Source organism: Aeribacillus sp. FSL K6-2848, assembly GCF_038004325.1.
Taxonomy (GTDB): domain Bacteria; phylum Bacillota; class Bacilli; order Bacillales; family Aeribacillaceae; genus Aeribacillus; species Aeribacillus composti.
Map to the genome: position 1 here is coordinate 2,326,270 of NZ_JBBOQQ010000001.1, position 57,671 is coordinate 2,383,940.

Here is a 57,671-nt window from a genome sequence, read left to right on the forward strand (position 1 = left end):
CATTTCGTTTAAAATGGTTAATTGGTTATTTTCATTTTAACGAAGGAGTCAAATTTTATCAATCCTTTGATTTGCGTGGGCTCAATTGAATTTTAAAAGAGTCGTCGATCCCCTAGGATTTTTGCACGATTGGAGGTCGACGACAAAATTTCATTATTTTTATAAAGAAGAATGTCAATGATTCCAGTATTCTTACTGATCAAAGGCTTGTTTTTAGGACTTTTTATTCGGACAGAAATCGAGAAGAGTTGTAAAGAATTAAAGATCCTGAATTAGAAAATAGATAAGTGGATTATTTGACACTACATCATTTGCGGTAAAGCCATTGTTGCATTCCTCCTTATGTTTGGTCCATTGTAAATTCTACAAAGGAAGGGGAAGCAATGTGGCTCTTTTCTATTTCCCTTTTGACACAATCATATGGACTAATTGGTGACGCAATTTTCTAGTCTGCAACGGTCCAGTTACACACGATTTGCTGTTTCAGATAAATGAAAATTTGCAGCATGTGCTATCAGAAAAAGTGGAATGTTAAAAATTATTGGATTTAAAAAAATGACAACGGTTAGTCGTCCCCGTTGTCATTCTAAATGTTAATTGATTAAAGACTAGTTACGCAGCTGAGAAACAATATTCTCATTTGATAGTTCTTTCGCTAATATGCTGGAAATAACATACTTTACAAACAATTTATTTAGCAAAATGAATAAACTTAATAGTATTAATAAACCAACGGTAATTATCATTAATATTTCATTATTTAGCGCCTTAGAAAGAAGAATAGCAAATAAAATAACCGTTCCATAAGAGAAAATATAAATTTTTTTGTTTCCTGATTCGATTGTTTTATAAAACTGGGATGTGATTTCTTTGCTAGACATTCCGTCAGTAGCGTTGCATAAAAAAATTTAATGTTTGTCAAGCTCAATAAAAATTCCAGTTATTTCATGTAACTGAATATTCAGACATACAATCTTTCTAAGCAAGCTTAAAAGGACAATGACGTCTTAATCGGCAGTCCATTTCCACAATTTGGTAATATATTACAGAAACATTGGATCATAAACTAAATCGTCTAGGTGTTCCACCTCCCCTTCTTCAAATTGGTACACGATGGTTTCAAAATCTTTTTCCCAATCGTATTTTTTCCGACCGTTGGACGTTCGAATTGGCTTTTTAAAAAGGGAGCGAACAAAACAGTCAAAACCTTTAAAAAGCAGATTCTGTAAAGTTCGCTTGATCTCTAATAAAGGACCATCGTGATTCACTTTTAATTGGAGCATGGCCTGTAAGCAATAGGTGATTAGGGCGATCCAAATTTGATTGTAAACGGCATTTTGACTTTTTCCATAAAATCTTTTTATCTTAAGGTGCTGTTTCATCCATTTAAAGAAGGTCTCTATCTTCCAGCGATATCGGTATAAATCTGCAATCTCTTCCGCAGAAAGATCAAAGCAATTGGTTATGATGATCACGGGATTCCCTTCGCTGTCGACCGTTTCGATCAATCGGAGAGGATGAGTCATTTTGGTATGATTACGGTCATTTCCTAAAATGACAATCTGATCCCTATAAATCAAACGTTCTGGATTGGGAATCCGTTCCGATAAAACTTCAATCTCTGCGTTCTTTTTAAGCCGGGTAATGAATCGCACCCCTTCTCGGCATAAGCGGTCGAACTGTTTGTAATCGACATACCCTCGATCAAACAAGTAAATCGCATTTGGATCGATTTCAATGAGTTCGTCCATCTGTGTGCGATCGGCATGTTTCGCGGGTAAGATAATCCCTTGATCCGGAACAGTGATATCCTTCGTTACAACAACCTTTAAATGGAGTCGAACACCAGCCTTTGTCTTACGAAAAGTTGCCCATGGATATTGGCTCAAACTCATGCTCATCGTGGTAGAATCAATGACCAGAAGACGACCAATGTTTCGGATGATCGGGGCATTTTTCATTTGCCCTTGGATCTTTAAGACCAGATATTTAAATACTTTTTCAAACAGTTGAGGGGATAATTGGCCTAATTTGCGAGAAAGTTGCGAAGTACTAATTGCATCAAATTCCAGATATGTCTGCAACTCTTCCTTGTCTTTCAAATGTTTGGCCAATTTTGTTAAGCTTTCCAATTCATTTATCTGAGCGATGATACAAAGTTGTAAAAACTTATACGCTGTTAATTTTTTAATGTATTTGTCAACGTCAATCACATTAATTAGTTTTGAAAAAGTTATTGGATCGATCTCTTTAAATAGTTCATTTATTGTGGATTCTGTGGTATTCTTATCCATAATGGTTTCTCCTTATTCTTAGGATTTGGATAGGACTGCCAATCCTAATTATAAGGAGTTTTTTTATATCCAAAAAGATGAAATTTAACATAAAATTGGGCTTGACAAATTAAAATTAACTTAATGCAATGCTACTGACATTCCGTTTAAATAGAGAGACAGTAAATCACGATTTATTAACTTGATGAGAGAATTTAAGCTGTTTTTATATACAATAACAATTACAATAAGTAAGCTTAGCTGGAAAAACAAAAGCAAATGAAAAGAGACTTTCGAATTTTGTACTAAGTTCTCCAATCCTTCAGATTGATAATATACATAAACTTCATCTTCATTAAACATTTCATGAAAGGATTTGACAAAATCATATATATATTCTGTTTTTTCTAAGTTCACAATAAGTGATTTAACACCTGAATAGTTACTGCTATTAATTGTTGCCAACATTTTATTATATAAAGGTTGAGCGAGATAACATTGATCCTTTAGAAAATATGTGCCTGATCCTTCATAATAATAGTTTGTAGTTTTAACGGGCTTGTGATTCATATCAGAAATAATTAATTTTTGATTTTTAAAATGTTCTGGCAGCACTAAAGCATTGTCATCAACTTGTTCGTCAAAACTAATAGCTTCTCTAGTAGTTTCATTAAGAGGCAAGCAATCTAAAAACTCTACCTCCTCTTTTTCCGACGAATAAATAAGAGGAATTTCATAATCATAGGTAAGATTTTTAACATGAGGCAAATTTAAAATTAAGTTAGTATCGTACTCAAATTCTCCTGTTTCTGTATATCCATTGATCAGTACCATTGATAATTTATCATTATTTAATATATTATTATGGATGTTCTCAGCAGAAATAAATACTGTAAAGATCGAAAATATAATTGATATTAGGTCAATAAAGTAGACACAAAAATTTATAGATTTTTTTTCGCAGCTACCGCGCTATCGCTTGGTGGCCTTTTAAAAGTAATTACGACGTTGTCCTAATTATTTTTAAAAGGTAAATTTTCGTGTCTAACTATTCTATTAATATGTTCATTAAGCTCCCTTTTTATAGTACATACGTTCGTATTCAGATGGCGAAAAATACTCTGTTGCGGAGTGAATACGTTTATTATTGTAAAATATTTCTATATACTCAAATATGCTCTTTTTTGCTTCCTCCCTTGTTTTATAACGAGTCTGATAGATTAGTTCTTTTTTTATAACCCCATGAAATGATTCAATACAAGCGTTGTCATAACAATTTCCTTTGCGGCTCATGCTACATTTCATTCCGTATTCCATTAGCTTAGCTTGATAGTCATTTGAAGCATATTGACTCCCTCGATCAGAATGATGGAGGATAGAACCCTGTGGTTGTTGACGCTGATAGGCTTGCTTTAAAGCACTTAACACTAGCTCCTTTTTCATGGAACAGTCTATATGCCAGCCGACTATTTTCCTTGAATACAAATCCATCATACTAGCTAGATAAAGCCAACCTTCATCCGTTGGAATGTATGTGATATCAGCTACCCATACTTCATTTGGTTTCGTAACAGTAAAATGTTGGTTTAAGACATTTTCGTGGACCGGATGGTTATGTTTTGAGTTAGTGGTAGCCTTATGCTTTTTCACGGTACGAGACTTCATTCCCTCTTTGTTCATTATGCGGGAAACCGTCTTCTGTGAAACCTTAATGCCTTCATGATTAAGCTTTTTGGCAACCTTTGGACTCCCATACAGTTGGCGAGATTCGATATACACACGACGCACTTCCTGCGTCAATTCTTCTCGACGCTCTTGTCTAGCACTTTTGGGACGATCACGCCATTTATAATAACCGCTTCGAGAAACTTTCAATACTTCGCACATCTTCTCCAATCGGTAATCGAAGCGATGCTCATGGATAAATGAATATTTTACCGATGGTCTTTCGCGAAGAAGTGCATCGCCTTTTTTAAGATGGAGTTTTCCTCCTCCAGATCCCGAATACGTTTCTTCAGTTCACGAACTTCGTGGTCTTCGGATCGAAACGTTTGGGTTTCTGTTATTTCAGGTTCTTGCTTATATTTTTTCATCCAGCCGTGAAGAGTATTTTCGTTAATTTTGAGCTCACGAGCCACTTGTGCAACGGATTTCGCTTCCTCCAAAATATAACGAACAGTTTGACGCTTAAAGTCTTCCTCGTACCGCCTTTGTTTTTTTGTCATGTAGACACCTCATTTTTCAGTCTATTATTACTATAATAATCTGTGTCTACTTTTTAGTCTAACATCAAATCAATATTAGTAATAAAAAGTTTAGTATCGCAAGCTTTCTTAAACTTTTTAAATATTTTTGCTTTATATAATAAAAAACCGAATCATGTTTTAACATAGTTCTTTCAATCCTTTATTTAATTGAATAAAATCAAATGATTTGTCTGAATTTTCCACAACAAATTTTGAATGGGTTACTACTATAATGACCCTATCTTTTTTTATACTAGATAAAATATCCATTATGATTTTAATGTTCTCTTCATCTAAATTATTCGTTGGCTCATCCAATAAAATAAGCGGATATTCAAATACCAATACTTTTAAAAAAGCTGCTCGTTGTCTTTCACCACCAGAGAGATTATTTACTGGAATATCTAACTTGTTTTCCATTTGTATTTGCCTGCTGTATTTATTTAGTTTTTCGTTATCTAAAGGCTGGCTGTTTATAAGTGAGATAATTTGAAGGTTTTCTCTAATTGTTAAAGTCTCTATTAAATTTAAATCTTGGAAGAAATACGCTATTTTTTTCCGCAAGTCATCAACTAATTCAACATCCTCAAAATTAATTTGTTTATGGAATAAATTAATGGTTCCTGAGTGAGGTTTTTGTATTAAAGATCACTAGCATTGCAGTAATTAAATCTGATGATTCAAAATGCTAAGAATGTTCAATTTTTTATTGATTTCGAAACAAAAAAATCCTTTACAATGGAAGTACAGGTGGTTCCTGCCCAAATCCAATCGTAAAGGATAACCATTATGGACAAGAATACACTAATTTCATCATTTGGTAAATGGGTTTCACCCATAAATATTCAAAAACTTAGCGAACAAGTCAAAGAATTGAAACAGGACTATTACACAAAAAAGCTGACAACAGAAGCCTATATTAAACTTTTATTGGTAGCCCAGCTGCTCGAATTTAAGAGCTTAGAGGAAATGAGTGATGCACTTGTAGACGAAGATCTTCAAAAAGCACTCGGATTTGAATCGATAAGTGCCTCTCAGCTATCCCGAAAAAACAATCAGATCCACCCACTAATTCTTGCAAATTTGTTCTTGGATCTTGTTTGGAAAATTCAACGGTACCATTATAAAAACGGAAAGAATATGCCACTGAAAATCATTGATTCAAGTACACTCCCGTTGAATTTGACCCATTATAAATGGGCAAAATTCCGGAAAACAAAAGCTGGTGTAAAGCTACACTTACGGCTCGTTTTCATGGATAAAGACACCGTCTATCCTGAAAAAGCAGTGATTACGACAGCAAAAGAACATGACCGAAATCAACTCGAAGTCCTAGTGGATGATCAAGAAGCCATGTATGTGTTTGACCGCGGTTATGTGGACTATGAACGTTTTGATCGGATGACAGATGATGGCTATTTCTTCGTTTCAAGACTGAAGAAAAACGCAGTCATTCGTGAAGTCTATACATTTTCACTTCCTGATGATTGTCACGTTCTATCCGATAAAATGGTCTACATTGGTACCACACAAAATCGTACTGAAAATGTCTTTCGTCTACTAGAAGTTATGGACACAAAAGGGAACTTACTTCGTTTCATCACCAACCGATTTGATTTAAAACCAGAAGAGATAAGTGATATTTACCGATCTCGCTGGGCTATTGAACTCTTTTTCAAATGGCTCAAGCAACACGTAGAAATTAAGCACTTTTATGGAATGAGTGAAACAGCTATTCAAAATCAAATTTTCTTAGCCCTGATCACGTATTGCTTACATGTTCTCATTCAATTGGAGATGAAAAGTAAGAAATCCCTACTTCGAATTACTCGTTGGTTAAAGAGAGCTCTGTGGAAACCAGCTTATGTTTGGTTGCGAAAATTTGATGGGCGAGCCAGTCCATAATCTCCCTTTTGTCGTTGTCGCTCTGGTTTAACTGTATATATTTACCAAATGGACAGTGCCACCTTTCTTTAGGTTTTGTCTTTTTGGCACAAATTCACAAAAATTAATTAACAGAAAATTCTGACTATATTTATGCAATGCTAATGATTAAAGATAAAATATTGATAAAAGTGGTTTTCCCACACCCGCTTTTTCCATAAATAGCATATAAACCAGGTTCATTTATCTCTAGAGAGAGATTTCTCAAGATTATTTTTTCGCCGTATTGAAAGTTAATGTTTTTAACACTAACATGAATATCCTCATAGTTGTCAACGGAATTTTTGTGCAAATTCATCACCCTCTAATATATTAAGGATATTATTCAAATACACACTTAGCTCAAAAACATAGTTACCTCCTGGTTCACAATATCCTAAATAACATTCATACTGCTCTACCTTTTTTCTAATTAATTCCTTATCTATATCAAGGTTATGCTTTTGAACTAGACTAGTATAAATATTTAATATAATATAGAAGTCTTTACTTTCATTATTTAAAACTTCAGGATATAATTTTTTCATTTCTTCGATATCTTTGGGAGTAGGGTCAATGATATCGTACTTTAGTACCTTTGTAAGTAAGTCATCTGACTCTTCGTAAGCGTAAAATAGTCCACACCTACCTTTAGATGTGGACTATTGTTATGATTTATTTAGCTTTATTAGGAACACGACATTCTTCTGGAATTGTTGTGGACCAAGGAAGGAGTTGATCTAATTTTTCTTTGTCAGTCAGATTAATATTTGGAAGCTGTTCAAATAAATATTTAAGATAATTGAATGGGTTTAATCCGTTTTCCTTCGCAGTCTCCACAATGCTATAAATGATTGCGCTGGATTTAGCTCCCTTTATGGTATTGCTAAACAGCCAGTTTTTCCTCCCGATTACAAACGGTTTAATGGATCGTTCTGCGCGGTTGTTATCAATCTCTAAACGACCATCCTCTAAAAAAGCTACTAAACGGTCCCATTGATTACGACAATATTTAATGGCTTGCCCAAGTGCACTTTTTGGCAACACTCTTGGGGATTGTTCATGAAGCCATGCCAAAAAAGCCTCCAATACCGGTTGGCTGCGTTCTAAACGTTTCTTATAACGTTCTTCAGGACTAACATCCTTTAAATCCCGTTCTATCGAGAAAAGTTGGTTACAGAATGCAAGACCTTCTTTGGCTTTTACGTGAGTAGTTTTAGCCGATTCAGGAAGAGCCTGCAAAGCTTCTGTGAATTTACGTCTGGCATGAGCCCAACAACCGACCAGACTGACATCAGGGATTCCGTTATAACCGGCATACCCGTCCACATGTAAATATCCACGGAAACCTTCCAAAAATCGTAAAGGATGCTTGGATGCACGGGTTCGCTGGTAGTCATACAAAACAATTGGAGGCCCCATTCGTCCTGTCCGATAAAGCCACATAAATGATTTGGAAGTCGCTCGTCGGTCAGGTTCTGAAAGAACCTGTAAGGTGGTCTCATCCGCATGGAGGATATCCTGATTCAATAGATGGTTACGCATTTGGTCGTAAACAGGACTCAACCAGGTGTCGGCTCCATACAAAATCCAATTGGATAAAGTTTGCCTGGAAATGAATATGCCAAATCGCTCCAGATGTTTTTCCTGGCGATACAAAGGCATACTTTCAACGTATTTCTGCGTCATCGTATAAGCCATTGACGATGGAGATGCCAGACTTCCCGGAAAAACAGGAGCCGGCATTTTCGCCGTGACAATAGGCGTTTCTATTTCATGGCGTTCACAATGACGACAACTATAAACATATTGGACATGCTTTTTCACTTTTACTTGTGCTGGAATAACTTCTATTTCTCTGCGTACTTGCGTACTCATTTCGTGTAGAGGTCCAGCGCAACACGAACAAACCTGTTCCTCAGCTGGCAAACGGTATTCCACCGTTTCAGTAGGCAGGTTTTCTAGTTTTTCATCTCGACGATTTCGCTTCTTCTTGCGTGTATATGTAATGGTTTCAATCGTCGGTTCTTCATCATCAGGATTTGCGGTAGCTTCAGCTTCATTGAAAAGGGACAGTTGGTCTGAATTGGTCTTCTCACTGGAAGAACCAAAACGACGTTGTTGACTTAACCGAAATTGCTCCTCATACCATTTTAGCTTCGCTTCCAAAGCTTCCTTTTCTATTTCAAGCTTTTCGTTACGCGCTTTATAGTATTCAATTGTTTCTTGAGTTTTCATGTCCATGTTTTTCATAGTTCCAGTATACGCAAAAGAATCCGGCTTGACCAGTCGGATTCTCAAGTTTTTTAATTTCATAGAATCGTGCGTGCTTTCACTGTGGGATGGGCTTGTTTTTGTTCGATGGATAAGCCATCTAATAACCAGCGTAGCTGACGAGGACTGATATCCATCGGCACTCCTTCTTGTTCAGATGGCCAGTTGAAAGTTCCTCTTTCTAATCTTCTATAATGGAGCCAAAACCCATTATTATCCCACTGTAGAATTTTAAGTTTATCCCTTTTCCGATTACAGAAAACAAATAAACAAGGGGAAAATGGATCCAAATCGAAGCATTCTTTGACGATGACTGCGAGACCATCAATCGATTTCCGGAGATCGGTGCTTCCACGTGCAAGGTACACTCGTTCAAAATTTGCGTTAGATATCATCGATTTTGAATCACACGCACTACATCGGAAAGTAGATTCAAATCGGTGCCTGGACGTACTTCGATGGACAGTGCACCGTAATGAATAAGGACAGATTCCTGACCCGTATGATGGGAGGAGATTTCTTGGACATCCACCGTCAACCATTTTGATTGATGCTCGTTCGTAGAAATTTCTTCCTCTCGAAACTTTCGAATCCAGTAGTACATCTGATGTATATTTACATCATTGATGCGAGACCACTCAGAAGCACTCAATCCACTTGTTTTCCAAGCATCATACCTGGATTTCCATTCTATTCTTTTGTCAGCATCATTCATAGCATAACCTCCAGCATTTTTTCTATGGAGATTATCTCATGTAACATTCACAACTAGAAGGTGCTGAGTATTTGACGCTTACGACTCTTCTATAGCAACAGCTTCAGAAGTAGCCATCTCACCAGTTGCCTTATAACAGTAATACATTTCATTAAATAATTTTATGTCTCGGCAGTTTGTATTTTCAGCAGCTTCTTGATTACGAGAGGATTTTCCAATCACTTCTTCTGCATAGTTTAAATAATATGAATATTGGTAATAACTTTGATCTCTATTGTTTTTCAATTCCTGACTAAAAATATCTATGCGATGGCTTAGTACATTTAAATATTTATCGACATCAGAAATTTCTTTACTAGCAAATACATTCGACATTAAATATAGATTTCTTATACTCTCCAATGAATAAAAGTACGTATGAAAAGGTCTTGTTTCTGATAATATATTAGTCATAAACTTTTTGTTCTCAAAGTGTTGCTCTAGTTCTTTTGCGATCATTAAATGAACCCAATAAGTAATTTCATCTCTGAATAATATTGTTATTTGGTTTTCTTTCTTTTCATATATGTCTTTTAAATGGTCCAAATTTACTTCAAGATCATATAGATTGCTTAAAATAATAGAGGCATGAAGAAGAATTGGTTTATTATAGTCTAAGTCTAAAAGGTCTTGTTCAGTAAAACTTGAAATGTTATTTTCAATTTTATCTTTCATATCTGCAACCGTGTTATTTATCTTATAATCCAATATTAGAAAATAATAATACTCCACTTGATCATCCTTGCCTGGATTCTCCAGCTTCATAAATACTTTTTTTATTTTTTCTAACCCCTCTGAATCACCAATATATTCCATCATATTATAAACCTGAATCCGTGACAAAACATCTTTACAATGGTCGCAAACCGTTGATACGATAAGGGAAAACGACGTTGACGATTCTTCATCAAGTAGGTGATGTGATGAAAGATTTCCCGATTCGGTTTGTATTGACAGATGAAGCGATTACCCCAAGTGCTGGGCTTGCTCTCGTTGGCTACTTACTCCATCGAACGAAACTGGATAAACGGGTAAACGCACTTCGGCTTCCAACGGTTCGTCGAGAAGTGCACATTTCCCATAGCGATGTCATTCGCTCGATGATTGGCTTGCTTGCCACAGGAAAAACGGATTTCGATCATATCGAAGCGTATCGTCAGGACGATATCTTTTCGGCATCGATGGGGATTCAGCACGTGCCTTCCTCTCCAACCTTGCGACAACGACTCGATCAGCTCGCTTGTCTTCCGATGACCGAAACGATTCTTTGGGAGGAGTCCATACGTCTGTTGATTCAACGACATGCCACTTTGTCCCCTTGTTGGACCAAAGGAAAGACGACATGGCTTCCCCTTGATATAGATGGTTCCCCATTTGACAACTCCGATACGAAAAAAGAAGGAGTCAGTCGAACGTATAAAGGATTTGACGGTTTTACACCGTTGTTTGCGTATGCAGGGAAGGAAGGGTATCTCGTTCATGCCGAGTTGCGTCCAGGGAAACAACATGTGCAAGACAACATGCCCTCGTTTTTAGTCACCGCTATCCGTCGAGCTCGTCAACTGACTTCATCTCGTCTGCTTGTTCGCATGGATGCAGGAAACGATGCAGAAGCGAATGTGCACGTATGCCTAAAGGAAGACGTGGACTTTGTCATCAAGCGAAACTTACGCCGAGAATCGACAGCGCTTTGGTTCCAGATCGCTTCGCAAAAGGGCAAACGTGTCGATGATGGACAAAGCGAAGGAGTACAAACCTATGAGCTATGCCTTCCACAGAAGGCAGCGATCGATGGAAACACGTATACGTACGTTCAAGTCACCCAAGTGACGGAACGGACGATGGAACGCAATGGACAGCTGATGCTCGTTCCTGATTATGAAGTGGAAAGCTATTGGGTGCGGCTCAAAGGATACGAGCATGTTCGAATGAGCGATGTGCTCGCGTTGTATCATGACCATGCGACATGCGAACAGTTTCATAGCGAACTGAAGAGCGACTTAGATTTAGAGCGGCTTCCATCTGGGAAGATGAAAACGAATGCGCTCGTGTTGGTCATGGGAGCCTTCGTTTACAATCTTCTTCGTCTGATTGGACAAGATCTATTAAGCGATCCGAGACATCCGTTGCACCACAAAGTGAAACGCCGCCGCATCAAGACGATTATTCAGACGGTGATCACGATGGCAGGGCGACTCGTCCGTCGATCACGACAGATCTGGATGAAACTGACGCGAAGGAGTGGCTATAGCGAGCCCCTACTGAACGTCTATCAGAAATGGAGAGAGGCAAGATAACGAACGAATGTTCGGGAACTGATGTCCAACGTCACTCCCTGTGCTTTTTTGTCTATTTTTTTGGTTCGTATACCTAAAAAAGAGATTTGTTCCATTTTCGGAAATAGAGATGACATAGGTCATAAGCATAAAAAGGGTTTTATGGATTATCAATCCATCAAAATTACAACAAAATCAAAGTCGATTTCAATTCATCACGGATTCAGGATGTTTCTCAAATTTCCATTTATTATCAATACCAAAAATAGATGGAGTGTGATAAGAATGAAAATTTAACAAATCCAAATAGTCTATACTATAAAGTGGACAAAGTTGTAATGATGCGAGGCGAAGAAATATATGTTTATGATCAAAACGGCAACAAATATATAGACTGTACGAGGCAATTCACTGATCGACACCCTCGCGCCGAATCATCCCCAGAGTTTTTATTCAAGTTCTCCTCCAAAAATTTTCTAAACAGGAATATTCCCTCTATAAATATTGATTTATCAACGGTTTGACCCGTTTTAGTTGTGTCAAAAAATATTTTTCGACACGATCACTAACATAATTTTATAAATATGCGATTCTCTTACAGTTAATGGGTACGCTCCGCGGTCACTACTGGTTAAATATGGATGTAGCGATAGGTCTGTATACGATATACGATGCACTGTGGATCTCTGCATCGCTTATGATGACGTACCCTCCCATGTCTCTTGGCATCTAGGTGCCCACATTTCTTCGTTAGGTCTAGTCATAAGGCAGAGGCTGGCTAAGCTCCTCAGGGAACTCAAGGTCGAATGGAATAGATTCTGTTGGCTTCTCCGTGTCATCCTGTTGTCTAGTCCGTGTAAAGTATATGGGTGTCAGGCAGCCTTTTCGAGCTTGGGAATGTCCTGTATCATTCGCTTTGCGTCAAATGCCACATGCTTTGTACTGATTGCGTGCAGTACCTTCAGTAATTTTCAGCATAACACCATGATGGATTGCTTCTTACACAATGGATTGTTTGGTCTGTTCTTGTAATACTCGTGCAACAGTCGAAACTCTTCATTGTGACGGATCATGGGCAAAATAACCCGGAAGAGGAGGGTGCGTAATCGCCTTCTTCCTCGTTTGGATATCCGTTTTTGGCCTTTATGCTGGTCGGAGGAGTTTTCCCGTAAGGTCAGTCCCGCTAGTTTTACTAGTTGGCGTGGATCCTGATAGTGAAAAAAGCTGCCGAGTTCCGACAGTAATTCGACAATGGTGGCATCACCCAGGCCTGGAACAGTTTTCAGCCATTGATACTCGACAGATTCCCGGACAAGTTCAGAAAGCTGCCGAGTGAGTTGACTCCAATATTCTTCGAGCTGGCGGTATCGGCGGACAAGTGTGGCTACTTCTATACGGGCCATCTGCGCCCCTCTGTGACGCCAATCGAGGTGCCTGCGAGTTCAATTAGCCTAGCTGCCTTTGGCCTTTGTGGAGCTTTGAACCCTTCACTTTTCCGGTAAAGCTCCAATACCTCATCGGGCTCTTTCCCTGCGAGACCACTTGGAAAAGGGGTATGTTCCAAAGCAGTGAGTGCCATTTTGCCGAATGACGGAAATACCTGCCCAAACTCCGGGAAATATCGGTCCGTCCAATGTATCAGCTGGTTGCTTACGGAACCTAATTCCTCAACCAGCTTAGACCTCAGGCTAGTTCCGACACGCAGATCGACCTCCATCCCTTTAAGGATGCGTGGATAACTGAACCTCCCATCCTTCACAAGGCGTGCGATCACCAAGGCATCTTTGGCATCATGCTTGGTTGGCAAGTTGTCATCCAACTCTTTGGATCGCTTGACATGCATCGGATTCGTCATGACAAGAGAGATCTCCCTTTCGTCCAGGAAATAGGCCAGATTGAGCCAATAATGTCCGGTTGTCTCAATTCCGTTGATGACTTCTGTTTTGCCGAATTCTTTCATAGCTGACAGGATGCGCTGGCAAACCCTTCAAACCCTTGGTTAGATTGTGCAATCGGGAAAGCCTTTTGCAGGATTCGACCGCGATCATCGACAAAGAAGACGTAATGTTTGCGTTTTGCGATATCCATGCCGACTACCAGCGTTTTTTCGGTGACTTGATTAATTTTGTGATTTTGAGTACAATTCATGGGAGTCCTCCTTGATTCTAAATTAGGGGGGCATTTTCGAGAATTGACACCCCGCATCAAACCAAGAGGGCTCTTTTTATGCAAGTCCCCGAAAAAGCTTCTAACAGGAACGCTCCTCATTAAATGCTTTACAATTGTTTTTCGTGTTAAATTCGTACGATTTGCAATTCGGTAATTAAATCTGGTAAAGTGTGATGAACAGTTAAATAGTCTTCGACGCATTCGCTCACCGTTTGTGCATTAACACCTTTCACTCTGTCCCTTGACACTTGTCCTTTTCGGCTTAAAATTCGAATTTTATCAATGCGCGGCATTTTTTGATATTATTTTTTATATTACAGAGAGACTTTTATAGGGTTTTCTACCTCTGGTATTAATAACTGATTACAGAAAAACATTATTTCAGAACCCATATATTTATTTGCTAACGAATAGTTTAGAGAAAAGTTTTTTTGACGTAAACCTTTATACATTTCTTTTATTTGAGGGGTATTATCATATGTTAAAAGCCAGTATTGTGTAATTTTCGTTCTAATTAATTTTGCCAAAAATTCATGATCTTCATGGCTATAATGATTTTCATACAAGTCTCTACCCTTATGATAATAAGGCGGGTCCAAATAAACTAAAGTTTTTTGAGGTAATCCTGGTAATACATCAGTTATTAATTCTGACGCATCTAAATTCAATAAAAGTATTCGATTTTTATATCTGGCGATTTTCTCTATCCTAGAGATTAAATTTTTTTTATTAAATCTTGCATCGATTTTATATTTGCCATTCTGATTTAATCCTCCTATTACTCCTCCACTCAAAATTCCAGATCTATTTGTCCTATTTAAAAAAAATGTTGAAAAACCTAATTCTAAAAGAGAGCAGTTCATAGCATTTTTTTGAACATTTTTTTGTTTCTTCCACTGTTCAACTGTTACTGGGGTATCGCATATCAATTTACAAAGTTCATCCGTTTTATTTAAAACTGAATACCAAAAAGCAAATATAGATTTATTTATATCATTAATCACCACCTTAGTTACATAACCATCTATAAGTAGTGAAAGAGCTATACCGGCTCCCCCAGCGAAAGGTTCTACATATGTCCCATCTAGAAGTTCATTTTCTTTTAAAATTAATTTCACATAGTTTGAAAGTTTTCTTTTTCCCCCTGGATAACGTAAAGGAGAATATCGCCCCATAATTATCACCGCTTACTTTTTATTTATTAGTCTAATTCCATAGCGATTCAACAAAATTTTGTATAGTATCCCATATTAATTTCAAGTCTTTTGATGAAGGTACCATTACCTCATTATGTACATAAGAATGTAATGTATTTATTGAGAAAAAGTGATTTGGATTAGAAACAGCAGTACGAACAGGTTTAAGTTGATTTTTATCTAATTTATTATTTTGTTCCAAATGTTGAGTAACTTTTTTAACTTTATTCCCCAAAGAATCGTTAGGAAAAATTTCAATTCTATTTTTTTTCATATAATGCTCTACACTTAACTCTATAAAAACCCTTAATAATACTGCTACAGCATTAGGAAAATCATCAACATTAATTTCTTTAAGTTCTCTATAAATATAATTTATTCTAATGTTTTCAATATGAATGATAAAATTGCTAGGAATAAGCTTTTTTCTCGTTATTGAAAGATGTTTACTTTTCTTTGCAGATGAGACCGTTTCTTCAATTTCTTCAATAACTACTTTACTTTCATTATATTTTTCATATACCTTCATTTTTTGCTCTTCATTTTGGTTCTTACTATCTTTATTTGGAACAGATACTATTCTATCTTCGGAGAGTTCTTTTTGGTTATTATTAATCTCGTGTTCCGTATTATTTTCATCATTAATTATCTGAATACTTTCGCTAATATCGTTATTTACAAGACTCAATAACTCTACATAATTCTCACGTGATTTCGATTTATCTGGGAGACAGGAAACATCAAGTCCTTTTATATACCTGATTCTATCATCTTTATAATAAATATCAGTAACTTTAATTGTTTCCGATAAAATATCTTCGAATATTTTTTTAATCCCCTTTCCAACTTCTTCTTTAGGCAAATTGGTGTATAGTACTTTGTTTTCAAGTACTAAACCAAGCGCTTCTCTTACATCTGGATCTCCTATTAAACGATGTATATTGGTTATTTTTACTTTTTTTAATTTTTCTTTGTGTACTAAATTTGCTTTCTTAATAAATTCTAAAATTTGATCTTCAGGAGATTTTAGACCTAAGTTTCTTTCAAAACGTTTTTGTTGAGTTCGATCCCAAGAGACTATACCTACCCCATTATTTTCTCCAGTATGTCTTAATTTAATCCAATGATTGGCCTCACTTTCATTTTCTACAACCACGCATCGAATTTCTTCAAACTTTTTCTCATCAAAGTCTTTCCTCAGTTTTTTATACCTCATTTTTTGAAATTCAGAAAAATCAATTAAATCTGGGTTATTTAAAATTTTAATTGCTGTTATTCTACGATTCCCTTCTAAAACCCTATACATTCCATCTTGTTGAAAGTCCTCTATTACTATAGGTAATTCACTTGGATTTAATCCTTTTTCCACGATACTTTTAGCCAACCTATATAATTTGTCATTTTGTTCTAGAACTAACCGCTTTATAGCTTCAGTTTGAGAATTTACTGATTCAAAACGCGGATTTTCACTATTTACTAGCAAATCGTTTATCTTTATGCTTTTTATTTCGGCCATTAATCCTACCTCCTAAAAATTTTGATAGTGTTATAAAAATATAGTATAAAAAATCAAAATAACGAATAATTAGCAGTAAACCCCATATTATATTGGCGTTACTTAACGTCGTTGATAATAAAGTGGGGATAACCTATTCATAGAACAGTTAAAATGATATCGAATTTTCGCAAAAAATATTGTCGATTTTTGTCTGAAAATTAACACATTATTTCAGAATCCCTTTTTCAAATTATTTCGGACGGATTCGGAAATAATGTGCAAAATCTTTGCGAATTATTTTGCAGATTATATCCGAACGTTTGCACATTATTTCGGATGATCAACTAGAATGAGGATAGAGTGGGATGGAACACAGCAGAGGCCGATCGGCCCCTGCTGTGTTAGTACCCCATTTCTTCGGCTGCCATACGAACGATATCTTCGTCAATCATATCTTTTTTCCATTGAGCGCCGTATAACAGGCAAGTAGTGGCGAGGTTAAAGATCGCGTCGAACCAATCGGAATCCTCGACGAACGACACCAAATGCACTTGCGATTGAAACACCTCATGTGGCGTCTTCCCGTCCAACGAGGTATGCGGTTTTCGTTGGTAATCTTTCTCCAACCACTTCCAAAATCGCTCGTTTAGCTCTTCGAGCAACTTCGGTGGATTCATCTTGAGCAACGGATAAAACCGCGTCTGTACAGTGCGGAAAAATCGTTCGATTTTTCCTTTGCTTTGCGGGTCGTACGGCTTGGTATGGATCAAGGTGATCCCTAACTCCGCGCAGGCGTACTGCAAGGGTTCCGCCCGATAAATTTTTCCGTTGTCCGAATAAATTCGTTTCAACTTCCCGTACCGAAGCAGCGCTCTTTGGTCACGATCCGCAACCCGTCAAATTTCTCGGAAGAGAAAAACTGAGTGTACGGCACGACCCGCGAGCAGTCATCGATGTAGGCAATCAAAAATGTTTTTTGCGTTTTGCCATTCACGCAAATCAACGGGTCATAGGATAAGTCCCCTTGCCAGAGCTCATTGACCTGATCGTACACGAATCGTTTTCGTTCAGGAATTGGTAAAATTTCTTTCCCCACGAGGTTGTATTTTTTGCACAACCGATATATAGTAAAGTAAGATACGAGTTGTTTTTCGATTTCCCCCTGCTCAATAAGGTGTTGGTAAAACGCCGTCACGGGCATGTGGGGATGTTTTTTTCTTAGGGTTAAAATATGATCCTCGTCTTCAGGTGACAGCCTTCGGGAATGGCCACGGTCTGACCGTCGTTTCGGCTTCAGTGCCTCAAAGCCCCCTTTTTTGTACTGCGTGCACCAGTCGAGAATCGTTTTGGCAGCGATGCGTTCTCTCCATGGTGGGGAACTGGATGGATCCGTTCCGCCACTTCTTTCAGGTACGTATTCACCAATGGAGCGATCAATCCATACCGAAATAAAGCGATCTCATGTCTTATCGACTCATCCATTTAGATCTCCTCCTTCATTCATCCCATTCTAGGACTGATTGGTCCGTCCTGTCTCTATCCTATCGGATCATTCCCCCGACCGTCGAGATGAAAGGTTTGTGTAATCTATAAATGATTCCATGTAAGGGGATGTAAGTAAAATTAGGAACTGAATGTACGTACAAAAAGATGTGTCGATCGGTGCTCCCATATTTCTTGGATGACGGAAAAAAGGCCAAGCTTCTCGATGGCCTGAACCACCATAAGGCTCGTTCTATCGCTTGGACGATGGCAGGGCCAATTTGGCAACACAGTCACCGTCCCCCAACCTTCGGGCAGCGATACCGAGCGATCCAAATGCGATAAGACTGATGCGGCGTCACGGCATTTCGTTCGTAGTACCATGGCGATAAAGAAGTCGTTTTGCCTGGCAATGAGGACAACGCTCAAGAAGTCGTTTTGTTTTCCCCTTTGATGGAAATAAAGTGGTAATTTACATTTTGTCATTAAAACAAAATACATAAGCCGATGATGTATAAAAGTTTGTGTAAAGCATTCTGCTAGATCAAAAGAAAAAGGTAGGGTATTCTCTGACTTGGTTATAACTCATTCCAGAGAAAAGAGTATCTTACCTACTGTTTATTGCAAAATAAAAATAAAATGATCTGTATCAAAAAAATGTAGAACTCTGTTATTTTATTTTGCAATAAACACTTATGGTAGCCTAACAATAAAAGACGAGCTAAAACTGATATTAGTTAGCACGTCTTTTTACATGTTATAGTGTACACTTTAAAAAACCCATCCCTACCACATAGGTTAGAAATGGATTTCAGCGATCCCCCTTTTACCACTTTTTAAAACACAAATATTTCCTTCTCCATCGCTCTCTCTTCAATAATCTCGCCGTCTTGAACGACATAAATATACACTTTGTTCAAAATATCTGCTAAATCTTCAAGATGTTCTTCAGATGGCATATAGTTTGGATCGTTTGTCAGGATGATATATCGTTCTTCGCCGTTAAAGCGTTCGCTGTAAAAGTCGACTAATGCTAGGCAATTAAACATTTTTATGTTTATCCGTCCGTTTGCTTTTTCGTATTTTTCCACTACATCCTTATAGTAAATAGACATGACTCGCTTACTGCGCCCTGTAGAGGCAAGTTGTAAAGAAAGAATTTTCTTTGGTGGCTTCATGCTAATATTCTTTTGGCGACGAATGACGTTCAAACGTTCTTCTTTCTTCATATCTAAGTCAATTAAATGAGCGTTCATTAGGTTAATAAGAGCGCTATTGCGATTGTCTATGTTTTCTTGTTGATATTTTTCTAGCTTTTCTAGCGTGTTACGGTATTGTTCATTAAAAGATTTCTCTAAGAACGCTAGAAGCTTATCTAATTGTTTTTGACGTTTGGCTTGAACTTGATCTCTAATTAAAGATGAGTGCTTTAGAACATGTCCTATACATTCGTTTGATGCATGATCACTTAATTCAATAACGTTTTCGTAAAAATGACCAGCAAATAACCAGTATGGATCTAGTGCAATGATTTCGCCATTTTCACGTTTGGCTAGATGAATAAAATGGTTTTCAAGCTCTTTTCCCGTTCCATCTACAATGCTAATATTGTATACCTCAACCATCAATGGTTCAGGAACATCATAAGTTACTAAAAATCTCCCCCAAGAACGTTTTTCATTTTCTTTTTTCATTAAGTCCATGCTTAATTTAAAAATTGGATGATCACTATTTAATAACGCCACTTCTTCAGATTCATATTCACGTATACCCGTAAAACGGTAACTTTCCCCTTGATAACGAGCTAATTCAGGCAGGCTGTCTCGAATAAATTTTGGTAAACGTTCAATACGTTTTACTTTGCCATCGTTTGTATCATAGACTCGGACTTTTTTCTTTTCTAATATGTACGTTGCTAAATCTGTATATGCCCGAATTGGAATGCGTTTTACTGTTAAATCATTTTGTTCACGTTTTAAAATCGATAAATCGAGCGGATCTTCAACCATTCTTTCTTCTTGCATGAGCTTCAATAACTTTTGATGCTCTTCCGACAATGTTTTTTTCATATTGGCAATAACATCATCCAGACGTTCCCTGTTTAAAATTGCTTCCTGCATTAAGTCGGCTAAACTATCAAACTTATCTTCTAAAACTTCGCCAATAAAATCATAAACTAAATCAGATCCTAAGTCTTCTTTCATCTGCTCCATTTTTTCAAGCAGACGAATCATGACACTACCTTCACGAGTATTTTGCGCAACTAAGTTAAATACAAACACTTCGTTCTTCTGCCCGATACGATGAATGCGCCCCATTCGCTGTTCTAATTTATTTGGATTCCAAGGGATATCATAGTTAATCATTTGATTACAAAACTGGAGATTTATCGATTCTCCACCTGCATCAGTTGCAAGCATAATTTGACACTCGTTTCGAAAAAGCTCAACTTGTCTTCTACGCTCATCCATTGAAAAATTACCAACAATTTTCGCGATTTTTGGTACATGCTCAAGAAGCTTTCTTTCTAAATAATTCAATGTATCTGTAGAGTCCGTAAAAATGAGAACCTTCTCATTTTGCTGAAGCAGTCCATTTGTTCCAAACAGCGTTTTCTCTAATTCTTGATACTTTTTCTCTACCGCGTATAACTTAAGGTTTTCCGCTTGTTCGATTAATTTCTTTAAAACCATAATTTCCTTTTTTAATTCGATCGTATCAATGGAATCTACAGCTTGTTCCAACTGTTTCTCAATCAATTCTTGTTGCTCGCTCGCCTCTTCTAAATAATTCTCCAACTCAATATGTCCTAATTTTTTAATATACTTTTGCCTTCCTGCTCTGTTTGTTTGTATAACTGAACTAAACGTTTATATCTTCGTCTAAGGGATAAATGAATCGCTTCCAAAGACGAACTTAGACGACGTTGCAAGAGCATCATAGCAAATGCAGTACTATTACTTCCATTACTTATCGCTCGGTTAAAATGCTCTCTTACATATTGCGTTACCGCATCATATAAAGCTAGCTCTTCGTCTGTCAAAGTATATTTAATTGTTTTCGTCGTTCGTTTGGGAAATAGAGGTGTTCCGTCAAAGTTTTTCATACTTTCTTTCAAACGACGGATCATGAATGGATTCGTTTTTTCGCGTAAACTTTCATTCCCGCTTATATTCGAAAAAATATCTTCATCGATTAATTTCATCAAATGGCGAAAATTCTCCATATCACCTTTATGCGGAGTAGCAGTCAGCAACAAACAATGCGGTGCCTTACGTAATATCGACTCGCCTAATTGATACAGCTTTGTCCTTGAAGTGCGCTTTTTTATCGTTCCGTGTGTATACGCTGCCATTTTATGCGCTTCGTCAACGATAATTAAATCAAACTCTGCTTCTTGAATTAATAGTTTAATATCTTCCCGCGCAGCCCAATACATAGAAGCTAAGCATAAATCGTTGGCAACAAACGGATTTTTTCCACCGTATTCCTTTAACACATTTCGATTAATAATATGAAAGTGTTCGTTAAACTTCTCTAATAATTCTTCTTGCCATTGTCTCACTACTAAAGGAGGAACTAAAATTAGAATACGTTCCACACTATATCTAGCTTTTAATTCTTTGATTAGCATACCGGACATAATCGTTTTACCAGCACCTGGATCATCAGCAAGTAAAAAACGAATTTGTGGAACTTGAAGCATTCTGCCATAAACTGCTTCAATTTGGTGCGGTAATGGTAATAATTTTTTATTCCCTAATGCTCTTGTTCGCGAGTACTTAACCTCATTGTGTAACATTAAATCACTAGCATTGCAGTAATTAAATCTGATGATTCAAAATACTAAGAATGTTCAATTTTTTATTGATTTCGAAACAAAAAAATCCTTTACAATGGAAGTACAGGTGGTTCCTGTCCAAATCCAATCGTAAAGGATAAGAGTTATGGACAAGAATACACTAATTTCATCATTTGGTAAATGGGTTTCACCCATAAATATTCAAAAACTTAGCGAACAAGTCAAAGAATTGAAACAGGACTATTACACAAAAAAGCTGACAACAGAAGCCTATATTAAACTTTTATTGGTAGCCCAGCTGCTCGAATTTAAGAGCTTAGAGGAAATGAGTGATGCACTTGTAGACGAAGATCTTCAAAAAGCACTCGGATTTGAATCGATAAGTGCCTCTCAGCTATCCCGAAAAAACAATCAGATCCACCCACTAATTCTTGCAAATTTGTTCTTGGATCTTGTTTGGAAAATTCAACGGTACCATTATAAAAACGGAAAGAATATGCCACTGAAAATCATTGATTCAAGTACACTCCCGTTGAATTTGACCCATTATAAATGGGCAAAATTCCGGAAAACAAAAGCTGGTGTAAAGCTACACTTACGGCTCGTTTTCATGGATAAAGACACCGTCTATCCTGAAAAAGCAGTGATTACGACAGCAAAAGAACATGACCGAAATCAACTCGAAGTCCTAGTGGATGATCAAGAAGCCATGTATGTGTTTGACCGCGGTTATGTGGACTATGAACGTTTTGATCGGATGACAGATGATGGCTATTTCTTCGTTTCAAGACTGAAGAAAAACGCAGTCATTCGTGAAGTCTATACATTTTCACTTCCTGATGATTGTCACGTTCTATCCGATAAAATGGTCTACATTGGTACCACACAAAATCGTACTGAAAATGTCTTTCGTCTACTAGAAGTTATGGACACAAAAGGGAACTTACTTCGTTTCATCACCAACCGATTTGATTTAAAACCAGAAGAGATAAGTGATATTTACCGATCTCGCTGGGCTATTGAACTCTTTTTCAAATGGCTCAAGCAACACGTAGAAATTAAGCACTTTTATGGAATGAGTGAAACAGCTATTCAAAATCAAATTTTCTTAGCCCTGATCACGTATTGCTTACATGTTCTCATTCAATTGGAGATGAAAAGTAAGAAATCCCTACTTCGAATTACTCGTTGGTTAAAGAGAGCTCTGTGGAAACCAGCTTATGTTTGGTTGCGAAAATTTGATGGGCGAGCCAGTCCATAATCTCCCTTTTGTCGTTGTCGCTCTGGTTTAACTGTATATATTTACCAAATGGGCAGTGCCACCTTTCTTTAGGTTTTGTCTTTTTGGCACAAATTCACAAAAATTAATTAACAGAAAATTCTAACTATATTTATGCAATGCTAATGACATTAAATATTGAAAATATCGCTGAATGTCAATCGCTTGAATATTACTTTCGTTTTTATTTTCCTTTAAACTTTTTAATTCTGTTAATTTCTCTTTCTCCAGCATAAGCTCATAAAATTGATTTGTTTCTCGCCCAATGGCTTCGATAATGTAGAACTCACCAAATAATTCACAACGCTTAATTTCAACACTTTCCGGGAAATGTGGCCCATGTACGATTTCACCAATGTTAAACATAATACAACCTCCACTGAAAACAATAGGAACCTAATCATGATCACAAAGACAGTTCGACTGTCACCATATCGACTCCTTGTCTATTTATACGAAACTGATGATTATTTCGTAACTCTGTCGCACTTATGTCAAATGAAAATGGAAAGAATAAAGCATGATTATGAAGTAAGTCAATAGGCATGGCTGTAACATTCGTTGCTCGTAAAATCACTTCTGTAATAAATTGATTAAGATCCGTTGATGTTACAGACATTTTTGGGCGTAGCTTATATGAACGGCTTTTTAACAGATCGACTATTCCCCACGTTTTTATACTTGTTAATACGGCACTTGTTGCCACTTCTACGCGTCTACGATCCCCGTACAATTCCTTCATTTTTCTTCCGACTACTGCGCTTGGAACTTCATCTTGCAAACGAAACAGCTTTCCTAGTTCCTGTACCAAGTCTTTAAAAAATGGATAAGCAAGAATCGTCATTCCCCAATGAACAAGTAATCGCTCTTCTTTTGTCAAATGAGGAAACATTTCAAGTGCTTTGTCTCGTAATGGAATAATCTCCTCGTCTACTAAATACCAAATTTTCATTAACATCGTGATGGCGTTCTTTCTAGATTTCGCCCCGAGAATATCACTCCGTAAAAAATAATCTAAAACTTCATACATTTCCTTTCTTGATAATTTCCTTGCTTCATTCGCAGTAAAATCTAAATGATGTAACATTATTTTCTGATCAAAGCCTACTGGTTTAACCATTCGTTATCCTCCTAAAGACGGAATCACTTTCACAAAAGGAACGATGACTTCCTCAATACTAATACTACCGTGGCTAACAATTCGCTCATTTTTATTGACAAATGCTTGTCCATATTGAGCTAATAAAGCATGATAGTTTTCCGGTAATCCTACACCAGTCCAAGGAATACCACCTATTTTTTTCGCTGCATCTTTAAACAAATTAGTATCTGTATAAATTCGGACCCGTTCTCCTTTTTGTTCTGCTAATACACCTTCAGAAATTCTGCCAATACCAACACTTTCCGTATTTCCATGGTCAGATGTAATGTAAATAGTGAATTTTTCACGGTGCAAATCAGTTAATAATCGTGCTAAATAGTCTGTATTTAACCATAATTGTAATTCCGACATTAGACTTTTTTCACCTTGTACGGCTCCATGGATAAATTGGTCGATGATGTCAATAACAGCGCCATATACTTTAACGTTCGGACGTTTAAAGGCTGCAATTCCTTCCTTTTTATAAGCTTCTTTTCCTAATCCTTTTTGATATGAAACATATTGTTTTAATAGTCCGCTATTTTCCCAAAATGTTTTCCAATAGTTCTCTTCTGTTGCGGTTGTGCCAATACTTTGTGAAAATGCAGATGGAAAATTACCAGCGAAAATGGCTTGACGAGAAACCGATGTTAATGTTGGAACCCAAGCAAACACACCATTTTCTTCAAAAGAAAAACCTTTATTGGTTAAATAATACTTGATTTTTTTCCATTGAACATAGCTCATCCCGTCCAATACTAGCAAAGCGATTTTTTCATTTTGTCCCCGCTTCGATGCAAGAAATTGTACAATATGATGAACCATTTTCGGTTTAGGAACCGGTGGCAAGCTTGTTAATGAACGGTAGCCTTCCATCATCCATTTTTCGAACATTTCGTTTACTTTATGGAAAAGAGCGCTTACTTCCCTCTCATATTCTTGTTTGTTTGTATCTAAAACTGTACACTTGTATTCAGCCATCAGTTCCATTATGTTAATCCAATCTTTATAGCGAGATGCAGAAGTGATTTGCTCCATGATTTTTTCATGAAGATGACGAATTTTTTCCTGCAATGAACCATCCTCATCCACTTCTACACCGTATTTCATCCAAGTTGGAAAAGAATATGATACGTTCGTTTTTACTTTTCTAATATAACCTTTTGCAAATAAATCGTTCATCAGCCTTCTAACATCTGGACTAGAAAATGGATGAGCTAAATACAAAGGAGTTTCTTCTAATACACTTCCCTCTTGTAAATCCAGTAATTGATGAACAAATGTAGTCCATTGCTTCTCTATATATTGAAAAAAATAACTAGAAGATGTAAGCAAACGTTTTATAGGTATTCCTTCAAATACGTTTTTGCCTGATAACTTTTCGATTAAAAACTGCTGTACAATCGACGGTAATTGTTTCTTAGCATAATGAATCGAAAGAAGTAATTTATATAACTCAACTTCGCTATCAATTAGCTCATGAACAATTTTATAAACATGTTTAACGATGTATTCCAACGTTTCCTTATCAGAAGAAGAACCCTGATACTGTTTGTGTGCAGTATACAAGACATCGAAATCTTCTTTGTCTAGCTGTTTAACAATTCCTGGCGAAAACTTTGGAAATAACTCGCTAATCTTTAATTCAATATGGTATCCATGTTGCAAAAAATCATATGGAAAATAAGTGTAATTTTCATCATTACTAAAGAAAAGCAATTTTAATTGATTTTGCTCGACTTTCTCTCTAAATTGAGACTCATACAGGTAACGAATAAAGATGCTATCATTAAAATGAATGACCTCATATCCATTCTCTCTTAACCGTTGAAGAATTTCTTCATCATTCAATAAAAAATCCGGATCATTGACTAACAATAACGAATAAGGCTGATTGACAAACTTTTGGACAATTTCATCGCGCCAAGTTTTCATGGTCTCACCTTAAAAAGATTTTTTCACCGCATATACCATTATGATTACATTATAACAATGTTAAATATTGAAAGCCTGATTTTTTGATAAAAAATCAGGCTTTCAATTGGTTTACAAACCTAAACGAATTTGTGCGTTGTCGTAATACATTAACAGCTTGTCGTCCTCTTGAATGACACTCTCAGGTAGACGTTCGCCGACTTTGACAATCTTTTCATAATCTTTGTCGCTCCATGCTTTCTTAAATCCAGCACGAATCGCTTCTGTACGGAATTGTTTGAGCTTTTTCTTGCTTTTTTCTAATTCTTCTAAGTAACCTTCAAATTCACGCAACAACGCTTTTTCACGAAGTTTCTCTAAATCGGCTTGTTTGTTTGGATCTGGTACGTACCAACGATTCATTGCTTTTTCTTGTAATTGTGGATCATCGTTCTCTAAACCGCGTAAATCTTTATAATTTCGGCGGAGATAGCTTGCAATTTGGTCTGGTACAGGACCGTCCCCTTCATATTTCAAGAAGTTTTGCTGCAATAAGTCATCCAACTCAGGCAACTTCTCATGTTTCGCAATATGCTGAATTTCTTTCATAAAGTTTGGATGAATATCTTGCCGCGTCTGCGGTTTCTTTAATAACTGCTGACGCAACCATTCGATGGCGCTTGTTTCGTCTGTCACGAACAAGCTCATTTGCGCAAATTCTTTCACTAACGTACGTTTCTTATCGTACTCCGCTACTTGGCTTTCTAAAAACGCCATGCCATCACGCATCGGGAAACGTTGCGCAACTCCAGCTTGGAACTCTGCAGAAGAAATCGGTACAGGCAAACCATTTTGAACATGATATGCAACCATTCGGTCAAACAAGATACGTGGTGTCCGCTCCGCAATAATTTGCGCTTCGCCTTTATGACCAATAAACACTGGCAGCTGTTCAAGGTGCTGACGAACAAACGTCCAAGCGGATTCTTCAGTATTTTGTTCCCGTCGCATCTTCTCAATATTTTCTTGTTTAGGTTTATAAGCGGAAATAACTAAGTCTTGTTTAACAGCTGTTGTTGTTGTTACTGCTTTGAAACTGCCTTGCTTTTTATCTAGGACAGAGACATTTGCAATTACGAAGCCCGCCTTCAAAATAGCTTCCTGAATCGCATTCCAAATACTTGCATGTGAATTGCTAAATTCTACCGTCATCCAACGTCCCGGCTTTAACACTCTGTAGTAGTTTTTGAAGCATTTCTCTAGCAATAACTTGTATTCTTGGATTCCTTTGTTTTGAACAGAATTGACAATTGCCTCACTTGAATTATTCGTTTGTACTTTTAACCATGACTCCCAAATAAAATTAAGTTCGGAATAGTTGATGTTAGCTCCAAAAGGTGGATCAGTAAAAATATAGTCAATACTATTATCTTTAATTTTGACGGAATCCGTGGACTGAAGAGTTGTAATTACATTATGTTCGTTTACTTTTAGTGCCTTGGTAAAATCATTTAGTTTTCCTTTTAAAACATTAAAAATATTTGTTTCTGCATTCAAAGAGGATACATAAAGTGTTCCATTTAAAGGTCCATTTCCTCTATTCCCCAGATTATATCTCACTAATTTTGATACTAATGTGCTAACAACAGATTGAAATACCAACTTACTTATATTTTTAAAATCATTTAAATCATTAAAACGCTTATATAATTCAGATAAAATCACTAAATTCCTTTTAGTATAAAAATGATGTACATGACTAAAACCATGACTTACTAAAGGTTGGTTTGTATTTTTACCATCAGGTAACTCATTAATTGGAATCCAATTTGATAAAGGAATTTCTTCTATTTTATTTAGCAATATTCTATCTTTCTCATCAAACCTTTTAGTATATCTTTTATTTCTAAAAGTATAAAAAATAGCAACTGGAACTTGCTTAGATTGTTCTACAGTTCGTTTTAGTATGTTATCGTAAAAGTGCACTTTTAGTCTGAGTAATTTATTCTTTGTAAGTACCGCCTGACAATGTGGACAAGAAAATTTATCATTTACTTTATTACCTTCTTCATTAACAGCAACATCAAAAAAAACAATTTCCCCAGCACAGTGAGGACAACTAAAAACATCACTCCAAATAACATAATTAATCTTACCGATTTTTACAGTACCATTCTCTTTATGTTCAGTCTCATACATCCATCCATACTCTTTTTCAACATCTTCAACAATTTTTAAAAATTGGATTTTAAACTTTTCAATGTTAACTGGATTATTATAATTCGAAGCAATAAAAGATGCAGCCGAGGAAAGATCATTCAATACAGCCTTTCTACTCCCTATAGTTGATATATAATTATCATTTTCATCAAATATTTCGTTACCTACTAATTTATATCCGAGTGACTCTACAATGCTTTTTTGTCCACATAGATTTGCAGCAACGCCAGTCATTCCTGTCCCAGAAAAACCATCTAAAACAATATCACCCGGCTGTGTGTAATGAAGTATATATCTCATAATTGCTTTATACGGAACTTTAGTGTGGTAGCTATGTGCATTATAAATTGGGTCATTCTTCCCCTCACTCACATCCGCCGCGAACGGTTCGCGATGATATTCCTCATTCTCATTTCTACCATACTTCTCTTTTTTCTCGCGCTCCCATTCTTCAATAAAATCGTTAATCCACGGATTCGGACATGCTGTATAGTATGGTGGGTCAGACAACGCAATGATATCTTCATCATCACCGATTGGAAAGCCTTCGATTTTCTTTAGTTCGGGTAGTTTTTTACGTAATTCGTTTCGGAAATATTCTCTTCGTTCCTCATCATTTTTAAATGTCATGCCTAAGCAGACAACGGTCCCGTTGTCTACTTGGTCATCATCTAGTAAAGACAATTGTTTTTCGTCCAATGTTGTTTCCTCCCTTTACTTCTTTACCATGATGCGCACACGATGTGGTTGGTGGTTGCCCACAATTGCCCTCATCAACATTTCAAAGCTTCTTCTCACTTCGTCGACTGTTAATGGGTTACCATCGCCCATCATTTTCACAAGTTGGTCAATATGAATTTCTTCTTTATGAATTCCCTTTAGTAAGTCATTAATAATTTCAAGAAGGCGAATATCAATCGGTAAATCAAACTGTTTCTTTTCAATAAAGTCTTTTACGATTTGTTGTTCATCATCACTCAATAGTGAGATCCCTTCTTGAACGATTGGATCGTTAAAGTTGGTTAATAACGTTTCTGTCCACGTATTTAACAAATCATCAAGCCGTTCTTCTAATTGCTCTAATGAAATTCGTTGTACCATAACTTCGTCACGCGGATTGAACTTACAATGTGGGCAAATTGGATCATGTTGCAATTGCTCACGTGTCAATTGATAACAAGATTTTAATGATTGAATGTTTTTAATCCACTCATCTAGTGCTTGACGAGGTAATAAATCAATTCTTGATACCAACTCTTTTAATGCAAGGTAACGTTTGTCATGCAATAATGCTTTTTTCTTGTTTTCTTCGGTCGCATTTAAACGCGCTTGATGATGTAACTGTAAATAATGTTGAATATATTCTTCTTTTAATTTCTCTAATTCACGAATCTCACTTGAACAATCTCTATTTTCTTTTAATGCAATCGCTAAGTTGTCTAACGCTACGTCAACGCTTTCGAGCCACTCTCGATTTGTAGACATAATTAATTTCGCTTTCGATAAGTAATCGGCTACTTTGGTGTATTCGTGAATTTGTTGTTGTAATTGTTCAAGCTTAGTAACAATCTTTAAGTTTTCGTTTTGTTGTTCAATATCGGACACGCTATATTTTAAGTTTGTCATTTTTGCTCGTGTATTATAAACTTGAAGGCCTTCTAAGAACGTTTTTAAGCTTTCAAGTTTCGTAATGTATTCCGCACGTTCGTCACTTGAGAATAACGGACCATCCCAAATGTGGAATTTATTGCGCACATCGTTTATCATCTTAACCGTTTTTTCAACCGCTTGGCGTGATTGGCTAATGATTTGCTTAATGGCGAATTCTAGCCAACTTTCATCAGTCACATTTCCTTTACCGATATCAAACATATCAATTAATGAGTTAATTGCTGGAATTGGCAACCCGATTGGTTTTTTAATATGACTAAAATTCGTTAGCTTGCTTAAAGGAAGTTTAATAAACTCACCGAAATTCATCGCTTCGTATGTTTTATTATCTACTGTTACGACAATTTCACCTTGTTCAATAAGGGCACCTAACACAACAACTAATAACTCCGGTTCCATTCGAAATTCTTTTGTCAATCTGACATCTTCTGTACCTTGAACAGTATAGATCGTTTCAATTAGTTCGTTTTGATTAAGTACTTGTCCATGTCCTTTTTCTTCTAGTTTTTCAATAACCCAGCGTGCGTATCCAGAACCGCGAACGTTTAATTCCCCTTTTTGATCTAATAATACGAATCCGTTTAAAATTGCTTGCCCTTGGCTCGTTTTTCTTCCATTCATATATGAAAGCGCATCGCTAACGTAGGTTGCCATATTGTCTTTTGTTAAATATGCTTTGTCTAATTTCCGGAAAGAAGGGTAATCTTTATACTTTTCTTCAAACCATTGACTCAATAACCCTTCCGCCACTGTATTAATCAAATCAATTAAGGTGGCGTTTCCTGGAAGAAACATGCCGAATTCTAATACGGAACCTTTTTTACCACGATATTGAATTTCAAAGGCTTCTACGAAATTATCTTTTAACCAAGTAGTAAGGCGTTTTAAGTAAATATCTGCCTTACTATTATATAAATGCTTTGTTGTAGAGGCATCATTGCTCATTTCACGTGCCCCACCGTATAGACGCAATAAACGAACAAATTCATCATCTTTTTTTGTCATACGAAAGAATACTTCATCCGCTTTTTCTTCATCTTTAAATTTTGGTGGTTCAAATGGCTGTAACATATAAATGTAAAAGTCTCGCTCAGGTTGAGCCGTTGAACGTTCATTTGGCGCACCAAAGAATAGATATCCTTGACGTTTTACTCGACGACCTTCCCAAGGAATTTCATGCAGCCAAATTTTATAGCCGGTTACGTATGTGTTATCTGCTACTTCCGTTGCTTGTTTTAATATTTCAAAATAGTAGCGATCTAATTGATTGTCCGTTAATTCTTCCCCACGTTTTTCTATTAAATCGTCTACCGCAATATCTTTTTTAACATCCAAGTAATACTGACCATTCTCTTGGTTCGTAGAAATATATTGGAAGCTAACCACTTTCATGATTTCCTTTAGTACCGATTCAATCGTTGTTTTTAAGAAATCCGCTGCTTCATCATCCATGTCTAGCAACATTCCGATATTTAAGAACAATTTATCTCTTAGTTCTTCAGATGTTAAACCGACTGGAGCATTAATATCATCTGTCGCTAAACGGTTAACGGCAAGAGCATTAACAATACGTAATGCCGCTGGTTTATATGCAGGACGTTTTAAACCGTTTTGCACACGGTCTTTCAATGTCTGCACTTTGCTCATCACTTCTTTTACATTCGGATTACTTCTTAGTGAAGAGTCTTCTTCAATATATTGCCAATAACGGTCAAATGAAATAATCCCTGTTTCATTTTCCGGAACCTCTTCGGTCAATAGCTTTCGGATTTCTCTACTAATTGTTTGCAGTACAACACGTTTTTCCGCAATATTTACATTTTCAAATGTTTCCAAGTAGGCAGGATGGATCGGGAAAAGATTCACATACGTCTCCATATCTTCACCGAGACGATGGTATAATGATGTATATTTGCTTAAATGCTCGCGAATTAACGCTTTTTGTTTTTCATCCTTTTTCAATAGACGTTCTGACACAACGTATGCAATGTCTTCGCGGACAATTCTTACTTCTTGGAAACGTTCCTTTACTCGACGTAAGGAATCAGCAACAAATTGGAATTTTGGGTTGTCAAATAACATTTCTTGGATTCCAGCGATAAAGCGTAAACGAGTTTTACTACAAACTTCTCCAAATTCGCGTAAAAATCCTAAGTCTAAAGTTAGTTCTTGCTCTTTACGGCTGCGTAAATAGTCTAATAATTCGTCTACAACAAGCATGAGTCCTTGATCAGGGTATTGTTCATGGAATATTTCCATCATTTCATAAAGCATGTCTTTATTGTTCGTTACTTCATCAGCTCTTGGGAAAGTATAATCAATCCCTAGGTTTGCTAAGCCTTGTTGTAGCGCTTTGCAAATGATGTCACGCAAAGACATCGCAACAGCGCCTATTTCTGTACGAATCACTTTAAACTTTCCTTCAATTTCTTTTGCTTTTTTTGCAACACGTTCATTTTTAATATGCTCACTTGCCCCTGGCTGTTCCGCAATCGTCGAAATGACACTCATTAAGTGCGATTTACCTGTACCATAGTTACCGACAATCAATAATCCTTTATTGTCAACCATCCGATCAAACTGAATTTGCTCGATGATAATCTCGTCTAGCTGCTCGGCCATACGGTCGGAAATAACATATGTATCAAGCAAGTGAAACGCGCGTTCTTTATCATCCGCATCGCGTAATTGCACGACCGATTCAATTGGCTCGAATTGAATTAAATCGCTGTAACGTAACATAACGATTTTCCCCCTTTTATACGATTACTATTTTTCCTTCGAGTTCACTGCATTTAAAATACTCCGGATGTTCGGGAGTAGCATAAATTAGTGCTTTCCCATCATATTCACCCGGCCAAGATACAATTAATTTAAAGCGTTTACTTAAATGTTCTAGCAATCTTACCGGGTGTTGCTGTAGTTGTTTATCAAATAGGATTTCTATATTGCCTAGCCACAGCGCAGGAGCATGATAACCGTTAAAAATTTCATTAAGTATTTCTCCAACTTGTAAAGGATAATTAGATTTGGGAATGTTCTTCAAATTTTCGCTTAATCGCAAATTGAGATTTATGTAAGGAATATTTAATGAATTTGCAATTTGTCTATCATTTTCGACTTTCCCACAAGCATAAATTATTTTGTACCATCTAGAGTCTAAGAATTGGAGTTCTGATTTAATCGAATATAAACTCATATAAATACTCCTTAAAATAATAAAACTAGTATTTTGTACTCATTTATACACTTTTATATTTAGTATAATTTAATTTCGTGTTAATTAAAATAAGAATAAATTAAGAGAAAACAAAATTGTTAAAGCCAGTGATCCCTAATCTATTCGGAACAAAATTTCCCCACTTAAGAACCATATTATTAATGAGAGAGGAGCTATGGTACGCGATTACGAGAAAGGAATTTTTGATGTTTAAAAAAGGGGAATGAGTGTTTCCAATATAGCAAGGGAAATTGGATCAATCAAAAAAAACAGTCTCATCACCATATTCTGTGATGTTCACACAATTCCGGAAATAAGTTAGCGAGATTGATACTCAATCTAGAGTAGCTCCTTCGTCAACTTGCAGACCACTAAGTTAGTAGATGGAAGCGGTCAAGTGTTTCCTTGACGGATTCCATTCTTCCAACTAAAATGCGGAAAGCTGATGAAGGGCATGGTAAAGCAATCTGATTTTTATAAGTTTTACCTGTACATTCCAAAAATACACGTAGTCGAAATCTTTCAAGGTTTCTGAAGCTTTCAAATTTCTTATCAGGAAATACCTTCCATCCTCCATTTAATTGTTGAACATACCATTTATGTTGAACAATAACAGAATTTAGAATAATCTTTTTAAACAGTACTTCTTCTGTGGTGGCCATATTGTTTTCTAACAATTCATGATGCTTACCAAAAATAAAACCATCATCAGAGTACAGTCTTTTTCCTTTGATTAATCCGTCATACCTTTCGCCTATCGAAAACCAATCAATAATATCTTTAAAAAGATGTAATTGATCAATTAAATTAGATTCAATATTATGTGGATCATTCGGTATAATTACCGCTATAAACATGTGTGACAATGGTAGCACCTCTTACTCAAAATTGAAAGGTTGGTAAATTCAAAGCTTTATGAACCTTCCACGTAAAGTTCTATTGCACTAATTAAAATAATTTAGAACAGAACATTATAAGGAACTGGTTGAAATTAATCAGTCATTCTTCTTTCTCAAACTCATCACCGCATGTTGGACATACCGTATACCAAGAGTAATGGCGATCTATTTGACGATGATAATTATTTGGATGTTTAATAATTTTATGACCATTATGACAGTGTAGAGAACGAAGTATAGTCTTTCTTTGCCGTCGTTGTCGATGAAGAGGGCCCAGTCTGGGTTGTACGAACCGATTGGGATGTCGATTTTGAACCAGCTTGGCAGTTTGACGTATACTTTTACGATTCCTCTCCTACTCGACTCGATAATTTTTAGTTTTTGTTAATCTCAGCCTACCGAGATTATAGGATGGTGTATGTTAGGAGTTTATGTAAATAATTGCGACACTTTTACCTACATGAAAAGCCCTTTATTTTATCCTAAATTATTTTTACAAAAAAAATTCGTCAAATCAGATCATAAAAACAAAAAACATACTAAGATTAGTAGCACAGACCACGGCCATGGTCTGTGCTACTATTTTTTATAGTAGAAGTGGAGAATAGGTCGTGACAGCCCCAGAACCTTGAGTTCGTAGTGAAAAACTGGCCTACTTCACTGCCCTTATAAGAATCAGTTTCAGTATGTTGGATCCTTGAGATCGTGTATAAGAAAAGGGAATCGATAAGGTGAAGTGAAGACTTCTACATAAAAATCAGGAGGAATGTATATGCAAAGCGTCATTGCTTTTGATGTCAGTATGGGAAAAAGTTATATGGTGATTTATAACGCTGCACGTTCTTGTATTTTTGAGGGGGAAATTTTGCATAATCGCCCCCATTTTGAACAGCTAAATAAACGAATCATCGATTTAGTACAAAAAGATGGACAAGTTCCAGCCATTGTATTTGAAGCAACAGGCGTGTATTCCCATTAGAGCGCTTTATGAATGATCACGGTTTTCCGTACTGTCTGTTAAATCCCCTTGAATCAAAGATTCAAACAGCTACTATGCGCATTCATAAAACCGATAAAAGTGATGCCCACAACCGAACGGCGCATAAAAAAACCGCAGGACAACTACTTCGACCAAATGCGTGCGCTTTCCCGATACTATCATGAATTAGACGAAGAACTAGCGATGCTTCGAAGTAGAATGCACACTTTACTACAACTGACTTTCCCAGAAATGGAATTGCTGTTCACACAAAAATCCGAACTGTTTTTAAATATCCTACAGCTATTCCCACATCCTGATTACGTTAAAAATCTTTCAAAGACGGTTGTACGCAACCGACTACTTGCCAACACAGATAAGAAATGAGCGCCTAAAACGGCGGAGAAAAAGGCCATACAGTTAATAGGTGCAGCACAGGATTCGTATCCAGCAGTGGATCAAGACGACATTCGCTGTGAACAGCTAAAAGATTATGCCAAACGTTCTTTAGCCATTTTGAGAAAACGTGAGGAACTGATTCAGCAGATGGTTGTTCTTTCAGAAGAACGAAATGAATATCAAATATTAATCAGTATTCCTGGTATAGGGAAAAATACAGCCGTTCGTTTGATTGGAGAAATAGGCGACATGACACGCTTCGAAAATCATAAGCAACTCAATGCCTATGCAGGAATTGATATAAGGCGTTTTCAATCAGGCACATTGTTTTACAAAGATAAAATCAATAAGCGTGGCAACAGTCATCTGCGCAAAATCCTTTATTTTACGATTCAAAATATAATCCGCCAACGACGCTTTGGACACAATCATTTTGTAGAATACTACGACAAATTAAAAACGCAACCCTATAACAAATGTCATAAAGTTGCGTCCATCGCATGTGTGAATAAGTTATTGAAGTGCCTCTTCCACCTTATTACACACAATTTAACGTACAATTACGAAATCGCTTCAGTATCTTCGTAATTGTGTAGGAAAAGTATAACATAATGGGCCTAGCGAAAAAAAGCAAAAATCGTTAGGTCTATTTGGCATGCGAAAATTTTTTTTGGCGGAAGGGGTACCCCTTCCGCCAAAAAAAAATTAATTATCTCAAATAACTATTGATAAACCTCTTGACTAATCGTAAGAAAGGGGGCTGTCCAAAAAGTCAGGGTAACTGACTTTTTGGAGCCCCTCATTTTTTCACTTTTAAAAAAATGCACAAAAAAATCGTCCTTTCTAGTAAAATGAAGTTGCGACACAACATTACAGAAAGGACGATTTTTTATGAGCAATCAAATGATTACTCCTGAAAATTATAACACACAAATGACACTTCCTCTAGATGGAAAAGAAGAAAAAACTCCTGCCAAAAGAAAGTTCAAATGATTTATGATATTGAATCGCTCATACCTGAACATCACGTGGCTCGTGTCGTGGACGAAATGGTGGAGGCGATACCAGATGAACAATTGTTTTCTCATTATAAAGGCGGCGGCAGAAGCTCCTATCATCCCAAAATGATGCTGAAAATCATTCTGTATGCTTATTCTCAAAAGGTTTATTCTTGTCGAGGAATCGAAAAACTCGTTAAAGAAAATATTCCTGCCATGTGGCTTTCAGCGATGCAACAACCAGATTTCCGGACAATCAACGAATTCCGAGGCGGACGGATGAAGGTCCTAATGGATGAGTTATTTGAAGCGATGATTCTGAAGCTGATTGAAGAAAATTACATCACGATGGAAAACTACTTTTTGGATGGTACTAAAATTGAAGCCAATGCCAAAAGTATTCTTTCGTGTGGAAAAAATCAACCTTGAAATTTGAAGCGAAGGTAAGAGAAAAAATTCAAGAAACACTTCAGTACATTCAAGAATTAACCCAATTAGAAGCAGGAACAGCACAAAAAGAGGCGAAAGAAGATCCAGAAATCACGGAACAGTACTTGGAAGCCATCGCTCAAAAATTAGAAGAAAAAGTCGAAATCCTAACAGAGGAAATCGAACAGGAATCTGATACAAAAGTTCGGAAGGAAAAACGAACAGAACGGAAGAAATGGAAAAAACCTTTAAAACGGATTCGAGAAAATTTTTTACCTCGACTAAACGTTCATCTAATTTTAAAACTCCCAAACAATTGAACGTTCCGGTACATCTTTTCCTTCTTCAACAACGTAAAAAATATCTACCTTACACCCATACAATAACTTCAGCAACGCCATTCCTCTTAATTGAGCTTCATTTAAACGATCGTTCGTATCCATTCTCTTCACTTCTGCAAACCGCACTTTACAAAAATCAGGATGAATCATCAAATCGGGTTCTTGAACGTGAACATAAGGAGAAAAAAGGCGATAAAACTGCCGTCCTTGTTCATATCGCTTATCTCCAAAATGTATTCGAAACACTTCTTCAGCAACAGGATATTTACCTAGCCGATTGCCACCGAACAGATTATAATCATGGTGAATCCATTCGTATCCTAATGATTCAAATAACGTCCGACAATAAATTCACCGAACCCTTTTGTTCCAGGCAGTTTTCTACAATAAGAATCTTTGCAATTCACTCTTTCACCGTTTCTCCACTTGTCTAACTCCTCCGAGCGAAACGTTACAACTCAAACGGGAATTTCTATTTTGATACCCACATAGTTTTCCTCCCTATCTAACCGAACTACCGTTCTCTCAGTATCAGCAATATATGGCTAGGAACCGATTCTACATAAAATCCCAAAGACTACATGAAAACTTGACTTTACCGTTTTCTGAATAGCTTTCACCCTATTTCTTGTTTATTGCCCTAAAAATAAACATTCGACCTTACAAATTACAATTTTTCCAGCTCATGAAACACCGCATCTCGAATATTTGTCGATGTGATCGATAATTAATCAATTTCTTTCCAAATAACCTCTTGAATTCTACCGTACTTTTCAGAAGTTTTTTCATCATTTGGAACTGTCTTAAAGATTCCGTTTCCAAGTCCATGATCGCTAAAATGACTGCCATCATATAATGGCCAATAGAAAAACCAACGTCCAGAAACGCTTGGTAGCTTATCCCGATGTTCAAGAGACTGATATTGTTTATGTTTTTATCAAATATTGGAAAAAATGTGGACACATAAAGTGTAGCAGCATTGTTGTAGTTGGAAATGTGCCGATTATTTGTAGATGGTGTGATTTGCGAGATTTTTCGATTTTGAGTATAATTCATTATTGAGTCCTCCTTGGTAACTTATTAATTCGGGGTCAATGCATTGACACCCTGTACTATACTAAGAGGGCTCTTTTTGTTTCAAACCTCAAATTTCTTCATTACAGGAATGCTCCTTGTTCAAAATCTCTAGATACTTTTTTAAGATTTTATTCTCCATTTCTAATTTTCGTACATAGCGATCTTTATCTTTATACACTTCACGACGTCCTTGTTTATCGATGAAAGCTGATTGTCCTTCTTTTCTAAACTGTCTGTACCAACATTTCACCGTATCCTTATTGGTAATCCCTAATTTCGTAAGCGTCAAATAAAACCCACATTCCGATCATAGGTCATCCGTGTGATAATCTTCTTAGAATGATTCGGGAGGTTTTGCCATGACCCTAAAAGAAAAAAGAATAGAATGGAAAGCACGATATGATGCCTGGAAAGAGAGTGGACAGAGTATAGCGGAGTGGTGCCGGGATCAAGGAATCAAAACTCACCAAATGTACTATTGGGTGAGGCAGTTCTCCCGCGGTGGCAGTTGCACTGAAACGCCTGTCCAGACGCAGTGGCTGGCTGTTCAGGTAGAAGAATCCTTGCCCTCTTCAGGTCAAGGTCCGATCTTTTTACACGTTGATGCGATCTCCGTTGAAGTACGGCCCGGTGCCAATCTGGATCTATTAACCGATGTGATTCGGGTGCTGCAACACCAATGTTGATGAATTCCCCGTTTGAACGTGTCTATCTGGCGCGTGGCAGTACGGATCTTCGCAAATCGATTGACGGACTGGCCGCTATTGTACAGGAATGCTTTGAACTCGATCCCTTTTCTCCGTGCTTATTCGTGTTTTGTAACCGGAAACGGGACAAGTTAAAGATTCTTCAATGGGAACATAACGGCTTCTGGCTTCATTATCGCCGTCTGGAAAAAGGGACGTTCCACTGGCCGTCGGAGAATGATACAGCGCCCATGTCTATCAGTTCACGCCAGCTGCGCTGGCTGCTGGACGGCTTGCCAATCGAACAAAAGCAAGCGCATCAGGAAGTGAAGGCACGCATCCTTCTATAAAACAAATAAATAAAAAAAGAATTCGATACTAGGCAAGTTGGATTCTTTTCCGTATACTGGACATATGGAAAAATCAGCGCAGACTTCAAAAGGCACAATTGAATATTACAAAGCGCTCAACGAAAAGCTCCAAATGGAAAAGGAAGAGTTGGAAGCGAAATTAAAATGGTATGAGGAACAATTCCGCCTCAGCCAGCAACGCCTATTCGGAGCTTCCAGCGAGAAGACCCATCCGGACCAGCTCTCCCTTTTCAACGAAGCCGAGTCCACGGCTGATCCAGCTATGGAAGAGCCCACCGTTGAGACGATGACATATAGACGCAAGAAACAACACGGCCAACGCAAACGCATGCTTGAAAACCTGCCTACAGAGACGATCGAATACCGTTTGTCTGATGAGGAACAGGTCTGTTCGTGCTGTGGCGGTGCTATGCATGAAATGAGCACAGAAGTACGCAAGGAATTGAAAGTCATTCCTGCCCAAGTGAAAGTAGTCGAACATGTGCGTCATGTATATAGCTGCCGTCACTGTGAGCGTCATGAACTGAACACACCTATTGTGACAGCGAAGATGCCGGAACCTGTTTTCCCTGGAAGCCTAGCGTCTCCGTCGTCAATGGCTTATACCATGACACAAAAATACGTAGAAGGTATGCCCCTGTATCGCCAGGAGAAACAACTGGAACGCTTTGGCGTGTCCATACCTCGGCAAACGCTGGCCAATTGGACCATTTATGGGGCTCAAACTTGGCTTAGCCTCATTTACGATGAGATGCATGAGCACCTCCTACAGAAGGATCGTCTGCATGCGGATGAGACAACCTTGCAGGTCCTGTCTGAACCGGACCGGCCAGCGACGTCGACTTCCTACATATGGCTTTATCGTACCGGTCGCGGGGATACACCAATCGTCTTATACGATTACCAGCAAACCCGTGCAGGCAAGCACCCACGCCGTTTTTTGGACGGCTTCCGGGGATATTTGCATGTGGACGGGTATGCGGGTTATAACGTCCTCCCCGATGTGAAATTGGTCGGGTGCTGGGCCCATGCCCGCCGCAAATTCACAGAAGCCCTGCAGGCACTGCCTGAATCGGCGAGCACTTCCACCGTCAAAGCAAAGGAAGGTCTGGCCTATTGCAATAAACTTTTTGAAATTGAGCGCAAGCTTAAAGATGCAAGTCCAGAGGAGCGCTATCAAGCACGGCTGGAGCACAGCAAACCCGTGCTTGAGGCTTTTTTGTCATGGCTTAAAGAGCAAATGCCGCGCGTACTGCCAAAAAGCGCACTTGGCAAAGCGATCAAGTATTGTCGTAACCAATGGGAGCGGTTGGAGGCATTTTTAGAGGACGGCCGTTTGGAGATCGATAATAATCGCGGGGAACGGTCAATTAAACCTTTTGTGATCGGTCGCAAAAACTGGCTCTTCAGTAATACATCAAAAGGAGCAAGGTCTAGTGCGATCATCTATAGTGTTGTGGAGACAGCCAAGGAAAACGAGTTGGATCCATTCAACTACCTTAGCTATCTGTTTCAAGAGCTTCCCAATATAGATACGACAGATAAAACAAAATTAGCTGAATTCCTGCCATGGTCACCGACGCTTCCGCAGGAATGCCGTGTTCCTAAAAAATCTAAATAAAGCATACATGAAATCCCCATCTGAATACAGGTGGGGATTACTTTGTAAGCGTAAAATAATCCCCACCTTTTAATGATAGGGATTAAATACTATTATTGTGATAAGTTATTAAAAACCCGACAATTCAAAGGAATTGTTTTGGACCAAGGAAGTAGTTGATCAAGCTCATCCATATTGCTTATATCCATATTGGGAAGCCTTTCAAATAAGTAGCGAAGATAATAAAATGGATTTAATTTATTCTCTTTTGCTGTCTCCACAATACTGTAAATGATTGAGCTGGCCTTAGCTCCTTTCGGAGTATTGCTAAAAATCCAGTTCTTCCTTCCGATCACAAATGGTTTAATGGATCGTTCACTTCGATTATTATCGATTTCTAAACGTCCATCCTCTAAAAATGCCACGAGTTTTTCCCATTGGTTGAGGCAGTATGTAATGGCTTGACCTAATAGACTCTTTGGTAAAACATTGCTTTTCTCTGTTTTTAGCCATGCTGAAAAAGCCTCCAACAATGGTTGGCTGTGTTTAAGTCGTTTTTTATATCGTTCTTCTGGTGTACATTCTTTCAAATCACGCTCGATGGCAAATAGCTGATTACAGAAATTGAGTCCTTCCCGAGCTGTGACTGCTGAATGACGTTTGGATTCAGGAAGTACGTTTAAAGCCTCATCGAACTTTCTGCGGGCATGAGCCCAACATCCAACTAATGTTACGCCGGATACCTTATGGTATCCTGCATATCCATCGACATGCAGGTATCCTTTAAACCCTTTTAGGAATTCTTTGGCATGTTCTCCTGCTCTAGTTTCCTGATAGTCATAAAGGACAAGTGGTGGATCCTCTCTTCCAGTCCGATAAAGCCACATGTAAGATTTCGATGTGCTTGACCTTCCAGGTTCATGTAAAACCTGAACAGTTGTTTCATCCGCATGTAGAATGTCTTTAGAGAGGAGATGCTCTTTCATTCGTTGATAAATTGGCGCAAGCCATTTTTCGGCACCATAAAGCATCCAATTGGCCATGGTTTGCCTGGATAAGATCACACCTAATCGTTTGAACTGTTGTTCTTGGCGATATAGAGGTAGCCCCTCTACATATTTTTGATTCATAATATATGCCATGCTTGACGGTGAAGCTAAACTTTTTGGATACACAGATTTTGGGGCAGGTGCTGTAACGATTGGTGTCTCTATTTCATTACGCTCACAATGACGGCATCCATAGACATATCGAACGTGTTTTAAAACTTTGACTTGAGCCGGAATAATCACTAATTCTTGTCGTACTTCTGTGCTCATTTCGTGTGTTTTTTCACCGCAACACGAACAGACCTGCTCTTCTTCGGGTAAACGATATTCAATCGTTTCCATAGGCAGGTTTTCAAACGTAGCTTGACGTTGACCACGTTTCTTTTTACGACGATATGTAATTGTTTCAACAGTTGGCTCTTCGGCTTTTACATTAGACTCTACCTCTGCTTCATTGAATAAAGGTAGTTCTAATTGATTAGGATTTGTTTTTTCGCTTGAAGAGCCAAATTTTCGTTTTTGACTAAGACGATACTGTTCTTCATACCATTGTAATTTCGCCGTCAATTCAACGATTTGCTGTTGAAGTTTTTCAATTAATTCAAATGGGTTTTGGTTAGGATTCTTTAAATTTTTCATCATGTAGTAATAATTCGACGGTTTTAGCTATTTTCCTCCAAGGTTTTTGTTAAAAGTAAAAAATTCATATAACTGTTCTAGCCTTTACTTCTGGGTGTGCTTTCTTTTGCTCCATTGCAAGACCATCCAATAACCAGCGTAATTGCCGATAACTAATTTGTATCGTTCCAGTGTCATTTTCATTTGGCCATTGAAATTTTCCTTTTTCCAATCGACGATAATAAAGCCAAAAACCATTATAGTCCCAGTGAAGAATTTTTAATTTATCTCGCTTTCGATTACAGAACACAAAATAGCTTGATGAAAAGGGATCTAAATCAAATCCCTCTTTCACCAAAGCAGCTAATCCATCAATGGATTTTCTCAAATCAGTACTTCCTTTTGCCAAGTAAACTCGTTCAGCTCTTGTACCAACTAACATGTTGATTTCAACGTCCTAACCACTTCTGAAAGAAAGGCCGGATCGAAACCAGGTTTTACTTCAATTGAAATCCCACTAATTTCAATCCGTAATGAATTTTCAACTGTTTGTGAATGATCTTCTAGGGTAACGGATGCCCATTTTGTAGACTTTCCTTGATTTTTTATTGGATTTTCAATTTTTCTTAACCAGTATTTAAACTGGTGAATACTCCATTGATTTTCCTTGCACCAGTTTACTTGAGTTTGACCGCTTTTACGATAGTCAGCGATTCGTTGTTCCCAAACCTTTCGTAATTCAGGATTCTTAGGCATAAAAAAACCTCCTTCAATTTCATCTTGAGGAGATTATCTCATGAAATTAGCACATCAAGAAGGTGTGCAAGATTTGACGCTTACATTACTTTACGCTTACCTAATTTCTCTGCTATTTGAGCATGAGTATAACCATCTTCCTTCATTTTCATTGCTTCTAGCATAAGTTCTACAGAATAAATTTGGAAACGTTTCCTTTTCTTGCCATAAAAAATCACCTCTTAAAGAAGTGTTGACCAAATAGGGATTTTTCAACATCTACTTTAAGGGGTGCAGTTCATCAAAAGGTGTGGATTATTTGACGCTTACAAATCCGCTGCTGGTAATTGACATCAATGGAACTAAGGGGAGTTATGGTAAATAAAGCTTCGATAAAAAGCTTGCAAAACTGTCGCTTACTTTTTCAACCCTATTTTCTTCATGAAGCCATAGGTAAATTGGCGGGTTTTTTTGATTTTCACTGTAATCAAAACATAAGTAATTACCACTGTTATCATTTGCAAACGGGATAAATTTAGAAGGTATTTTTCCTGATATCCAATTCATTACATCGAAAATATTTCCCTCTTCTTTTTGATTTAAAGATAATAACGATTTAACTGTACGTTCCTTCGTTTTTTCAGTATCGTATACATTAGGTTTCGGCCTAGCACCATTATAATTTAATACAATTTGCTTGTATTCTTCTGGAAATTCTATATCAAAATGCTTCTCAATATTAGAAATTGTTTCACTATCAATTGGTGATTTAGTAAATCTCCATTCAATTTGCGTAAACATCTTAATTGTCCCTCCTAAGTGTTTATTAACGATATAATGAACCTCCTCCCCATATAGTCCGTCCCCCGGTATGACCTGTTAGCGCATGAATCCTTTCATCAACTAATTGTAATTTTCCGACTTCCTCACTATGATGCCACGTAAATCCATCTGGTGTTTCCCCTGCTTTAATTTGTTCAAGTTGAAGATCGTTAAACTGCTTAGCTAATTCCGGGTTTTGTTGAATCGCTTCTTTAAGTTGTTCATTTGCATAGGAAAATTGCTGATAATCAGTATCTAAATACATATTTTCAGGTAGTTGCACATCAAAAACAGAGTCAAACTGAGGAAAAACTCCTTCGATTATTGTGCCATCTGGTAGTTCAATTACTTTCACTTCAAATGGTACACCTGTTTCCGGGTGAACAGTACCTTCTAAATGATCATTAAGCGTTTCTATTCTAATTATTTCTTGCCTTATCCCTTCATCTACTGCTATATCCATATTTTCAAAAGCGTTTAACGCTTCAGGCGTGGCTGATGCATTTTCAATTGTCTCTAAGGCAGACTCAATAGATGCTTCCTTTAAGCCTTCAATAGAAGATGTTTCTATCATTTTCTCTAAGGTCGCACCTGCTAAAGTTAATAATTCCATTTTTCTATTTCCCCTTATCTACTAAATTGGAGAACATTTGTTGCAAATGAGGTTTGTTTGCTTTTGCTGTTAGTATCAGTAAAACACGTTTTAATAACATTTTAAAATTAGGAGAATTATACGTTTTTAGAAATTCTTTTTTTAATTTTTCTTTTACTACTTCATAAAAAATATATACATTTTGTTTTTTATCATTTTCTGCAAAATTTAAGTTGTAAATACTATCTTCTATCAATTTTTGCGCTAATAAAATTGCTTCTCCATCCAATCCACTTGATTCATTCAACAAGCTCATATACGGTTCATCAGATAATAAACGTTCATTTGCTTCCGCAAGTAATGTATAAAGATTTGTACTTCTTCGATAGTTAATTAATTTTAACTCATTGATAGACCACTCATAATGACGATACTGAGTCATTGTGAGAAGATATTCTCTAATTTTATTGGAGATTTTTTTTATTTTTGAGAAGTAAGTATAATTATTTAAAAATTGATTTATACCTTGAACTAATATAGAAGTTAAAAATTGCTCTTCATTATTTTTATTAATTTCATAACCACTTTTATAAACAATTTGTAAAATGTTTTTTTCAACTAAATTAAACACTTCTTTTATATTAAAAATATCTTCGAACATTAAATTTCGATAAAGCTTTTGTATAAGTTCGAGAATTCTATTCTTAGTAAAATTGTCTTGTTCCATAATAATTTCAGCAATTGGATGGATAAATTCCTTTTCATAAATAAATGGATTAAATTTTTCTACAATTGTTTCCAATTGATTATCTGAAACAAACGTTAACTTTGATTTACTATGATAAATTAAAACATGAGAAGCTCTCTCCATTCCAGCTTTAAAGATAATAGCTTCTCCTTTCTTTAATCTTGAAATAGTAAACCCTTCCTTTGTTTCGTCTAAACCTAACGCTTGACACATACTTGCAATATCATCATATGACACGAGTCGATGAACAATCTTTAAATTTGTATTCTTAATCGTATCGGGCGCTAATTTAGTAGGAATTTGGTCTACAATAATCATCCCTTCGCCCATGGAACGAATTTCACTTAATAAATTACAAAAATGTTCTACTGCTTTTCCACGAATATTAACAGTTTCAGGATTTTGATTTGTCATTTGTTCATTTCTAAATAGACGGTGAGCTTCTTCTACAACTGTTACATGTTTCAGCGGATGATCAATCTGTCCAGCATTCTTAATTTTTAATGCTTGTGACAAACGTATAAAAAAGAGCCCCATAATTAAAGCTTTATCGTCATCATCCGCTACTTCCTCAAGTTCTAAAATTGTAGGATAACTAAGTAATTCATCGAAATCGAGGCATTCTTTAGTATTTAACATTAAACCTTTGCTACCAACCATCAAACTTTTTAATCGAGTTAGTAAAGCGGCGCGTATATTAGATTTTTGTTCTTCTGCATATCCTGATTTAGTAACATAGTCGTCAATTTCTTCATACAAATCTTGTAAAGTTGGAAAATAAGGTGTCGCTTCCTCATGACAACTAGCATACACATTCGTGGAATGATGCAAACTCCAACCATTTTTTTTGTAAATGGAATATAAACATTGTTCTAGTATGTTCGGCATTGAAGCATACATCGAAAATGCTGACATAAACACTGCCTTTAAAGAATCAATATGAGACAGAAGAGAAACACCTTTTGGAAAATAAAATGGATTAAGGCGAATCGGAGAGATGTTTTCATTTCCAACAGTATATACACGAACATTTTTGTTACGACTTAGTAAGTGGCGATACTCACGCTTAGTTGGTTCAATGACAAGAAAAGGGGCACTCAGATTTTCAAGCAATGATAATATTGTGTTCGTTTTGCCACTTCCAGTGATTCCTGTTACTAACCCATGCATTGTTAAATCTTCTTCCGATATTTTAAAACATTGCTGTAATTTACGTTCACGACTATACAAATAACCGATATGTATCCCTTTCTCTTGATCAACATTTACATTAAAATCTGCAACTTTTCTAACACTATATCCTATGAACTCTTCATCAGGAAGAAGCAAAAGATGAGTTAGTTCATCAGAAGTTAAAATTGTAGTTGCTCTACTGAAAAATCCATTCAATAAATTGCTCTCTCGCTCACGGTCTGGCAGAGTTCCCGAATCATAAAATTCCTTAACTGTCAAATCTTCAATCACTTTAAAACTAGGTGTATAGGATTCTGGTAGCATGGTTGTCAAAAGGGCCCCATTAACATAAGAGAATATTTCTCTAGAATCTGTAGCAATATAAATTGCAGTTTGCCACACCCCTCTAGTTGCCCCTTGCTCCAAGCGTTTTAAGTGAAAAGATAAGATATCAACATACTTAGTTATGTAGCTGTTTTCAAACTCGCTTGATTCATCTTTTGAATTAGATGTTCCTTTAGAAGTGGTACTACTTATATTCTCGCTTTCTGAAACGATAACCATACCTTTATTTGAATTATGACTTTTCGAATCAGATATTTGCACGGATTCTTGTTCTCCAGTTGTACGCGTTACTTTTCTCAATGGGGCGAATTGGTTATATTCATAACTAATATTTTCAGTAAGTTCAATAATCTCAGCTGTCTGTAATGGCTTGCACAAAATCATGATTTCAAACTTTTCTTCTAACTTCGAACGTAGCACAGCTCTAATCCATGATTTCGAATCTTCATTAATTTGTGCTGGAATTCCTAACGCATACCCATAGTAACGATAGTTATCAACTCCCTTTTCTTGTTGCTCGGTAATAACACCTGTAAATGCACTTTGGAGTATATCACTTGACTCCCTTTCACTGTAATAAGGGAAAGCAAAAGACAAAGTTGCCTTCCCTTGTCCATCCGAATTTATAAAAAATTGGAATGGCTGATTCATCCCTTGTAAAAAAAGAATTAGCTCATTTATCGACTCAACCAAAGCTTGACTAACTTTTTCTAAATTTTGTTCTGAAAGAAGAATTTCGCGTATAGCAATTCTTTTACCATTCTTTCCTTTTCTAAAAGGCATAGTCAGCTGTGTTGGCTCAAACTGAAGGAGCTGATTATATTTATCACGCGTTATCTCATTTTCCATAAATAACAGCATTGCTTTTTCCTCCTTTAACTAGCTCTCTTCAGTATTGCTTCATATTCTTTTTGAATACTAGTGATTACATTGTAAATATACTCTTCTACTTCATACTTTCTTTTTTGTAGAACCGCTTCAATCGGCAAAGTGTTGTCTTTTTGCTGTTTCGAAGTCATAGAAATTTCCGATTGTTTGTTTACATATTTTATATTTGTCCGCTCCTTACCTGACGCATAATTATTAACAAAACTGGATGCAACAAAATATACACATACTGCTCCGCCGATAACACCTGTGATTGCAAGAATAGCTGGTTTTCCAATTGCAGTTCCAAGAGCAAGACCTGTTACTCCCCCTGCAACAGCCCCTCCTGCGGTAGCATACATAATGTTTTGATTGCTGTTCTCTTTTAACGTTCTATTTTGAGAATTACTATGCAATACAACTCTTTGAACTAGCGATTCTTTTTTCGAATCACTAGAAAAGTTATAATCCATAGCAGAAATTTCTTTGTGAAAAAATTTGGTTTTTAATTCATTATAAATTTGACTCGCCTCTTCTGATTCAAAAAAATTTTTTAACTCGTCACGTATATTTAAAAGAATAGTATCTAGTTGAGATTGAAAAAAACGATTAATACCAGCTTTTTCTAATTTGATTAATTGTGGGTAAGAGTTTACTGAACGACTTTGAAACTGCTCTAATAAATCCTGATAATAAGCAGTCAAATAATTTTTTGTATTTTCAAGATACTGATTGAACTTCACTAATGTCGCCCTCCTCCAACACTAAAATATCTAAATACTTTTGACGAACTTCTTCATACTTCTGAGATAGACTTGAAACCTTTTGTTCAATAGCTGAAATAGCTTCTTCCATATCTTCTTTTTTGATTGACAGCTCTTCCTCAAGCTGTTTCATATTTCTCGTTTTCCATTTTTGGAAATGATCAATTTTTTCCTTTAATCCCTTTTTAACTTTATCATTAATTAATCGAATTTTCTCTTCAATTGAGAACTCAATCTCAGTAACTTCCATTCTTAAAACTTCTAAACTTTCATCAGTCACCTCATCGACCAACTGTCTAAAATCTTGCTGATAACGGTATTGGTTAAATTCTTTAATCATTTCTGCTTTTCCAAAAAAAGATTTAATCGCATTCAAAAGTCCCGGTTTTCGACTATAAGAAGTATTTTCATTGATTAAATCATCAATTCTTTCATTAATAGCCGGAGAGCATTCAAGAGCCGTTTCTTTGTAAAACTTCTCTACTTCATTACTCACTTCGTTTAACACTTGCTCTTTATTAAAGAAAGAACTATGATTTTCAATTGGTTGCAAATCTAGCTCTTTCACAAAATTATCAAGCACTTCTTTTTCGAAATCTTTAAATGCCCCAATAAATTCTTCCATACTTTTCGTATATCTTCGTTCTAATTGTTGGAAAACTTTTTGTATAAAGGTTTTCTTTGCTGTCTGTATATTAATTTTTAAAATATCAATGATTTCTTGCATAATACGTTTACCATTGTATTGATTTAACTCGTTTTTTCTTGCTTGCCACGCTTTCATTGATTGAATTTTCACTTGTTCAGTTAAAATTGGAGTCTCGTATTTTCGAATTTCTTTTACCAAATTTACAATAGGCGATTGTCCCCGTTCATTATATTCAAATTCTTCGATTACTCTCTTTTCTGTTTTCTGTTTTAATTCTTCCACATCACGTACAAAATCCCTTTGTAAACTTTCTAATTTCAGTTGGTAATTAACCTCTTCATTTTTAAAATTATTCTCTAACATTTGTATTCTTTGTTGTAATTCTTCCTGTTCTCTTTCAAACATACTCAATGTCAAACTTATCACTTCATCAATTAAATAATTATTTTTATACTCAAGGTAATCAGCTAACGTTTTTTCAACCTTTTCAATTTGACTGACTTCTTTAATAAGCGGAACTTTATCTTCTGTTAGTAGCGGACCAGCAACTGGATAACCTGTTTCCTCGTCTATAAATAAAATATCTCGATCAGACTGAAGTTCCTGCAAAGAAAATCTCCCTTTTTCATACATGCGCGATTTCATTGCAAAATAAGAGGAAACTTCAAGAATTTGCGGATTTGACAAAATCGGCTGAAGCACTTTTAGCAGTTCTTCACGAGCATGTTGAATCTCTTCCTTCTTAAAGCGATCTATTTTTGTAATAACAAAAAAGATATGTTTTCCTTCCGCATCTAAGTTGCTTCTTTTAGCATTTTCAACATAATTAGAAATAAATTCGGTAAAATGCACTTCCCCTACGCTGTCCGGAGAAATTAAGAAGAGGATCGCATGTGCTTCTGTTAAAATCCGTTCAGTAATATCTTTATGCTCTTTATAAGAAGAATACAATCCTGGTGTATCTATAATTTCAACCCCATCTTTTAGCAAATCAACATCCCAAAACACATCGACTGCTCGAACACTGTCTTCAACCCTAACAACAAACTCCTTTTCGCTTTCTATTCTTGTGACCGTCGTTTTTTCTTTCAAAAATCTTTTTAAGTCCTCAAAGGTAACTTGTGTATCATTTATACCCGGGTACTCTTCTTCCGTACCGTCATAATAATAAACTTTTATTTTATTTTCTTTCCCATATTTTAAAGTTGTGATTGTTGCTGTTTCTGCTAAAATGTTACGAGACAATAAATCTTCGCCGATCAATCCATTAATAAATGTTGATTTTCCCGCAGAAAATGGAGCGATCAGTGCAACCTTAAACGCACCTGACTTTAAATTTGCTAAACTTTTATTTATACCTGATTCAGTAATTACTTCATCATAAAAATAATTACTATTTTTGACTTCTTGGATAAGCTCTATTATTCGATTTCTTTTTTCAATAAATTTTTGAATCATACAAATATTTCCTCCCGTCTTTGCTGTAATACATTTTTAACAACGTCTATGCCGCTACTCTTAAACAGAACATTTTTCCAATTTTTTATTGTTGTTTTCGGTAAAGGAAATCCATTATCATCTACAATAACAATATCTTTATCTTTAATTAATTCTTCAGTTACTATATTGTCTAGTTTAGATAAAGGATAGCTATTTACTGGTATAAATAGTGTATCTGGAAATTTACGTTTCCATTTCCTAATTGCTTTTTCCATTTCAAATAATTGTATTTGATTGCTACCATCGACTAATAAAATCATGTTTCGATAACTATTAAGATTATCTTCTGTAATTTCATAAAAGTATCGGGAAGTAACTACTATGGTTTCCACTTCTTCTCTTAAAAACTCTAAATCGTCTTCCGTATCGATAACCTGTATAAATAAACTAATATCTTTCTGTAGTTCCCTTAGAAATAATGGATCAAGTCTATATGCAAATATATATTTTTTTGAAGGATCCCTCTTTATAGCTAAAAACTCCTTTTTAAGAAGCTTTTTTATTGCTTCTTCCAGCTTTTGTACACCTGAATATTCTATTAGCAGTTGAATATTGCGTTCATGAAGAATCTGTTGAAACGTTTTAACCGCACCATCCTTATGATTCGAGAATAAGAAAGTACTTACTACGCCCTCTGATTTATATCTTTGCATAACTTCATACCCAGTTAATGAAACAAATAGTATTTTCGGGTCTTTTATCAGTCTACTCAATTTTTTTTCTAAATCTTTATAAACAATGGCGACTTCCTCATTCGATATTTTTTCAATATCATTAATAACAAAAATCATACTTTTATCGTGGGCACCGAGTTGTTTAAGTCGTTGTATCGTATTAGTCAGGTGACTTGAGTTTGCTCTTTGGGAATTTAGTAAAAATATACTGATTGAATCTTTGGTAGGTATTTCTTTTTCTAAAGGTATATATTCATATGTAAATGAGTGAAAAAGCTCTTTTTTTGACTCTATGAACATCTGAAATTGATTTACGTACTTAGGTGTGTCATAAAATATAGAAACATTCATCCATGAATCTCCTCCTTTCGTAGCAATCTCCTAACGAATTTATTTATTTTTTGCTCCAAGATTTTGATATTGCTGTTTTCATATATTTTGGGAAGATGATGTTCTTCTAAAAGCGGACTTGGATAATACATACCATCGTCGTCGATTAAAAACATATCCCTGTCTCTTTTTAACTCTTCAATACTAATTAACTTCTTTTCATATGCTTTTACTTTAACTGCCCAATAGCCAGAAATATAGACAATAGGAGAATTTTTAAAAATTGGATTAAACAACCTTCTTACCTCTCCCATAACTGTATTTATGGATTGATAGTGCAAATCATATTTATTAACAGCAAATATAAAAGGAACATCCAATTCTTTACGAAATCTCACTAATTTATCCATGTACTGTTCTTTCCCTACTTGTTCAGGATCAATTAAAAAAACGATTATATCAAACTCTTTTAACGAATTTTCTGTAATTAAATCATGATGTTTATGAGGACCAAAAAAACCTGGTGTATCTATCCATTCAATCGATTTGTATAGACCAGCAAAAGGTAATGTGATATGAATTTTTTGAAAATCAGATGATATAACTTTTACACTAGAGCATTTAATAATATCTTCACGGAATTCTTCAAAACTATCATAACGTTTAGAAAAGATGTCATTTTCCGTCTCATAATATAATGAAAAGTACGGTGAATATGTAATATAGGTAACTACAGCTGTTTCAGCAGTTATTGCTTCTTTCAATATAGGTAAACCTAATAAACCATTTAAAACCGTAGATTTTCCATACGTGAACGGACTTACTATACCAACTTTTTGCGTTCTTAGTGGCTTTAAAAGAAACAAATCTCTTAACTTTTCTAATTCTTGTTGTTTTATGACCTCTTCTTTAATAATCATTTGCTTAAGAAGATTGATTAGAATTTGTTTATCATCCTTAGAATAATATGAAAATGAAGTTAAAATATTTAAAAATATTCCTTTATATCTTTGAGAAGGTAATTTTTCGATGAGCTGTGTCATTACCTTTTCTAAATCAATTTCATGTTTTAATAATTTATAACCTTCTCCGTATTCAATCGGTATCATATGGCCTATTTGGAATGACTTTCCATTATCTTCGTAGAAATATTTGAATATCCCTTTAAAGTTGTTCGAAAACTTTTCTTTAGATTTTGCAAAAATACTCAAATCTTTTCGTGAATTAATGTTTAATTCTATACACAACTTATTAATTGCTTTGATTAACAAAACTTCTTCTTGTATATCTGAAAAATATATTTCTTTTTCGACAAATAATTTATTTTTTTCAAATTTAGATAATATAAGCTCCGTTCCCTCTACTCCTCTGTACAAATGCATGATGTATTTTGTGACAACCTTTTTATTTTTAACTGGGCTACTTAAATAAAAAAAGACAAAACTTTGAATCTCAAAGTCTTTGATTAAACTACGAATTGTTTGCTGTAACTCTGCTCGATACAATCGTAAAATTGAATTAGGAAACACGAAAACATAGGGTCCAACACAGTTATTAGTGAGTTGGGAAAAAATATCTTTAATCATTTTCTCTATTCGACTCTTTACTTTTTCTTTGCGTATTAGTTCAAAAAAGTATCCCGAATCCCGTATAGGCCAGATATTTCTTAATACCTCAGCCTTTCTTCCGAATATAAAATCCCCGTTAATATTTTCATAGATATATGCTGGAAACTCTTTCGATTGTTGTTTATATAAACATTCAATACAATCTTCATAAAAAACAATATACGTTTTATCCAAACCACACACCTACCGAAAAAAAGCTAAAAGAATAATGATACATAAAAGTATATAATTCCATAGTTGGCCTTTCGACACTTTTCGTTCAAGTTCTACAAGCCTATCTTTAACCCTGTCTAAATCCCTTGAATGATTTGTGCTGATTGCTTTTATATGATCTTTTATAGCTTTAACACTATTTTCTTGATTTTGTTCCAATAAACCAATTGAGTAATCTATATTCTGAAACAATTCCTCTTGTTTTTGTTTATGTTTTAAATCTATATCTTTTAATAGAGCGACTTGTTTACTAAACTCCGTAGAAATGTGAGTTTCAAGCTTAGTATGTATAGAATTAATAAGCTTATTCTGATTCTCAATACTATGTTCTATTGCTTTTAAAACCTTTATATACTGTTCATTTTTTGCAAGTAGATGATTCGAATTTTCTTTAATTGCTTCTTTTACTTCACTAATGCCATCACTAACATCATTTGTTAGCTTTCTTATTAGCTTTTCTATTTCCTCATGGACAACTTTTAAATGTATAACTTCTTCTCTAACAGTCCCGAGCTCATCCGTTTGAGAGCAAAGTTTATCAACAATATCATTATTAATTAAAATTTGCTCTGCAAACTTTTCTCCTAAGCTGGCCAAGTAGTCAATCATAATATCTTGTTGCTTATTATGCATGGAATACCTTCCTTTTTTTCTAACTGTATAGTAAAAAAGAAGCATTTCTAACTTTATTTCCAAAAATTAATTGGGATAAAATGACATTTTATACAACTTACTACTTACTATTATATAAAATTATTTACAAATTTCGCACTAATTATAACAAAAAAAAACATCATAAGCTATTTAATTCCAATTTTCGAGCTAAAAATAAAACATACTAAGATTAGTAGCCCAGACCACGGCCATGGTCTGTGCTACTATTTTTTTATAGTAGAAGTGGAGAATAGGTCGTGACAGCCCCAGAACCTTGAGTTCGTAATGAAAAAACTGGCCTACTTCACTGCCCTTATAAGAATCAGTTTCAGTATGTTGGTTCCTTGAGATCGTGTATAAGAAAAGGGAATCGATAAGGTGAAGTGAAGACTTCTACATAAAAATCAGGAGGAATGTATATGAAAAGCGTCATAGCTTTTGATGTCAGTATGGGAAAAAGTTATATGGTGATTTATAACGCTGCACGTTCTTGTATTTTTGAGGGGGAAATTTTGCATAATCGACCCCATTTTGAACAGCTAAATAAACGAATCATCGATTTAGTACAAAAAAATGGACAAGTTCCAGCCATTGTATTGAAGCAACAGGCGTGTATTCCCGACCATTAGAGCGCTTTATGAATGATCACGGTTTTCCGTACTGTCTGTAACAGACAAAGCTAGAAGAACGTATATAGTCCAGTTTGCCGCCCTGTTCATTTTACTTTTTCCCGCAGTTTGTTGATTCATTTCATACATCCCCTTTACATTATCGGTAACTATTACGAATAATTGTAAGTTCTAAGAGTACATCATACAAGCTGAAGTTCCCGCTGAATGACTTATTCCTTTTACAGGAAAAAACTGACCAAGGAAGCGAATCTTTCACCCCTGTGGCCAGTTGTTATTAAATGCCCCTATCATCATTAATCATTTGCGTTATGATGTGTTGTATGATGAAATTTATCCCACAGCTCTCATTGACTCTTCCAATCTCCTAAAACAACTCCAACTGCTCGGTTTCGCCGAGACGTTCGAGCGATTTTGGCTCGTGATCTTGAAAATAGGCGTAGTGGAGCCATTTTTCCTTCGTCATCACCTGCTTGTTCGGTTCGGACGATGGGCGCAGACGGCAGCTGTAAATGATCGGGAAGTAGTCCCTGAGAAACTTGCCTTCCGCATGTGCGGTCAAAGCAATGATTTGGAAGCCAAGCTGTTCAGCGATAAAGAAGACCGGGTTGAGCACGTGGTCGCTTGATGCTTTTCCGAACGGATTGTCTAAAATGACGGTGCGATGGCGTTTCATCGTCGGCTGGATGTGCTGCTTTTTCTCTGCGACATAGTTGAGAATACCTAAAAAGAGCGTCATGTTTTTGCTCCATTTTTCGCCTCCAGACCAGACGTTGCTTTGCTCCCACGAATACGAGCGCATCGTCACTTGGTTGTCGTTCGTCACCTTTCGGCAGTTCACTTTCATGCCTTCGTTGTTCATGACGACTTGGAGAAGCTGCTTCGATTGCAGCCACATTTCGATTTCTTTTCTCACCTTCGCTTCGTCTTGCTGGCCGTGCTCGTTCATAAACCGTTCGGACTCGAGCTGCTGTAAAATCCATTCAATATGGTTGCAAATGCGCGTCTTGCCGACTTCTTCTTCCCACTCTGGAATCGTAAACGTGAAAATGCGCTTCCATTCGTCTCCGACTTTTACTCTTGTTTTGTTCGGGATTTGCTTCAGCTCCTCCACCAATGTGCGCAAATGGGTGTGAATATGATTAATAAACGCTTGAAGCTCCGCGTCTTTTTGCCGGATATGTTCATTCGCGTAGTTTGTCGCGCTTTCAACGCTTCGCATCATATTTTTCTTAAAGTCGATAATGTCTTCGTACGTCTCTTTATGCTCAATGCCGTTGAGTGCCATTTGCCGCATTTTCATATCTTTAATCGAAGCGTTGCAAAACTCTCTAAAAGAACGTTTCGCGCGCTCGACGCGGCTTTTCGTCTCTTCGACCGCTTGTCTGCCCGCCTTTAAACTCTCGGTGATACCTTCGATAAAACGTTGGTGCTCGTACGTAAATGCCGTTGCTTCTTCCGCGCTCAACGAAAGGGCGTCGATAGTCGGCGCATTGAAATGATGCACTTCTTTAGATAACTCTAAATGGCGTTCTGCCTGTTCAATGCTTTTCATCTTTTTCGCCAAGCGCTCATGTTCTTGGTCGAGAAACACCTTCCGTTTCTCCAGTTCTTCTTTTTCGGTTTTCAAATGATCGGCGATCTCATCAAGCGGTTCGGTAAACGGCCAACGTTCTTCATTCGGATATTGTTGTTGAAATTGCTGCTCTTTCGTTTTTAACACGCCGCTTTGCTGCTCCTTTCTGATCAAGGCATCTTGCACGTCTTTGTTTAACCGCTTTAATTCCGATTGGAGCGACGCGATTTGTTCTTCTAACTGCTGCAGCACATACGGTCCGTCGCTTGGAAACGAACGCGTTTCGTCGAGGTCGCTATGCTCGCGTTTCAGCTTGTTTATTTCGTTCGTTAGCCGGTCAATTTCTCTTTGTTCAGTCTCTTGCCTCAACTTCCACTCCCTGTAGGTCGTTTCAATTCCATTAATTCGGTCTTCCAACTTACGAATTTTATCGCGAATGACACGCTCGCTTTCGCCTGAATAAAGCGGTGTAAAGGAGCGGAGCGATTGATAATCATCGCTTCGTTCGATGTTACGGCGATCTGCTTGTAGCGATCGGATGCGCTCTTCGAGATCCTCTTTTTGTGCCAGTGCGTCTTCAAACCGCTCGCTGAGGCGCACAATGTCTTTTTCAAGCGCCGCGATCGTCTCGTTGAGCGTTTTTTCCGTTTTTCGCGCTTCTTGCACTTCTTTTTCATATTGGATATATTTATTTGCATCTTCGATTTTGTCGCTCCAACCTTTCATTTCTTGCTCGTATTGGTGGATGATCGACTGCGCGTGCGCGATTTTGGCACGCCATTCTTCAATGCGCGCTTTTTCTTTGGCAATCGCCATGTTCAGCTGCTCGATGCCGCTGATGAGCTCTGCGTATTGCGTGCGAGCCGCTTCAACCGTTTTGTACGGGTGAGCTTCCAAAAACGCGCGGAATGCTTGTTGCACGTCTTGCCACACTTTGAGTTCCGCTTCTTTCTCTTGGCGGTGCTTTGTCGTTTCTTGCGCACTCGCG

Annotated in this window: 45 protein-coding genes and 6 pseudogenes (1 of these 51 running past the window's edge); 11 read left to right on the plus strand and 40 right to left on the minus strand. The window is 36.6% G+C overall.

Annotation, left to right across the window (positions count from 1 at the left end):
* Positions 1-1,043: 1,043 nt before the first annotated feature.
* From NSS70_RS11240 to NSS70_RS11255, 4 genes are all read right to left on the minus strand, one after another.
* A complete protein-coding gene (locus NSS70_RS11240; RefSeq protein ID WP_340733408.1) occupies positions 1,044-2,294 on the minus strand; it encodes an IS4 family transposase in 1,251 nt (416 codons plus the stop codon).
* Positions 2,295-2,414: 120 nt separating this feature from the next.
* A complete protein-coding gene (locus NSS70_RS11245; RefSeq protein ID WP_340881587.1) occupies positions 2,415-3,107 on the minus strand; it encodes a hypothetical protein in 693 nt (230 codons plus the stop codon).
* Positions 3,108-3,341: 234 nt separating this feature from the next.
* Positions 3,342-4,498 (minus strand): IS3 family transposase gene (locus NSS70_RS11250; RefSeq protein ID WP_153028110.1). Its coding sequence is split into 2 segments (ribosomal slippage): positions 3,342-4,237 and positions 4,237-4,498, totalling 1,158 coding nucleotides; the frame shifts between segments, so codons are not numbered across the junction.
* 159 nt (positions 4,499-4,657) lie between these two features.
* Complete coding sequence (locus NSS70_RS11255; protein WP_339200006.1) at positions 4,658-5,161, minus strand: ATP-binding cassette domain-containing protein; 504 nt, start codon at positions 5,159-5,161, stop codon at positions 4,658-4,660.
* A gap of 147 nt (positions 5,162-5,308) precedes the next feature.
* Here NSS70_RS11255 and NSS70_RS11260 point away from each other — a divergent pair, with 147 nt between their 5' ends.
* Positions 5,309-6,424 (plus strand): IS4 family transposase, encoded by a 1,116-nt coding sequence (locus tag NSS70_RS11260; protein ID WP_003352762.1) that lies wholly within the window; start codon positions 5,309-5,311, stop codon positions 6,422-6,424.
* 130 nt (positions 6,425-6,554) lie between these two features.
* On the opposite strand, the gene NSS70_RS20875 is transcribed toward NSS70_RS11260, so the two are convergent.
* From NSS70_RS20875 to NSS70_RS11285, 6 genes are all read right to left on the minus strand, one after another.
* Complete coding sequence (locus NSS70_RS20875; RefSeq protein ID WP_445206669.1) at positions 6,555-6,761, minus strand: ATP-binding cassette domain-containing protein; 207 nt, start codon at positions 6,759-6,761, stop codon at positions 6,555-6,557.
* Positions 6,736-6,990 (minus strand): hypothetical protein, encoded by a 255-nt coding sequence (locus tag NSS70_RS11265; RefSeq protein WP_339196356.1) that lies wholly within the window; start codon positions 6,988-6,990, stop codon positions 6,736-6,738. Before NSS70_RS11265 ends, NSS70_RS20875 begins: the two co-directional genes overlap by 26 nt.
* Positions 6,991-7,117: 127 nt before the next feature.
* Positions 7,118-8,695 (minus strand): IS66 family transposase, encoded by a 1,578-nt coding sequence (gene tnpC / locus NSS70_RS11270; RefSeq protein ID WP_339200008.1) that lies wholly within the window; start codon positions 8,693-8,695, stop codon positions 7,118-7,120.
* A 59-nt stretch (positions 8,696-8,754) separates the two neighbouring features.
* Positions 8,755-9,111, minus strand: coding sequence for an IS66 family insertion sequence element accessory protein TnpB (tnpB, locus tag NSS70_RS11275; RefSeq protein WP_063389611.1), 357 nt, complete (start codon positions 9,109-9,111; stop codon positions 8,755-8,757).
* A complete protein-coding gene (tnpA, locus tag NSS70_RS11280) occupies positions 9,108-9,431 on the minus strand; it encodes an IS66 family insertion sequence element accessory protein TnpA (protein WP_063389610.1) in 324 nt (107 codons plus the stop codon). The genes tnpB (NSS70_RS11275) and tnpA (NSS70_RS11280) overlap by 4 nt, the downstream gene beginning before the upstream one ends.
* A 78-nt stretch (positions 9,432-9,509) precedes the next feature.
* Positions 9,510-10,289, minus strand: a complete 780-nt coding sequence (locus NSS70_RS11285; RefSeq protein WP_340881590.1) for a hypothetical protein — start codon at positions 10,287-10,289, stop codon at positions 9,510-9,512.
* Positions 10,290-10,393: 104 nt separating this feature from the next.
* On the opposite strand from NSS70_RS11285, the gene NSS70_RS11290 reads away from it, so the two are divergent.
* Entirely contained in the window at positions 10,394-11,767 is a 1,374-nt protein-coding gene (locus NSS70_RS11290) for an IS1380-like element ISGsp2 family transposase (protein ID WP_327847978.1), read from the plus strand.
* A gap of 851 nt (positions 11,768-12,618) precedes the next feature.
* Here NSS70_RS11290 and NSS70_RS11295 read toward each other — a convergent pair.
* From NSS70_RS11295 to NSS70_RS11320, 7 genes and pseudogenes are all read right to left on the minus strand, one after another.
* Positions 12,619-13,894: pseudogene (locus NSS70_RS11295) on the minus strand (IS110 family transposase).
* Between the two features lie 120 nt (positions 13,895-14,014).
* Positions 14,015-14,214 (minus strand): annotated as a pseudogene (locus NSS70_RS20880) (hypothetical protein); the annotation flags it as partial.
* Positions 14,215-14,229: 15 nt separating this feature from the next.
* On the minus strand, positions 14,230-15,090 hold the full coding sequence (locus NSS70_RS11300) for a DNA adenine methylase (protein WP_339196365.1): 861 nt from the start codon (positions 15,088-15,090) through the stop codon (positions 14,230-14,232).
* Positions 15,091-15,121: 31 nt separating this feature from the next.
* Positions 15,122-16,627: a ParB N-terminal domain-containing protein gene (locus NSS70_RS11305; protein ID WP_339196368.1), complete on the minus strand. Its 1,506-nt coding sequence runs from the start codon at positions 16,625-16,627 to the stop codon at positions 15,122-15,124.
* 482 nt (positions 16,628-17,109) lie between these two features.
* Positions 17,110-18,091 (minus strand): annotated as a pseudogene (locus NSS70_RS11310) (IS481 family transposase); the annotation flags it as partial.
* An 836-nt stretch (positions 18,092-18,927) separates the two neighbouring features.
* Positions 18,928-20,889, minus strand: coding sequence for a C-terminal helicase domain-containing protein (locus tag NSS70_RS11315; RefSeq protein WP_339196371.1), 1,962 nt, complete (start codon positions 20,887-20,889; stop codon positions 18,928-18,930).
* Between the two features lie 11 nt (positions 20,890-20,900).
* Entirely contained in the window at positions 20,901-21,893 is a 993-nt protein-coding gene (locus NSS70_RS11320) for a DEAD/DEAH box helicase (RefSeq protein ID WP_340881595.1), read from the minus strand.
* A gap of 145 nt (positions 21,894-22,038) precedes the next feature.
* Between NSS70_RS11320 and NSS70_RS11325 the strand changes: the two genes are divergently transcribed.
* Positions 22,039-23,154, plus strand: coding sequence for an IS4 family transposase (locus NSS70_RS11325; RefSeq protein ID WP_003352762.1), 1,116 nt, complete (start codon positions 22,039-22,041; stop codon positions 23,152-23,154).
* A gap of 120 nt (positions 23,155-23,274) precedes the next feature.
* Here NSS70_RS11325 and NSS70_RS11330 read toward each other — a convergent pair whose 3' ends face one another.
* From NSS70_RS11330 to NSS70_RS20885, 8 genes and pseudogenes are all read right to left on the minus strand, one after another.
* Positions 23,275-23,538, minus strand: a complete 264-nt coding sequence (locus NSS70_RS11330) for a hypothetical protein (RefSeq protein ID WP_339196375.1) — start codon at positions 23,536-23,538, stop codon at positions 23,275-23,277.
* Positions 23,539-23,578: 40 nt separating this feature from the next.
* Complete coding sequence (locus NSS70_RS11335) at positions 23,579-24,292, minus strand: hypothetical protein (RefSeq protein ID WP_339196377.1); 714 nt, start codon at positions 24,290-24,292, stop codon at positions 23,579-23,581.
* A 3-nt stretch (positions 24,293-24,295) separates the two neighbouring features.
* Positions 24,296-26,248, minus strand: a complete 1,953-nt coding sequence (pglZ, locus tag NSS70_RS11340) for a BREX-3 system phosphatase PglZ (RefSeq protein ID WP_339196380.1) — start codon at positions 26,246-26,248, stop codon at positions 24,296-24,298.
* A gap of 111 nt (positions 26,249-26,359) precedes the next feature.
* Entirely contained in the window at positions 26,360-29,146 is a 2,787-nt protein-coding gene (locus NSS70_RS11345) for a DNA methyltransferase (RefSeq protein WP_339196382.1), read from the minus strand.
* Positions 29,147-29,161: 15 nt separating this feature from the next.
* Positions 29,162-32,860: a DUF6079 family protein gene (locus tag NSS70_RS11350; protein WP_339196384.1), complete on the minus strand. Its 3,699-nt coding sequence runs from the start codon at positions 32,858-32,860 to the stop codon at positions 29,162-29,164.
* 16 nt (positions 32,861-32,876) lie between these two features.
* A complete protein-coding gene (brxF, locus tag NSS70_RS11355) occupies positions 32,877-33,317 on the minus strand; it encodes a BREX-3 system P-loop-containing protein BrxF (protein WP_339196386.1) in 441 nt (146 codons plus the stop codon).
* A 392-nt stretch (positions 33,318-33,709) separates the two neighbouring features.
* On the minus strand, positions 33,710-34,204 hold the full coding sequence (locus tag NSS70_RS11360) for a hypothetical protein (RefSeq protein WP_340881601.1): 495 nt from the start codon (positions 34,202-34,204) through the stop codon (positions 33,710-33,712).
* Positions 34,205-34,456: 252 nt separating this feature from the next.
* Positions 34,457-34,582 (minus strand): annotated as a pseudogene (locus tag NSS70_RS20885) (restriction endonuclease); the annotation flags it as partial.
* A 427-nt stretch (positions 34,583-35,009) separates the two neighbouring features.
* On the opposite strand from NSS70_RS20885, the pseudogene NSS70_RS11365 reads away from it, so the two are divergent.
* The 3 genes and pseudogenes from NSS70_RS11365 (at position 35,010) to NSS70_RS11375 (ending at position 37,362) form a co-directional block, all read left to right on the plus strand.
* A pseudogene (locus NSS70_RS11365) lies at positions 35,010-36,203 on the plus strand (IS110 family transposase).
* 401 nt (positions 36,204-36,604) lie between these two features.
* On the plus strand, positions 36,605-37,042 hold the full coding sequence (locus tag NSS70_RS11370; protein WP_327856886.1) for a transposase: 438 nt from the start codon (positions 36,605-36,607) through the stop codon (positions 37,040-37,042).
* A complete protein-coding gene (locus tag NSS70_RS11375) occupies positions 37,039-37,362 on the plus strand; it encodes a hypothetical protein (RefSeq protein ID WP_327856885.1) in 324 nt (107 codons plus the stop codon). Before NSS70_RS11370 ends, NSS70_RS11375 begins: the two co-directional genes overlap by 4 nt.
* On the opposite strand, the gene NSS70_RS11380 is transcribed toward NSS70_RS11375, so the two are convergent.
* The 3 genes from NSS70_RS11380 to NSS70_RS11390 form a co-directional block, all read right to left on the minus strand.
* Positions 37,342-37,629, minus strand: a complete 288-nt coding sequence (locus tag NSS70_RS11380) for a hypothetical protein (protein ID WP_327856884.1) — start codon at positions 37,627-37,629, stop codon at positions 37,342-37,344. The two genes, NSS70_RS11375 and NSS70_RS11380, sit on opposite strands and share 21 nt — an antisense overlap.
* 414 nt (positions 37,630-38,043) lie before the next feature.
* On the minus strand, positions 38,044-38,439 hold the full coding sequence (locus tag NSS70_RS11385; RefSeq protein WP_339196392.1) for a hypothetical protein: 396 nt from the start codon (positions 38,437-38,439) through the stop codon (positions 38,044-38,046).
* Positions 38,440-38,527: 88 nt separating this feature from the next.
* Entirely contained in the window at positions 38,528-38,749 is a 222-nt protein-coding gene (locus NSS70_RS11390) for a hypothetical protein (protein WP_339196394.1), read from the minus strand.
* Positions 38,750-38,819: 70 nt separating this feature from the next.
* Between NSS70_RS11390 and tnpA (NSS70_RS11395) the strand changes: the two genes are divergently transcribed.
* The 3 genes from tnpA (NSS70_RS11395) (at position 38,820) to tnpC (NSS70_RS11405) (ending at position 41,138) form a co-directional block, all read left to right on the plus strand.
* Positions 38,820-39,146 carry an IS66 family insertion sequence element accessory protein TnpA gene (gene tnpA, locus NSS70_RS11395; RefSeq protein ID WP_327848417.1) on the plus strand — a complete coding sequence of 109 codons (327 nt, stop codon included), beginning with the start codon at positions 38,820-38,822 and terminating at the stop codon, positions 39,144-39,146.
* Positions 39,140-39,496: an IS66 family insertion sequence element accessory protein TnpB gene (gene tnpB, locus NSS70_RS11400; protein WP_048622526.1), complete on the plus strand. Its 357-nt coding sequence runs from the start codon at positions 39,140-39,142 to the stop codon at positions 39,494-39,496. The genes tnpA (NSS70_RS11395) and tnpB (NSS70_RS11400) overlap by 7 nt, the downstream gene beginning before the upstream one ends.
* 64 nt (positions 39,497-39,560) lie before the next feature.
* Entirely contained in the window at positions 39,561-41,138 is a 1,578-nt protein-coding gene (gene tnpC, locus NSS70_RS11405; protein ID WP_445290583.1) for an IS66 family transposase, read from the plus strand.
* Positions 41,139-41,230: 92 nt separating this feature from the next.
* Here tnpC (NSS70_RS11405) and tnpC (NSS70_RS11410) read toward each other — a convergent pair whose 3' ends face one another.
* The 3 genes from tnpC (NSS70_RS11410) to tnpA (NSS70_RS11420) all read right to left on the minus strand — a co-directional run bounded on the left by tnpC (NSS70_RS11410) (position 41,231) and on the right by tnpA (NSS70_RS11420) (position 43,540).
* Entirely contained in the window at positions 41,231-42,808 is a 1,578-nt protein-coding gene (gene tnpC, locus NSS70_RS11410; protein ID WP_094245431.1) for an IS66 family transposase, read from the minus strand.
* Between the two features lie 61 nt (positions 42,809-42,869).
* Positions 42,870-43,226, minus strand: a complete 357-nt coding sequence (gene tnpB / locus NSS70_RS11415; protein WP_003352857.1) for an IS66 family insertion sequence element accessory protein TnpB — start codon at positions 43,224-43,226, stop codon at positions 42,870-42,872.
* On the minus strand, positions 43,220-43,540 hold the full coding sequence (gene tnpA / locus NSS70_RS11420; RefSeq protein ID WP_003352856.1) for an IS66 family insertion sequence element accessory protein TnpA: 321 nt from the start codon (positions 43,538-43,540) through the stop codon (positions 43,220-43,222). The genes tnpB (NSS70_RS11415) and tnpA (NSS70_RS11420) overlap by 7 nt, the downstream gene beginning before the upstream one ends.
* Positions 43,541-43,580: 40 nt before the next feature.
* Here tnpA (NSS70_RS11420) and NSS70_RS11425 point away from each other — a divergent pair, with 40 nt between their 5' ends.
* Positions 43,581-43,706, plus strand: coding sequence for a hypothetical protein (locus NSS70_RS11425; RefSeq protein WP_340881604.1), 126 nt, complete (start codon positions 43,581-43,583; stop codon positions 43,704-43,706).
* A gap of 185 nt (positions 43,707-43,891) precedes the next feature.
* Here NSS70_RS11425 and NSS70_RS11430 read toward each other — a convergent pair whose 3' ends face one another.
* From NSS70_RS11430 to NSS70_RS11465, 8 genes are read right to left on the minus strand one after another with little or no spacing between them, the layout of a single operon-like run.
* Positions 43,892-44,320: an SMI1/KNR4 family protein gene (locus tag NSS70_RS11430; protein WP_327856882.1), complete on the minus strand. Its 429-nt coding sequence runs from the start codon at positions 44,318-44,320 to the stop codon at positions 43,892-43,894.
* Positions 44,321-44,345: 25 nt separating this feature from the next.
* A complete protein-coding gene (locus tag NSS70_RS11435) occupies positions 44,346-44,954 on the minus strand; it encodes an HNH endonuclease (protein ID WP_339196402.1) in 609 nt (202 codons plus the stop codon).
* Between the two features lie 4 nt (positions 44,955-44,958).
* Complete coding sequence (locus NSS70_RS11440; RefSeq protein ID WP_340881609.1) at positions 44,959-48,060, minus strand: ATP-binding protein; 3,102 nt, start codon at positions 48,058-48,060, stop codon at positions 44,959-44,961.
* Between the two features lie 14 nt (positions 48,061-48,074).
* Positions 48,075-48,809 (minus strand): hypothetical protein, encoded by a 735-nt coding sequence (locus tag NSS70_RS11445; RefSeq protein WP_339196408.1) that lies wholly within the window; start codon positions 48,807-48,809, stop codon positions 48,075-48,077.
* Entirely contained in the window at positions 48,787-50,937 is a 2,151-nt protein-coding gene (locus tag NSS70_RS11450; protein WP_339196410.1) for a dynamin family protein, read from the minus strand. The genes NSS70_RS11445 and NSS70_RS11450 overlap by 23 nt, the downstream gene beginning before the upstream one ends.
* Positions 50,934-52,004 carry a hypothetical protein gene (locus NSS70_RS11455; protein ID WP_339196412.1) on the minus strand — a complete coding sequence of 357 codons (1,071 nt, stop codon included), beginning with the start codon at positions 52,002-52,004 and terminating at the stop codon, positions 50,934-50,936. The genes NSS70_RS11450 and NSS70_RS11455 overlap by 4 nt, the downstream gene beginning before the upstream one ends.
* Positions 52,001-53,785, minus strand: coding sequence for a dynamin family protein (locus NSS70_RS11460; protein ID WP_339196414.1), 1,785 nt, complete (start codon positions 53,783-53,785; stop codon positions 52,001-52,003). Before NSS70_RS11460 ends, NSS70_RS11455 begins: the two co-directional genes overlap by 4 nt.
* A 9-nt stretch (positions 53,786-53,794) precedes the next feature.
* Positions 53,795-54,457, minus strand: a complete 663-nt coding sequence (locus NSS70_RS11465; protein WP_340881614.1) for a hypothetical protein — start codon at positions 54,455-54,457, stop codon at positions 53,795-53,797.
* Between the two features lie 440 nt (positions 54,458-54,897).
* On the opposite strand from NSS70_RS11465, the pseudogene NSS70_RS11470 reads away from it, so the two are divergent.
* Positions 54,898-55,145: pseudogene (locus NSS70_RS11470) on the plus strand (IS110 family transposase); the annotation flags it as partial.
* A 329-nt stretch (positions 55,146-55,474) separates the two neighbouring features.
* Here the strand turns inward: NSS70_RS11470 and NSS70_RS11475 are convergent.
* Positions 55,475-57,671: the 3' portion of a hypothetical protein gene (locus tag NSS70_RS11475; RefSeq protein ID WP_339196419.1), read on the minus strand. 2,216 nt of this gene lie beyond the right edge of the window; 2,197 of the gene's 4,413 nt are visible here — the last part of the coding sequence; its start codon lies off the right edge, out of view; it ends in the stop codon at positions 55,475-55,477.

Bases quoted from the DNA above. Each gene is read 5' to 3' on its own strand.
- NSS70_RS11240 (WP_340733408.1), bottom strand. From the start codon at position 2,294: ATGGATAAGAATACCACAGAATCCACAATAAATGAACTATTTAAAGAG.
- NSS70_RS11245 (WP_340881587.1), bottom strand. From the start codon at position 3,107: ATGGTACTGATCAATGGATATACAGAAACAGGAGAATTTGAGTACGAT.
- NSS70_RS11260 (WP_003352762.1), top strand. From the start codon at position 5,309: ATGGACAAGAATACACTAATTTCATCATTTGGTAAATGGGTTTCACCC.
- NSS70_RS20875 (WP_445206669.1), bottom strand. From the start codon at position 6,761: ATGAATTTGCACAAAAATTCCGTTGACAACTATGAGGATATTCATGTT.
- NSS70_RS11265 (WP_339196356.1), bottom strand. From the start codon at position 6,990: ATGAAAAAATTATATCCTGAAGTTTTAAATAATGAAAGTAAAGACTTC.
- tnpC (WP_339200008.1), bottom strand. From the start codon at position 8,695: ATGAAAAACATGGACATGAAAACTCAAGAAACAATTGAATACTATAAA.
- tnpB (WP_063389611.1), bottom strand. From the start codon at position 9,111: ATGATATCTAACGCAAATTTTGAACGAGTGTACCTTGCACGTGGAAGC.
- tnpA (WP_063389610.1), bottom strand. From the start codon at position 9,431: ATGAATGATGCTGACAAAAGAATAGAATGGAAATCCAGGTATGATGCT.
- NSS70_RS11285 (WP_340881590.1), bottom strand. From the start codon at position 10,289: ATGATGGAATATATTGGTGATTCAGAGGGGTTAGAAAAAATAAAAAAA.
- NSS70_RS11290 (WP_327847978.1), top strand. From the start codon at position 10,394: ATGAAAGATTTCCCGATTCGGTTTGTATTGACAGATGAAGCGATTACC.
- NSS70_RS11300 (WP_339196365.1), bottom strand. From the start codon at position 15,090: ATGGGGCGATATTCTCCTTTACGTTATCCAGGGGGAAAAAGAAAACTT.
- NSS70_RS11305 (WP_339196368.1), bottom strand. From the start codon at position 16,627: ATGGCCGAAATAAAAAGCATAAAGATAAACGATTTGCTAGTAAATAGT.
- NSS70_RS11320 (WP_340881595.1), bottom strand. From the start codon at position 21,893: ATGTTACACAATGAGGTTAAGTACTCGCGAACAAGAGCATTAGGGAAT.
- NSS70_RS11325 (WP_003352762.1), top strand. From the start codon at position 22,039: ATGGACAAGAATACACTAATTTCATCATTTGGTAAATGGGTTTCACCC.
- NSS70_RS11330 (WP_339196375.1), bottom strand. From the start codon at position 23,538: ATGTTTAACATTGGTGAAATCGTACATGGGCCACATTTCCCGGAAAGT.
- NSS70_RS11335 (WP_339196377.1), bottom strand. From the start codon at position 24,292: ATGGTTAAACCAGTAGGCTTTGATCAGAAAATAATGTTACATCATTTA.
- pglZ (WP_339196380.1), bottom strand. From the start codon at position 26,248: ATGAAAACTTGGCGCGATGAAATTGTCCAAAAGTTTGTCAATCAGCCT.
- NSS70_RS11350 (WP_339196384.1), bottom strand. From the start codon at position 32,860: ATGTTACGTTACAGCGATTTAATTCAATTCGAGCCAATTGAATCGGTC.
- brxF (WP_339196386.1), bottom strand. From the start codon at position 33,317: ATGAGTTTATATTCGATTAAATCAGAACTCCAATTCTTAGACTCTAGA.
- NSS70_RS11370 (WP_327856886.1), top strand. From the start codon at position 36,605: ATGATTTATGATATTGAATCGCTCATACCTGAACATCACGTGGCTCGT.
- NSS70_RS11385 (WP_339196392.1), bottom strand. From the start codon at position 38,439: ATGAATTATACTCAAAATCGAAAAATCTCGCAAATCACACCATCTACA.
- tnpA (WP_327848417.1), top strand. From the start codon at position 38,820: ATGACCCTAAAAGAAAAAAGAATAGAATGGAAAGCACGATATGATGCC.
- tnpB (WP_048622526.1), top strand. From the start codon at position 39,140: ATGTTGATGAATTCCCCGTTTGAACGTGTCTATCTGGCGCGTGGCAGT.
- tnpC (WP_445290583.1), top strand. From the start codon at position 39,561: ATGGAAAAATCAGCGCAGACTTCAAAAGGCACAATTGAATATTACAAA.
- tnpC (WP_094245431.1), bottom strand. From the start codon at position 42,808: ATGATGAAAAATTTAAAGAATCCTAACCAAAACCCATTTGAATTAATT.
- tnpB (WP_003352857.1), bottom strand. From the start codon at position 43,226: ATGTTAGTTGGTACAAGAGCTGAACGAGTTTACTTGGCAAAAGGAAGT.
- tnpA (WP_003352856.1), bottom strand. From the start codon at position 43,540: ATGCCTAAGAATCCTGAATTACGAAAGGTTTGGGAACAACGAATCGCT.
- NSS70_RS11425 (WP_340881604.1), top strand. From the start codon at position 43,581: ATGAAATTAGCACATCAAGAAGGTGTGCAAGATTTGACGCTTACATTA.
- NSS70_RS11430 (WP_327856882.1), bottom strand. From the start codon at position 44,320: ATGTTTACGCAAATTGAATGGAGATTTACTAAATCACCAATTGATAGT.
- NSS70_RS11435 (WP_339196402.1), bottom strand. From the start codon at position 44,954: ATGGAATTATTAACTTTAGCAGGTGCGACCTTAGAGAAAATGATAGAA.
- NSS70_RS11440 (WP_340881609.1), bottom strand. From the start codon at position 48,060: ATGCTGTTATTTATGGAAAATGAGATAACGCGTGATAAATATAATCAG.
- NSS70_RS11450 (WP_339196410.1), bottom strand. From the start codon at position 50,937: ATGATTCAAAAATTTATTGAAAAAAGAAATCGAATAATAGAGCTTATC.
- NSS70_RS11455 (WP_339196412.1), bottom strand. From the start codon at position 52,004: ATGAATGTTTCTATATTTTATGACACACCTAAGTACGTAAATCAATTT.
- NSS70_RS11465 (WP_340881614.1), bottom strand. From the start codon at position 54,457: ATGCATAATAAGCAACAAGATATTATGATTGACTACTTGGCCAGCTTA.